Origin of the sequence: Streptomyces sp. NPDC002566, from assembly GCF_042889585.1 — a bacterium.
GTDB lineage: Bacteria > Actinomycetota > Actinomycetes > Streptomycetales > Streptomycetaceae > Streptomyces.
In genome coordinates, this window is record NZ_JBIARD010000002.1 from 1,251,593 (window position 1) to 1,295,033 (window position 43,441).

Consider the following 43,441-nt stretch of genomic DNA (forward strand, 5'->3'; position numbering starts at 1 on the left):
TTTTTCCCGCCCCATCCGCCGCCCCCCGCATCTGGCGCCCCCGCGGAGCCGTGAGAGGACGAAGCCGCACCGGAGCGCTCCGGTGCGGCTTCGTCCTCTCACGGTTCCGCGCGGACGTCCCGTAAGGATGGCCCCCGGCGGGGGCTAGCCGTGTCACCCGCTATCACACAGCTATCACGAACTGGGCGGACCCTCCCGGACCCGGGAGCCTTGACCTGCGAATTGCTGCCCTGCGCCAGTCGCATGAGGGCTTCAGCATGCAGGGCGGTATCGGTCCGTGCCACTCTCTGCGCCGTGAGGGCAAGCGGCCGTCGCCGGGCCCGCCCGCTGCACGCCGCCGAACAGCCGCCTCGGGCAAGGGTTTCACTCATCGGTGCCGACCATGGCTTCACTCACCGTAGTTGCGGCGGCGCTTCAGACCGACACGCTGCCCCGTTGCCGCTACCCCAGCAGCACGGCCGGCTCTGGGGAGAATCTGGGGAGTATGGACGCCGCTGGGGAGCGCGTGGGGAGTGTCGGCTGCATAACGCGGCACGAAACTGAAAGACACTGAAACACGCATAAGTGCAGGTCAGCGATGCCCATGGCCACATGGGCGCAGGTCAGCGGCCCCTAGGTGGACAGCTTCATGACGGAGGTGTCAGGACCTCAGGAACTGGGCCGTGCCCAGGACGATCAGTGCCCGCCAATGCCCCACGGTGCCCACCTCCGAGTCGGCCCGGGACGCCGGTGGGCATCGTTCGGGCAGCGACCACCACCCACCCGGGCGCCTCCTCCATACCAGCTCAGAAGGCTGTTGGGTGCCTCACCCGCTACGGGCGACCCTGCTTCCGGAAGGACGGATCAAGAAGATCGGCACCGGCTCGGGCCTGAACGGTCCAGAGCAGGTACTTCTCTCCGGCCACAGCCTCACCCAGTTCCTGAGCGCGCTGCGCGAGGCCGGCCCGCTCCAGGTCACCCCGAGGCCAGCTGCTCCGCTATCTCCGCGATCCAGCCGGAGGTCTTCGCAGGGTCGTTGAGCGTCTCGGCCCAGGCGTCCGGCTCCAGCTTGTGCTTGGCGGGGCCGCATTTGAGAGCGATGAGCAGGGACCTGGCGGACTCCCGCATCTCGGCCGTGGTGTTCCCGGAGATGTCGGGGCCCGCCGCCAGGGCGTAGATCTCACGCGCCATGGCCTGACGTTCGCCCTTCGACACCTTCTTCCAGAACTTCAACGCGTGCTTCAGCGACTCCCTGCGGGAGGCGGCCTCCGCCGGGGTCTCGCCCTGCAGCGCCCAGCGCTCGGGGTGGTGGACCTCCTCGTAGCGCTTCGTGGCGGCGCGGAGCGCCTTGTACATGGTGACGCCGAGGACGAGACCGGCCCCGGCCCCGGCGAGGCCCCATCCGACCGGGTTGCTCGCCAGCCCGGCTGTTCCCGCTGCGACCGCCGTCACGACGCCGGCCGCGGCCTTGACGGACTCGCCCCCGCCGCCGGCCGTCTCCTTGCCGATCTTGGTGAGCTGCTTCTTCTTCGCGTACTGCTGCACCTTGCTCAGCTTTTCCACGTCGTTTTCGGCGCGCTGGAAGTTCTCGGCGGCGTCACGGGCTTCACCCATCGCCTCCCAGGCGGCGTCGATGGCCTCGGAAACGAGCTCCAGCCGTCCCGGGCCCTCATGCTTCCAGTAGGCGTCCAGCGCGACGTAAGCCTCTGCCGCGGCCCAGCCGGCCTGCTCCTGCGACTCGTTCAGCCGTGCCAGTGACCCCGCATGGACGAGGTGCGGATCTCCCAGGTTTTTGACCTGCTTGTACTTGCTGGCTGCTCCCCCGATGCGAAAGGCGGACCGCATCGCCTTGATCGCGCCGACGGAAGCGCTGGCGATACCGCTCGCCTCGGATGCCACCGCGGCGTCCGCCGCCTTCTGGATCTTGGTCACCTCCTTCGCGATGGCGGCGCTGTAGCTTCCCGAACTGGCGGCGCCGACGACCGTGTCGGCCCCCTTGGTCTTGGCCTTCTTCGTCGCCGTGTGGTGGTTGGCCCCGGTCTCGTGCTTCTTGGCGCCCTTCATGTTCTTGTACGCGTCCATGCCACTGACCACGGTGCCGGCGGCCTCCGTGAGGAGGTTGCCCGACGCTGCGGAGGCCCCCGAGGCGGCGGCGGAGTGCTTGAGGCCCTCGTTGGCCGCGGCGGCGGCCTGCTGGGTCAAGGCCGCGTTGGTGGGGGTCTGGAAGCCCTTGACGAAGGTGTCGATGGGTTCGAGATTCTTCTTGAACCTGTCGAGGAGCGCGGCGATCCGGTCGCGGTAGTTCTTCTTCGCCGCGGGGGACGCGTCGCCGTTCGCCGCCGTAGTCCCTCTCTCGGTGTCCCGGACGCGCTGCACCGCCGCGGTCGTGGCCCGGTTGCCGGCACGGGACTGCATCTCCAGGAGGGCGCGCTCCGGCGAGCGTGCGGACGTACTCCCGGTGCGGCTCCCTCCCTCACGGTGCCGGGCTGACGTCAGGACGGCTGCGGACTGCCGTGCCGAGGTGCGGTGGATCGGCGTGCTCATGGATGTACGTCTCCTGTACCTGGCCGGGCGCGGCGAAGGTAGCCAGACCTGACCAACAGGAGGGGTACGGCGGGGAAATTCCCCAGGGACGATGTGGGGCGCGTGCGGTGGATCCGACCGGTCGGCCGACGAGTCCCGCCACGGCCGGAACTCTGTCCAGCAGGGGCATCAACTGCGTGGCGTCGCCTGGATGGTCACCGGGCGACTCAGGCACGGCAGCTGTAAGTCCCTTGCACGGCACGGCCCGACGGCGCGTGGTGGGTCGTTCAGTTCACAAGAGGCCCAGTTCCCTGGCGCGGCGGACGGCGTCGTTGCGGCGGTTCACCGACAGCTTGCGGTAGGCGCTCTTGAGGTGGGTCTTGACCGTGTTCACCGAGACGTACAGGTCGCCGGCGATCTCCTCCGTGGACATCATCTGGGCGAGCCGCGCCAGCACGTCGCGTTCCCTGCCGCTGAGTTCCTCCACGACGGGCGGCCGGTCGGCGTCGTCCGGGGGTGTGCTCGCGCTCGCGGGGAGGAGCCAGCCCGCCGCATACGGCCGCAGGGTCGCCGAGTTGAGATGGGGCCGGATCCACGGCCCGGCCTCCAGGAAGGGGCGGCGCAGCAGTTCACGGCGGGCCTCGCGGAGGGCCTGGGCCACGAGCCTGCACGCTCTCGCGGAGTCGCCGGCCGCGTCGGCGGCCTGAGCTCTGACCAGGGTGGCCCGTACGGTCACGGCGGGGCCGAAGCCGTCCTCGGGGCGCAGTCCGTCGAGCAGGTCCGCCGCGGCCGCGGGCCGGCCCGCGGCGAGCAGGGACCGTGCCGCCTGCACGGTGCAGGCCGGCTGGTCGCCGGAGACCGCGAGCAGCAGTTCGGCGGCGGCGTCCGGCCGCCCCTCGGCCAGGTGCGCGGCGGCGACGACGAGCGCCCGCTGCGCTTCCGCCCAGGGGGATGCCGCTTCGGCCCGGACGGCTGACTCCACCGCCTGGAGCGCGGCCCGGGCGTCGCCGCGCGCGAGACGCAGACGGGCGGTGACGGCGGCGCGGCAGGACGTCATGACGGGGTCCCGCAATGCGGGGTGCGCCTCGCCCGTCGCGTCGAGCAGCGCCTGAGCGCGGGCCGGTTCGCCGCGCTCCACGGCGACGGCGGCGAGGACCAGTCGCCCCATGCCGGAGCCGGCCGGCTGGGGCAGGCCGAAGCGCTCCGTCTCGGCCAGTGCCGCCCTGGCCCTGCGTTCGGCCCTGCCGGGCCAGCCGTTCAGGTGGTCGATCAGGGCGAGGCGGCCGAGGGCGTCCTCACGTGGGAGCGCCGTCGAGGCGCCGCCGGGCGCGCCGGCCGCCGCGGCGAGGGCGTCGCGGGCGGCGTCGTAGTCGCCGGCCCACAGCCGCGCCGAGCCCAGGTGGGTCAGCAGGAGTGCGAAGAGTTCGGGATGTCTGTCCAGGAGCGGGCCGCGGACCTTCGTCCGCAGTTCCCCCGCTTCCTCCCCCGCCGCCTCGGCCCTGTCGGGTGAGCCGGTCAGCCGGGCGGCCAGCGCTTCGAGGAGGGCGCAGCCGAGCCGGGCGGCCGCCGACTCGGACGGGTCGAGCGCGGGGTGTTCCGCCTCGTACGGCGCTCCGGCGGCCCGGTGTTCCGCAGGCGGGGCTTCCCGCGTGAGGCCGCGCCGGGCACGGTCGAGGTGGGGCAGACCTGCGTCGAGGTCGCCGCGGGCGAGCTCGCGGGCCGCCCGGACGAGGTCGGTGGCCGTGCTCCTGACCCCGGGGTCCATCCGGGAGAACAGCTCGGCCAGGTCGTCGGAGCGCAGGCCGGTGAAGAACTGGCCGAGGGCGAGGTCGTCGACCAGGGCCCGCGCGCTGAACTCCCAGTCCCCCGCGGCCGCACCGTGGGTGAGGGTCTCGGTGAGGTGTCCGCAGCGGCGGAGCCATCGCGCGGCCCGCTGGTGCAGCACGGGCTCCAGGCCCGGGGAGCGCACCCGCAGATGGGCCCGGAGGATCTCCCCGAACAGGGGGTGGAGACGGTACGAGGCGTGTCCGAGATGCTCCACGAACGCGTTCTCCCGCTCCAGCGCGCTCAGGATGGGCTCGGCGTCGCCGCGGTGTGTCAGCGCGTTCGCGAGCTGCGGGTCGAAACGGTCGAGCACGCTCACCCGCAGCAGCAGGTCCTGGGTCTCGGCGCTCTGCCGCTTGAGCACCTCCGCGAGCAGGAAGTCCGCGACGGGGCTGCGGTCGGCTTCGAACTCCTTGAGGTAGGTGTGCGGATCGGGGCTCTCCAGCGCCGCCATGGCGCACAGTCTCAGCCCCGCGGCCCAGCCACCGGTCCGCTCCACCAGCGTGCGCGCCGCGTGCTCCGGCAGCCGCAGCCCGTGCAGGGCCAGCATCTCGGCCGTCTCCTGCGGGGTGAACGCCAGCTCCCCGCCCCTGATCTCGGTCAGTTCCCCCGCCGCCCGGTAGCGGTGCAGCGGCAGCAGCGGTTCGTTGCGTGTGACCAGGACGAGCCGCAGGCCGCGCCCCGCGTGGTGCAGGACGAACTCCAGCTGCTCCGCGATCTCCGGGTCGGTGACCCGGTCGTACTCGTCGAGCACCACGGTCACCGGCCGCTCCCGGGCGCTGAGTCCGGCGGCGAGCCGCGTCAGCAGCGTGTGGGGCACGCGGCTCGGGTCCGCCGGGCAGCCGACGTCGGCGGGCATCTCCGGCACGGAGGAGCGCAGCGCCTGGAGGAGGTACGCCCAGAACATGCCCGGGCCCTGGTCCGCCTCGTCGGTGGTGAGCCAGGCGAGGCACTCCGGCCGCTCCGCGGCCCAGTCGGCGACCAGCAGGGTCTTGCCCGCCCCCGCGGCGCCGTTGACCATGGTCAGCGGCGTGTCCAGCGCCTGGTCGAGATGCTTGACCAGCCGCTCGCGCCGCAGGAAGATCAGCGGCCGTGCCGGGACGGCGAACCGTGTGGGCAGATAGGGGTCTCCCAGCGGGTCGGCGTACGGCGGCGTCGACCGCGTACCGCTCTCACCGCTCTCCTCCAGCTCAGCCATGGCGTTCACCGCCCCTGGTCGTCAGGTCGTGGGCAGCGGTGCTCCCAGGATCCCAGCATCCGGCCGACACCGCGCTACCGCGGGCAACGGCGCAGGTCAGACCGGGTGAGATCAGGCCGGTCCGGACTCGGCGGGTGCCGCCCCGAGGGCAGTCAGGTGCTCGCGGTACCACCTCGCCGACCCCGCGAGCCTGGCCAGCGGGCCGGGGCCCGGCGTTTCCCGGGTCAGCTTCCATATGTCGTCGGACCGGTACCAGTGGTCCCGGCCGACCAGCGCGAACTGGCGTTCAGAGGCGCGGCCGGGGGTGGCCCGCAGGCGTTCGAGGCACCTGGGCCACGGCCAGTCGGCGGACGGGCGGGGCGGCAGGACGTCGTAGGCGGCCAGCCGCGCCAGCAGGTCGCCGGTGCGGACGGGATCCGGGTGGCCCACGTGGTACACGCCGGGCGGACCCTCGTGCGGGCCGACGGCGATCGCGGCGATCAGCCGGGCGAGGTCGCCGACGTCCACCACGGACAGCAGCGCGCGCCCGCCGTCCCACTCGGCGGGCACCCGCTCGACGAGTTCCCGCAGCCCGGGGACGACCCAGCGGTCCCCCTCGCCCAGCACGATCCCGGGCCGCAGCACCACGGCGCCCGCCTCCCGGGCGTAGGCCTCCCCTGCCAGTCTGGTCCTGCTCGCCGCGGAGACCGGCTCGGCGGGCACCTCGTCGACGGCGACGCCCCGGTGCGGGCCGGCGCCGTAGACCGCGGCCGTCGACAGGTGGACCACCCGGCGGACGCCGGCGCGCGCGGCCTCCGCCATCAGGGCCCGGGTGCCGTCCACGTTGACCGCCTCGCACCGCCGCTCGTCACCGCCGATGTACGAGGCGAGGTGGACCAGCGTCCGCGCTCCCTCGCACAGCCCGCGCAGCCCGGCCGGATCGGTCACGTCCCCGTGGAACCACTCGACGGGCAGGGCCGCCGCGCCCTCGGGGAGCCGGCGCACCAGCGCTCTCACGCGGGGCCGGCCTGGGCCGGCCGGCAGCGCGGACAGCGCCCGCAGCGTGTGCGAGCCGATGAAACCGGTCGCGCCGGTCAGCACGACGGTGCCGACCCCGCCGTCGCCTCCGCCGGCCGCCTCAGTCCCGCCTGCCCCGGTCCCGGCCGCCCCGGCTGTCCCGCCGGTGTCCCCGCCCGTCATGCCGTTCACTGCCGCCCCCATGCCGCTCCCCCTCGCCTTCCCGCCACCCCGCCGTTACGGTCGTACCGCCGCCGTACGCTCGGGCCGCCCCGTCTTCGTCTTCAGCCGTCTCCGTCTCTGGCCGTCTTCCGCTCGAACGTCCCGGCTCGAGCGGATGGTTCCGCCGCCGGGTCATGCGATCGGGTGAAAACGGTCCAGGCGTCGCCGATTGGCCTTGGTCCGCCGCTCATCCCGCCCCCTACCGTCAGCCGCATGCGCATTCGAATCGTCGACGCCTTCGCCGACCGCCCCTTCACCGGGAACCCCGCCGGAGTCCTCCTGCTCGACGCCTTCCCGGGCGACGACTGGCTCCAGGACGTGGCCATGGAGCTCAACCACGCCGAGACGGCGTTCGCACATCCGCTGCCCGCGGGCGGTGAGGCGGACTGGGCGCTGCGATGGTTCACGCCCGTCGCCGAGGTGGCGATGTGCGGCCACGCCACACTCGCCACCGCGCACGTCCTGCACTCCACGCGCGCGCACGAGGGCCCGGTGCGGTTCGCGACGCGCAGCGGCGTCCTCGCCGCGACGCCCGCGGAGGACGGCTCGATCACCCTGGACTTCCCGACCGCGCCGCTCACGCGCGTGGAGATCGCGGAAGGCGTCGGCGAGGCTCTCGGCGCACGACCGCTCGCCGCGTTCGACACGGGGCCGAACGTAGGGGACCTGCTGGTCGAGCTCGCCGACGAGAAGACGGTCCACGCGCTCGCCCCCGACCTCAGGTCGCTCGGCGCGCACTCCGCGCGCGGGGTGATCGCCACGGCCCGAGCCGAAGATCCCGAGCGCGGCTACGACTTCGTCTCCCGCTGCTTCTTCCCGAACGTCGGTATCGACGAGGATCCGGTCACCGGCAGCGCCCACACCGCCCTGGCGCCCTACTGGTCCGAGCGGCTGGGCCGCCCCGAGCTCACCGGTCTTCAGGCCTCGCGCCGCTCCGGTCTCGTACGCACGAGCCTGCGCGGCGAGCGCACCTTGCTGAGCGGCCGCGCGGTCACCGTCATCGAGGGCGACCTGCTGGCCCCAGAACCCGCCCGCTGACCGCGACCCGCGCCCACCGAGGCGCCGCACGACATCGGGCGCGCCTCATGCCACCGGCAGCCACGACACCTTCCCCGCCAGCAGCGCGTAGCCGACGAACGCACCGATGTCGAGCAGTGAGTGCGCCACCACCAGGGGGCCGACGCGGCCCCACCGCCGGTACAGGAACACGAACACCACGCCCATCACCATGTTGCCGACGAAGCCGCCGATGCCCTGGTAGAGGTGGTACGAGCCGCGCAGTACGGAACTGGCCGCCAGCGACCCCGTCGGGCTCCAGCCCAACTGGTCGAGCCGGCGCAGCAGATAGCCGACGACGATGACCTCTTCCAGGATGGCGTTCTGCATGGCGGAAAGGATCAGCACCGGGAACTTCCACCACACGTCCGGCAGCGCCTCCGGCACCACCGTGAGGTTGAAGCCGAGTTGCCGCGCCGCGAGGTAGAACGCGATGCCGGTGCTGCCGATCCCTGCCGCGACGGCGGCGCCCCGGCCGAGGTCCGGCCACGGCCGGGTACGGTCGAAGCCGAGGGTGCGCAGTCCCTGGCCCTCGCGCATCAGGAGGTGCGCGACGAGGGCGACGGGGATCAGCGCCGTGGTGATCCCGAAGAGCTGCCAGGCGAGATCGAGCCAGGGGCGGCCCGGCGCGGCCGAGGCGTTGAGGGTCGCGGCCTGGTCCTTCAGGCCTCCGGGTTTCGTGACCGACCCGACAAAGCTGATCAGTGCGGACACTCCGCTCGCACCGAGCGAAAGCCCCAGGACGAGCAGCGTCTCGTCCCGGAGCATCCGTCGTGTGAGCGGCTGTTGGGGAAAGGAACCGGCCACCGCGCCCGTCTCCACCTGCACACCTGCCTCCAGTTGCGTACGGGGGCGCATCACCGCCTCGCACGCCATGCCGCCGGACGGGACCGGCGCTCAGGTCGACAGGGAGGGTCACCACCGCCATGGGACGTCACAGCTTGCCCGATCAGTACGGGGCGGGCGGCAGCGACCCCCGTGTTTGCGCGCAGGTGGCGAAGGCGCCGGGCGGGCCGGCGAAGACGTACACCTGGGTGGAGTCGGCGAGCGCGGTGTGGGACGACGGGGCACAGCCGGCCATGGCGCATCAGGCGCGCAACACGAGCGGGCTGTCGGCGCTGACGTGCTCCACGCGCCGTCGCCCTACGCGGACGACGCGGACCACAGGGACGCCGGGCAGCCGCGCCCCGACGGAGGCGGAAGGCCGACCGTGCGAGCCCCCGCAGTCCACAGCCGTGTGGAGACCGCACTCCACCCAGGGGCGTGGGGAACAGCGCGGTCGGCCTCCCATGCGGCAGCCGCACCCCGCCCGGCGGCCCGCCGCGCCGGGCGGCGTCAGCCCGTCATCCCGCCGGCACTGGCTCCGGCAAGCCCACCGGCCAGGTGTGCGCCGGCTCCCCCTGGTGGGACAGTTCGGCGTAGCGGCGGGTGGTGGCCGCGAGGGCAGCCTCGCGGGACATGCCGGCCTCGAGCGCCCGGTGGAAGGTCTCCACCTGCCAGCTCGCCCCGTTGGTGCGCCGTCGGCACCGCTCCTCGATGATGCCGAGGTAGTGGTCGCGGTCGGCGGGCTCCACTCCCCACGCGTCCAGTCCGGCCTCGGCCAGCGGCAGCAGCTCCTCGCGGACGAGGCTCACCACGTCGACCTCGGCCGTGCCGCCGAGCCGCCCGCGCCGCGGCCACTGGAGCCGGGCGTCGATGCCGTACCGGCAGGCGGTGTCGAAGTTGGCGGCGGCGGTCTCGAACGGCATACGCGTCCACACCGGCCGGGAGTCCTCGGCGAGGGCGCGGACGAGGCCGTAGTAGAAGGCCGCGTTCGCGACCACGTCGGAGACGGTGGGCCCGGCGGGCAGCACCCGGTTCTCCACCCGCAGGTGCGGGAGGCCGTCGGCGATGCCGTAGACGGGCCGGTTCCAGCGGTAGACGGTGCCGTTGTGCAGGACGAGCTCGGCGAGCTTGGGGACGCCGCCGGCGTCCAGGACCTCCAGCGGGTCCTCGTCGTCGCAGATCGGCAGCAGCGCCGGGAAGTAGCGCAGGTTCTCCTCGAACAGTTCGTACGCCGAGCTGATCCACCGCTCCCCGAACCAGGTCCGCGGTCGCACGCCCTGCGCCTGGAGCTCCGGCGGGCGGGTGTCGGTGGCCTGCTGGAAGACCGGCGGGCGGGACTCGCGCCACAGTTCGCGGCCGAAGAGGAACGGTGAGTTGGCGCCGACGGCCACCTGGACGGCGGCGACGGCCTGGGCCGCGTTCCACACGTCGGGGAACCGGGACGGCGTCACCTGGAGGTGCAACTGCACGGAGGTGCAGGCCGCCTCGGGGACGATCGACTTCGACGTGCACGACAACTGCTCGACGCCGTCGATGTCGAGGGCGAACTCCTCACCGCGGGCCGCGACGATCTGGTCGTTGAGAAGCGTGTAGCGGTCGACGTCGGAAAGGTTGGAAGTGACGAGGTCGTCACGGTCCAGAGTCGGCAGAATGCCGATCATCACGATTCCCGCGTCGACCTCTCCCGCCTTTCGGTGGGCATATGCCAGCGACGTACGGAGTTCCTCGGCAAGCCGGTCGAATACCCTCCCGCCCAACCGGTGGGGAGCTATGTTCACTTCCAGGTTGAACATGGCGAGTTCTGTTTGGAAATCACGGCTGGCGATCCTCTCCAGCACTTCCCCATTCAGCATTTTCGGCAGCCCGTCGGCACCCGCGAGATTCAGTTCGATCTCGAGCCCCATGAGGTTCTTGGGGCGGTCGAAGCGCTGCTGAGCCAGGAGCCGCTCCAGCCCCGTGAGGCACTGCCGCAGCTTGTCGCGGTAGCGCTGCCGATCGGACAGGTCGAACCCGCCTGCCACGACCTTCTCCCCCATCGAAGCTTCCCTCCTCGCGTGGCGGGCCGGTGGTCCGGCCGCCGGTTGTCCCGGGGTCACGTGGGATGATGCCCAGCCTTCCCGATCGATAACGTCCCCGCCGGGCCGCGCCGACCGCTAACCTGAGCGGAGGTGACCGGAGGCACATTCACGGGGCATGCGGCAGAACGCTGTTTCAGCGTCGTTTCATCACCGGCTCCCCGGATGAACAACTCGTGAAAAACGACGACACGAATAGGCCGACCGCGCCGTCGCCATATCCCGAGGTCACAGCCCCGCGCCCTGCTCTGAATCGGGATGATTCACGCGTACTGTCGACCGAATAGACTCTTGCCGGGTGCCCCGGGACCGGCTAGTCGAAACACAGTGTGAACACGTGTCGTATAAACTCCGCGGACAAGGCAGAGAAGGTGGGCGCCCTCGGTCGAAGGAGCCTGTCGTTCCGTCGTGGCGACGGACGGCAGGCCGCACGTGTCTCCGGTTCCCTCACCCCGGCCACCACCTCTGTGACCTTCCCTGAGAGCTGACAGCGCCGTCCGCCCCCGCCCTCGCGCCACCGTGCCTGTCGAATGAGAGGCGACCCACCATGCCGCTGCATGTCCCCCCGGCTCCCGCGCCCGCCCTGCGCTCCGTCCTCACAGCCCTTGCCTCGCCCACCGCGGTCAGTGAGGCGAGGACCCCCTCCCTGCGCGACGCCGAGGGGCCGGCCGTACCCGAACTCCCCCTGCCCCTGCATGTGCTGGACCGGATCACCCCCGAGGGCGTGTCAGCGACCCGGCTGGCCGGCTGGCGGTTCCTGATCCGCTGCGGCGACCGGGCGGTGGCCGCGGCCGAGACCCGGCTCACGGCGGACGGCTGGGCGTTCTCGCACTTCTTCGAGGGCCCGTACATCGCCTCCACCGAACGGGCCCTGCGGCAGGCCGAGTCGACGCCCCAGCCGTACCAGGCGAGACTGCTGTCCGTGCCCGGCCTGTACATGCTCACCCTGTGGCTGCACGGCGACTGCGCCTCCGACGGCGTCACCGGGCACCCCGCGGCGACCGATCTGCTGGTGCCGCTGGCCCCCGCGCCGCCCGGGATCGCCGCCCACCGACCGCACCGGGTCGCCGAGTTGCTGCCGGTGCTGACCCTGCGGGTGACCCCGCCGACCCCCCTGCTCGGCTCCCCCGCCCCGGCCTGACCCCCCGACCACCTCGCCGTGCCCCGCCCCCACGCCCCGGGGGTGGGGCACGGCACTGCTGTGATCAGCACGCCTGGCCCCATCGGGCCACCGGAAACCACCCGAAGGGACGGTGCGGTGGGGATGAACCGCCCGCGTGGGTGATGCGTCATGAACCTGTGAGAGGCGGTGCAGCGAAATCCCTGCGGATCGACGCCCGTGGGGCAACACTGGGTTCCGACCGACTTATCACAACGGGGGGCGGCCTTGAACGACATTTCACGCCGCGGGACAGACGCGACACACTGGACCGACGCGATACACGCGACAGACACCTCACATCTCACGCCAGAGCGAAAGATCTCCGCCATGTGCCAGCACAAGCCACCGTGCCCGACAGCCGACTCCGCCGACCGGGAATCCGCCCGTCTCCTGGCGCACCACCCGGAGCAGGGCTGGAGCCTGCTGTGCAACGGCGTCCTGCTCTTCGAGGACACCGGTGAGCTTCTGCCCGACGGCCAGATCATCGCGCCGCACCGCCCGCTGGACGCCGGCCGCGTGATCACCGCCGCCTGAGACCTGTCAGGCGGACGAACGCCGGGGCCAGACCCGGAGCCTGTCCGGGCGGCGTCGAGCGACGTCGGCCGGTGTACTGAGGGGCCGGACCGCAGCCGCCGCTGCGCACCGGCCCCGACGCGTGTACGGGGCCGGTCACGCACCGTAGCCGACCGATTCCCCTTCTGCCCGTCTTCCCCCGACCGCCCACTTTCCGGAAGACTCCTGGAAGTTTCGCGGCGGCGCCCGCAGCGGCGCGACGGAGGTGGGGGAAGTGACAACGGACGAGACGGCGCCCGCGCCCCGGGGCAAGGTCACCATCACGGAGATCGCCCGGCGGGCCGGCGTCTCCGTGCCGACGGTGTCCCGGGTGGTCAACGGCCGCTCCGACGTGGCGCCCGAGACCCGGGCCCGGGTCGAGGACCTGCTGCGCCTGCACGGTTACCGCAAGCGTCCCGCCCCCTCCGCCCAGGCCCGCGCCGCCCTGCTCGACCTGGTCTTCAACGACCTCGACAGCCCTTGGGCGGTGGAGATCATCCGCGGTGTGGAGGAGGCCGCGCACGCGGCCGGCGCGGGCACCGTGGTGTCGGCGATCCACGGGCGTTCGGGCGACGCCCGGGAGTGGCTGCGCAACCTGCGCGCCCGCGCCTCCGACGGAGTCATCCTCGTCACCTCGGCCCTGGAGCCCACTCTTCACGAGCAGTTGCGCATCCTGGGGGTGCCGCTCGTGGTGGTCGATCCGACCGGCTCCCCGGCCTTCGACACCCCCACCATCGGCGCCGCCAACTGGTCGGGCGGCCTGGCCGCGACCGAGCATCTGCTCTCCCTCGGCCACCGCAGGATCGGCCTGATCGCCGGTCCGCCCCGACTGCTGTGCTCCCGCGCCCGGTTCGACGGCTACCGGGCTGCCCTGGAGGCGGCGGGACTCGGCGTCGACGAGTCCCTGGTCGTGACGGGCGACTTCCGCCCCGAGTCGGGGTGCACCGGCTGCACGGCCCTGCTCGACCTGCCCGAGCCGCCGACGGCGCTGTTCGCGGCCAGCGACCAGATGGCCCTCGGCGCGATCGAGGCGCTGCGCCGGCGCGGACTGCGGGTGCCGGAGGACATGAGCGTGGTCGGTTTCGACGACCTGCCTGAAGTGCGCTGGTCCGCACCGCCGTTGACCACCGTGCGGCAGCCCCTGGCCGACATGGGCACCCTGGCCGTGCGCACGGTGCTGCGCCTGGCCCGCGGCGAGCACCCGGACTCGCCGCGGGTGGAGCTGGGCACGGAGCTGGTGGTGCGCTCCAGCACCGCACCGCCGGCTACGGCACGGTGAAAGCCCCGTCGAAGTAAGCCCTTTGAGGAGTCTCAGCGCCGCTTCAGCGCCTCCCGGATCGCGTGGTACGCCGGCTTCGGCGCGAACTGCTCGTCCCACGGCAGGGCCGCCCCCTCGCCGGGGAAGAACGCCGGGATCCACGAGTACTTGTCGGTCCAGTCCCATACGGTGATGCCGACGCACCGCCGCACCGCGAGGCACGCCTTCGTCATGTCCCGGTACCAGTCGGCCTGTTGCGCCAGCTTCTCCTCCGTGGCGGGCAGCAGCATCCGTACGTCGACCTCGGTGAGCGCGGTGTCCAGGCCGAGCCGGGCGAAGCGGCGGAGGTTGTCCTCCAAGGTGGTCGGATAGCCGTACTGGAGCGCCAGGTGCGCCTGGAGGCCGAAGCCGTGGAGCGGGACGCGCTGGGCCTTGAGCTGCTTGGCGAGGGCGTAGTAGGCGTCGCTCTTCGGCCCGACGGCCTCGACGTTGTAGTCGTTGACGTAGAGCTTGGCCTTCGGGTCGGCCTCGTGGGCCCAGCGCAGCGCGTCGGCGATGTAGTCGGGGCCGAGCGTCTTGTAGAAGAGCGACTCGCGCCAGGTGCCGTCCTCGTTGAAGGCCTCGTTCACGACGTCCCAGGCGTAGACCTTGCCCCGGTAGTGGCGCACCTCGGTCTGGATGTGGTTCTTCAGCACGGCCCGCAGCTCGTCGGCCGTCCACTGCCGGCTCGTCAGCCAGCCGGGCAGCTGGCTGTGCCAGACGAGGGTGTGGCCGCGCACCTTCTGCCGGTTGGCGCGGGCGAACTCCACGACCTCGTCGCCCTTGGAGAAGTGGAAGACGCCTTGCCGGGGTTCGGTGGCCTCCCACTTCATGCCGTTGCCGGGGGTGATCATGCCGAACTCGTGGCCGAGGATCTTCGTGTAGGCGGTGTCGGTGAGCTCGGGGTTGTCGGTGGCGCTGCCGAAGTAGCGGCCGTGGCGCTGCGCCAGGTCGCCGAGGGTCTTCGCGCGGTGCTGCTCGCCCGCCTGAGCGGCGGGGCCGCCGGCGGTTCCGGCGGCGACGAGCAGGGCGGCGAGGGCCCCGGCGAATCCGAGCCGGAGACGGGAGGGGCGGGTGGTGCTGGGCATGGTGCGACTCCTCACGGTGCGGGGTGTGGGTGAGCCGTACGACGGTGCTGGTGCCGTGCGCGCGCGGGCGGCCGTCATCCCTTGGTGGCGCCGGCGGTGAGCCCGCCGACGAGCTGGCGCTCGGCGACGGAGTAGAGGGCCAGGGCCGGGACCATGGCGAGGACCAGATAGGCGAAGACACGGGCGTACTCCGCCGAGTACTGGCCCTGGAACTGCTGGACGCCGATCGGGATCGTCCACCAGGTGGAGTCGGTGAACACCAGCAGCGGCAGGAGGAAGTTGTTCCAGCTGCCGACCACGGCGAGGACGGAGACCGTGCCGAGCGCGGGGCGGGCCATGGGCAGCAGGATCCGCCAGAAGAAGCCGAGCGGGCCGCAGCCGTCGATGGTGGCCGCCTCCTCCAGTTCGGCCGGGATCTCCCGGAAGAAGCCGCGCAGGATCACGATGGTCATCGGCAGCCCGAACGCGGCCTGCGGCAGGATCACGCCGAGGGGGTTGTCGAGCAGGTCCAGCGAGCGCAGGAGCAGGAAGAGGGGCAGCGCGGCGACCGCGAAGGGGAACATCAGCCCCATCGTGAACAGGGTGAACAGCGCCTCCCGGCCGCGGAAGGCGAAGCGGGCGAAGGAGAACGCCGCGAGAGCGGACACCGCGACCACGACGAGGGTCGTGCCGACGGCGATCAGGGTGCTGCTGCCGAGCAGCCGCCAGAAGTCGCCGCCGCCCAGGATGTCGGTGTAGTTGGAGGTGACCCAGGTGTCGGGCAGTCCGACGGGGTTGCGGGAGAGCTCGTCGGTGGACTTGAAGCCGGACAGCACGGCGTAGAGAAGGGGCACGACCATCACCGCCGCGACGGCGACGAGGGCGACGTGCAGCGGAAGCGTACGTCCGGACTTGCGGGCGCTCACGAGCCGCCTCCTCGCAGGGTCGTGGTGGCGCCCTCGAGGTCCCGGCGGAGCACGAACCGCTGGTAGGCGAGGGCGAAGACGAGGCAGACGGCGAACATCGCCACGCTGATCGCGCTGGCGTAGCCGACCTGGTAGCGCTTGAAGCCGTACTGGAACATGGTCACGGCCATCGTTTCGGAGTGGTGGTCGGGGCCGCCCGCGGTGGTGACCCAGACCAGGTCGAACAGCTGGATCGCGCCGATGACGGACAGGAAGACGCTGATGCGCAGGGTCGGTCCGAGCAGCGGCAGGGTGATGTGCCGGAACCGCTGCCAGGGCCCGGCCCCGTCGATGAGGGCCGCTTCGGTCAACTCGGCCGGGATGGACTGGAGTCCGGCCAGGTAGAGCATCATGTGGAAGCCGAAGTACTTCCATGTCATGACGAGGAACAGGGTGGCCATGACGGTGGACGGGTCGGCGAACCACTGGCCGCCGGCGCCGTCCAGGCCGACCGCGTCGAGCACCTGGTCGGCGAGGCCGTCGTCCGGGGCGAAGATCATGCCGAACAGCACACCGGTGATCGCCTCGGAGAGGATGTAGGGCGCGAAGAACAGCATCCGGTACACGGCCCGGCCGCGGATGCGCTGGTTGAGGGCGACGGCCAGGGCGAGGGCGAACGGCAGTTGCAGGGCGAGGGAGAGCAGGACCAGGACCAGGCAGCGCCACAGGTCGCCCAGGAACACCGGGTCCTCGAAGAGCCGGGTGAAGTTGTCGGCGCCGACGAAGTCCTCGGGCATGCCGAAGCCGCCCCAGCGGAAGAACGCCGCGTACAGCGCGAACAGCATCGGCAGCAGCACCAGCACGCCGAACAGCACCAGGGCGGGAGCCTGGAGGCCGACGGCGGTCAGCCAGTTGGACGTCCGCCGCCGTGCCCGGCCCCGGGCCGCCGCCTCGGAGGCGGCGGCCGCCGGGCCGTCGTCGGGGCCGTTGCGCTCGCCGGGGCCCTTGCGCTCGTCCGGGAGGAAGGTCGAGGTCATCGCGGCCTACTGCTCTTCCTTCGCGACCTTGGTGATCGACTCCGTGACCTGCTGCGCTGAGCGGGACCCCGCGATGAGGGCGGCGACGCTGTCGTTGACCTCCTGGCCGACGGCGGGCGCGTACGCCTGGTCCAGGTACAGCTGGAAACCGGTGGCCGCCTTCAACTGGGCTTGGACGGCCTTGAGGTTGGGGTCGGCGAGGGCGCTCTCGGCGGCGGGGACGACGGGCAGCGCGCCGGTCTTCTTGACCAGTTCGGTGTCGGTGGCGGCGGAGGCGAAGAACTTCAGGAAGTCGACGGCCGCTTGCGGCGCGCCCGCGCGCAGGGCGTGGCCGCCGCCCCCGCCGAAGACCTCGGTGAGCGCGCCCTTGCCTCCGCCGACCTCCGGGAACGGGAAGAAGCCGAGGTCGGCGCCGAGTCCCTTGCCCGCGTCGGCCTGCACCTGGGGCGCCCACTGACCCATGAGTTCCATCGCGGCCTTGCCGTTGCCGACGGCGGCGGCCTGGCCTGCGGGGGTGGAGTAGGCGGCGCCGAGGAAGCCCTTCTGGAACGGCTGGAGGTCGACGAGTTCCTGGAGGTGCTGCCCGGCCTGGACGAACCCTTCCCCGGTGAAGTCCTTGCTGTCGTTGGCCTTCTGGAGGGCGTCGATCCCGGCGGTGCGCATCGCGAGGTAGGCCCAGTAGTACATGCCGGGCCACTTCTCCTTGCCCGCCAGGGCGAGCGGGGTGATGCCGGCGGCCTTCAACTTCCGTACGGCGTCGAGGAATCCGCTCCAGGTGGTGGGGGGCGCCGCGATGCCGGCCCGCCGGAAGAGGGCCTTGTTGTACCAGAAGCCGATCATGCCGATGTCGAACGGGATGCCGTAGACCTTCTCGTCGACCAGGTAGGGCTTCGTGGCTACCGGGAGCAGCCCCTTGGACCAGTCCTTGGTGCGGTCGGTCAGGTCGTCGACGAGTCCGGCCTCGACCTGCTGCTTGAGGACGCCGCCGCCCCAGGTGTGGAAGATGTCGGGGAGCTTGCCCGAGGCGGTCAGCGCCGTCATCTTCGACTTGTAGGCGTCGTTCTCCAACTGGACTATTTTGACTTTGACTTGGGGATTCTGCTTCTCGAACTGCCGGGCGAGACCGGCCCAGACGTCCTTGGCGGGCTGGGTGGTGGAGATGTTCCACCACTCGATCGTGGTCGTCCCCGACGACCCTGAGTCCGAGCCGCCGCCGCAGGCGCTCAGTGCCGTCATGCCCACACCGGCCGCGGCGGAGGCCGCCAGGAAGCCTCGGCGGGAGAGTGCCGGGTCGCCCATGGTGCGCTCCTTGGGTACGGGACGGCCCCCACGACCGTCCAGCGAGATCGAAAGTTTCGAAGCTGATCCAGAAAGGTTCGCTGCTGCCGCACCCTAGAGACAGGCTCCGACGGGTGGCAACCCCTTGAACACAGCGAATCCGCCGACGGTCGGGACCGTACGGCGGATCATCTCGCTGATCCCGCCGCCGGAGGACGGGATACGAGCCGTGAAGGGCGGTGCGCGAAGCGGGCGAAACATTCGCTCTCTGCGGCGAACTTTCCGATGGGCTCGGGTGCGCCCGGGTGCCCGTGCCTCCCTGACGGGCGGGGTCGTCAGCGGCCTGCGCTCAGCTCCCTGAGCGCGACGTTGAGTTCGAGGACATTGACCCGGGGCTCGCCGATGAAGCCGAGCGTGCGGCCCTGCGTGTGGTCCTTCACCAGCTTCTCGACCCGCGCGACGGGCAGGCCGTTGCGTACGGCCACCCGGGGCGCCTGGAGTTCGGCGTAGGCAGGGGAGATGTCCGGGTCGAGGCCGGAGCCCGAGGAGGTGACGGCGTCGGCGGGCACCTGGGAGGGCCGCACCGGGTTTCCGGGCACCGAGTTGTCCTTGACGACGGCCGCCTTGGCGGACTTCACCCAGTCGATGAGCTCGGGGTCGTCGCCGGACCGGTTGGTCGCGCCGGACAGGATCAGCGTGTACCGCGTGTTGACGCTGTTGACGCCGAGGCCGTTCCGCGGGCGGCCCTGGAACCACTTCAGGTCGGGCGCGGGGGTCTCCTGGCCCTTCGCCAGGGGCAGGTCGTAGGCCTGTCCGATGAGGGAGGAGCCGACGACCCTGCCCTGCGCCGAGAACTCGGAGCCGTCGGCCTTGTCGCGGAACAGGCTCCGGGCGACGCCGGTGACGGCCAGCGGGTAGAGGACGCCCGTCACCAGGGTCAGCACGAGCAGCGCGCGCAGGCCCGCGGCGAGCAACCGGGCTGTGTTGACGAAGGAGTTGTTCATGGCGGTCAGCCGATCCCGGGGACGAGGGAGACGAGCAGGTCGATGAGTTTGATGCCGACGAAGGGCGCGACCAGGCCGCCGAGGCCGTAGATCGCGAGGTTGCGCCGGAGCATCCGGTCGGCGCTGACCGGCCGGTAGCGCACACCCTTCAGGGAGAGCGGCACAAGCGCGATGATGATCAGCGCGTTGAAGATCACCGCGGAGAGGATCGCGGAGTCGGGCGAGGACAGGTGCATGATGTTCAGCTTGTCCAGGCCGGGGTAGACCGCCGCGAACAGCGCCGGGATGATCGCGAAGTACTTGGCGACGTCGTTGGCGATCGAGAACGTCGTCAACGCGCCCCGGGTGATGAGGAGTTGCTTGCCGATCTCGACGATCTCGATGAGCTTGGTCGGGTCGGAGTCGAGGTCGACCATGTTGCCGGCCTCCTTGGCGGCCGACGTGCCGGTGTTCATGGCGACGCCGACGTCCGCCTGGGCGAGGGCGGGGGCGTCGTTCGTGCCGTCGCCGGTCATCGCGACGAGCTTGCCGCCGGCCTGCTCGCGTTTGATGAGGGCCATCTTGTCCTCGGGGGTGGCCTCGGCGAGGAAGTCGTCGACGCCGGCCTCCTCGGCGATCGCCCTGGCGGTGAGCGGGTTGTCGCCGGTGATCATGACGGTCCTGATGCCCATGCGGCGCAGTTCCTCGAACCGCTCGCGCATGCCGTCCTTGACGACGTCCTTGAGGTGCACGACGCCCAGCACCCGGGCCCCGCCCGCGTCCTCGACCGCCACGAGCAGCGGGGTGCCGCCGGCCGCCGCGATCCCGTCGGCCAACTCCTCTGCATCCGCTGCCACTTGGCCGCCACGCTCGGTCACCCAGGCGGCGACCGAACCGCTCGCCCCCTTGCGTATCCTGCGCCCGTCGACGTCCACGCCCGACATCCGGGTCTGGGCCGTGAAGGCGATCCACCCGGTGCCGGCGAGCTCGCCCTGGTGCCGCTCGCGCAGCCCGTAGCGCTCCTTGGCCAGCACGACGACGGAGCGGCCCTCGGGCGTCTCGTCGGCCAGCGACGACAGCTGGGCGGCGTCGGCGAGTTCGGCCTCCGTGGCCCCGCGCACCGGCACGAGCTCGGCGGCGCGGCGGTTGCCGAGGGTGATGGTGCCGGTCTTGTCGAGCAGCAGCGTGGAGACGTCACCGGCGGCCTCGACCGCGCGTCCCGACATGGCGAGGACGTTGCGCTGGACCAGCCGGTCCATGCCGGCGATGCCGATCGCGGAGAGCAGCGCGCCGATGGTGGTCGGGATGAGGCAGACCAGCAGCGCCACCAGGACGACCATCGTCACCCGGGTGCCCGCGTAGTCGGCGAACGGCGGCAGCGTGGCGCAGGCCAGCAGGAAGACGACGGTGAGCGAGGCGAGCAGGATGTTCAGCGCGATCTCGTTGGGCGTCTTCTGCCGGGCCGCGCCCTCGACGAGGCCGATCATCCGGTCGATGAAGGTCTCACCGGGCCTTGTCGTGATCTTGACGACGATCCGGTCGGAGAGGACCTTGGTGCCGCCGGTGACGGCGCAGCGGTCGCCGCCGGACTCGCGGATGACGGGCGCCGACTCACCGGTGATCGCGGACTCGTCGACGGAGGCCACGCCCTCGACGACGTCGCCGTCGCCGGGGATGACGTCGCCCGCCTCGCAGACGACGAGGTCGCCGATCCTCAGCTCGGTGCCGGGGACGCGTTCCTCGGCGGCGCCGGCGACCCGCCGGGCCACCGTGTCGGTCTTGGCCTTGCGCAGGGTGTCGGCCTGCGCCTTGCCGCGGCCCTCGGCGACCGCCTCCGCCAGGTTGGCGAAGACGACGGTCAGCCACAGCCAGGCGCTGATGGTCCAGCCGAACCAGTCGCCCGGGTCCTTGAGGGAGAACGCGGTGGTCAGCAGGGAGCCGATCCACACGACGAACATGACGGGCGACTTGACCATCACCCGCGGGTCCAGCTTGCGCACGGCGTCCGGCAGCGACCGGACCAGCTGCCCGGGGTCGAACAGGCCCGCGCCGACGCGGCCCTCCGGGCTCCTGTGCCCGGAGGGCACGTCGGTGTGCGGCACCCGGGTCGGGGTGGCTGTGGACATCGAGTCCTCTTGGTTCTCGGTACGGGTGGTCATGACGCCAGCCCCTCGGCCAGCGGGCCCAGGGCCAGCGCCGGGAAGTAGGTGAGACCGGTGATGATCAGGATCGCGCCCACCAGCAGGCCGGTGAACAGCGGTTTTTCGGTGCGCAGCGTGCCGGCGGTGACCGGGACCGGCCGCTGCCGGCCGAGCGAGCCGGCCAGTGCCAGCACGAAGACGATCGGCAGGAAGCGGCCGAGGAGCATCGCCAGGCCCAGGGTGGTGTTGAACCACTGCGTGTCCGCGTTCAGGCCGGCGAAGGCCGAGCCGTTGTTGTTCGCGGCGGAGGTGTAGGCGTAGAGGATCTCGGAGAAGCCGTGCGCCCCGGAGTCGGTCATCGAGTGGACCGGGGTCGGCAGCGCCATCGCGGCGGCGGTGAGGACCAGCACCAGCGCCGGTGTGACGAGGATGTAGCAGGCGGCGAGCTTGATCTCGCGGGTGCCGATCTTCTTGCCGAGGTACTCGGGCGTGCGGCCGACCATCAGCCCGGCGATGAACACCGCGATGACCGCCATGATCAGCATGCCGTAGAGGCCGGAGCCGGTGCCGCCGGGCGCGATCTCGCCCAGCATCATGCCCAGCATGGTGATCCCGCCGCCGAGGCCGGTGAAGGAGGAGTGGAAGGAGTCCACCGCGCCGGTCGAGGTGAGCGTGGTCGACACCGCGAAGATCGACGAGCCGCCGACGCCGAAGCGGACCTCCTTGCCCTCCATGGCCCCGCCGGCGATCTGGAACGCCGGGCCGTGGTGCGCGAACTCGGTCCACATCATCAGAGCGATGAATCCGGCCCAGATGGCGGCCATCGTGGCGAGGATCGCGTAGCCCTGCCGGACCGAGCCGACCATGACGCCGAACGTCCGCGTCAGCGAGAACGGGATCACCAGCATCAGGAAGATCTCGAAGAGGTTCGTGAACGGCGTCGGGTTCTCGAAGGGGTGTGCGGAGTTGGCGTTGAAGTAGCCGCCGCCGTTGGTGCCGAGCTCCTTGACGGCCTCCTGCGAGGCGACCGCCCCGCCGTTCCACTGCTGAGAGCCGCCCAGGCCGTGCCCATCGAAGAACTGACCGACCTCGTGGATGCCGGAGAAGTTCTGGATCACGCCGCAGGCGATCAGCACGATCGCCGCGACGAAGGCGCCCGGCAGCAGGATGCGGGTGACGCCGCGCACCATGTCGGCCCAGAAGTTGCCCAGTTCGCCCGAGCGGGAGCTCGCGAACCCGCGCACCAGGGCCACCGCGACGGCCATGCCGACGGCCGCGGAGACGAAGTTCTGCACGGCCAGCCCGGCGGTCTGCACCACGTGGCCCATGGCCTGCTCGCCGTAGTAGGACTGCCAGTCGGTGTTGGTCACGAAGGAGACGGCGGTGTTGAACGCCTGGTCCGGGTCGATCGCCTTGAAGCCCAGGGACAGCGGCAGCACGCCCTGGATCCGCTGGAGCAGGTAGAGGAAGAGGACGCCGGCCGCCGAGAAGGCGAGCACCCCGCGCAGGTACGCGGTCCAGCGCATCCGGGTGTCGGGGTCGGCGCCGATGCCCCGGTAGATCCACTTCTCGATCCGCCAGTGCCGGTCGGAGGAGTAGACCCTGGCCATGTGGTCGCCGAGCGGTATCCAGGCGAGGGCCAGCGCGCCGACGAGGGCGAGCAGTTGGAGGACGCCCGCGAGTACGGGACCCATCAGTTCTCAGAACCTCTCGGGGAAGATCAGGGCGAGGACGAGATAGCCCAGCAGGGCGACGGCCACGACCAGGCCGACGACGTTCTCGGCGGTCACAGCTTCGTCACCCCCTTGGCGACGAGGGCCACCAGCGCGAAGAGCGCGATCGTGGTGACGACGAAGGCCAGATCGGCCATCGCGAGCTCCTGGGGTCGGGGATGCGGGTCGGGCGAACGAACGCGCGCTGTCGGGCGTCGAACGCTGTCGATGTCGAGGAAACAACCCCGTTGGCCCGGAGTGAGCGCCGTTGACGGCTCCCATACGCCGCTCCACCCGCCCTTGACGGAGCCCTTACGCACGTGACGCTGGGTGTCCGCAGGCCCCTGACGGCCCCGCCGCACCGCGCCCCCTCCCCCGTACGGCGCAGTCGCCCGCTGACCCGTCCCGAACACGGCGCCGCACCCTCTTCGCAGGTCCGCCCGGCGAGTCTTAACGCAAGCTTGACGCCGCGAACCCCCTTCCGCCATGGGCCCACACGTCACTCTCCGCTTACGCTGATGCGGCCGTCCGCGTGATGGCCGGAAACCGCACGCCGTGCCACGGGCCCGGCCGCACCACAGGAGCACCCCGATGGCCACCACCGAGCACCCCGCACCCGGCCGCCTGCGCGCCTGGATGCTGGAGGGCCTGTCCGACATGGGCAAGGGCGGCGGCCACCAGGGCCCGCACGCGGCGCCGGAACCGGCCCACCGTGGCCAGCGCTGGTACCGGGTGATGTGCCTGACCGGCGTCGACTACTTCTCCACCCTCGGCTACCAGCCGGGCATCGCCGCCCTCGCGGCCGGACTGCTGTCGCCGATCGCGACGATCGTGCTGGTGATCGTCACGCTCGCCGGGGCCCTGCCGGTCTACCGGCGGGTCGCCGAGGAGAGCCCGCGCGGCGAAGGCTCGATCGCCATGCTGGAGCGGCTGCTGTCGTTCTGGAAGGGCAAGCTGTTCGTCCTGACCCTGCTCGGCTTCGCCGCCACCGACTTCCTGATCACCATCACCCTGTCCGCGGCGGACGCCTCCACCCACCTCGTGGAGAACCCGCACCTCAACAGCGCCCTGCACGACAAGCAGCTGCTGATCACGCTCGTCCTCGTGGCGCTGCTCGGCGCGGTCTTCCTCAAGGGCTTCCTGGAGGCGATGGGGTTCGCCGTCGTCCTGGTGGGCGCCTACCTCGCGCTGAACGCGGTCGTCGTGGTCGTCGGGCTGTGGCACGTCGCCACCCAGGAGCACGTCGTCACCGACTGGTCGAACGCCCTGACCGCCGAGCACGGCAACGTCTTCGTCATGATCGGCTTGGCCCTGATCGTCTTCCCCAAGCTCGCGCTCGGCCTCTCCGGCTTCGAGACCGGCGTCGCCGTCATGCCGCACGTCCAGGGCGACCCCGGCGACAGCGACGCGCGCCCGACCGGCCGCATCCGGGACACCAAGAAGCTGCTCACCACCGCCGCCCTGATCATGAGCTGCTTCCTGATCACCACCAGCTTCATCACCACCCTGCTCATCCCTGAGAAGGAGTTCGAGCCCGGCGGCGACGCCAACGGCCGCGCGCTCGCCTATCTCGCGCACGACTACCTGGGCAACGTCTTCGGCACGGTCTACGACGTCTCCACGATCGCCATCCTGTGGTTCGCCGGCGCCTCCGCGATGGCCGGCCTGCTCAACCTGATGCCGCGCTACCTTCCCCGCTACGGCATGGCCCCGCACTGGGCCCGCGCCGTGCGCCCGATGGTCATCGTCTTCACCCTCGTCGCCTTCCTCGTCACCTGGATCTTCGACGCCGACGTCGACGCCCAGGGCGGCGCGTACGCCACCGGCGTGCTGGTGCTGATCAGCTCGGCGGCGATCGCCGTCACCATCGCCGCCCGCAAGGCCGGCCAGCGCAAGTGGACGATCGCCTTCGCGGTCATAGCGGCGGTGTTCCTGTACACGACGGTCGTCAACGTCATCGAGCGCCCCGACGGCGTGAAGATCGGCGCCTGTTTCATCGCCGGCATCATCCTCGTCTCGCTCCTGTCCCGGCTGGCGCGCGCCTTCGAACTCCGCGTCACCGGTGTGACGCTCGACCCCATGGCGGAACGTTTCATCCGGGACATGGCCAGCCGGAAGATCCGGTTCATCGCCAACGAGCCCGACCAGCGCGACAAGGCGGAGTACCGCGACAAGATCGAGCAGATCCGGCAGGACAACGACCTCCCCGGGGAGGACTTCGTCTTCGTCGAGGTCACCGTCCTGGACCCGTCCGAGTTCGAGGCGAACCTGACCGTGCGCGGCGAGGTCCTGCACAACCGCTACCGGGTCCTGACCCTTGAGTCCTCCTCCATCCCCAACGCCCTGGCCGCGCTGCTGCTCCACGTCCGCGACGCGACCGGCTGCACGCCGCACATCTACTTCGAGTGGACCGAGGGCAATCCGTTCGCCAACTTCCTGCGCTTCTTCCTCTTCGGCCAGGGCGAGGTCGCCCCGGTCACCCGGGAGGTCCTGCGCGAGGCGGAACCGGACCGCGCCCGCCGCCCCCGCGTCCACACCGGCTGACGCGGGCCGGGCCGGGCGGTGCCCCTATCGTGACGGCATGCAGTCCTACACCATCGGCCAGGCCGCGCGTCTGCTCGGCGTGAGCCCCGACACCGCGCGCCGCTGGGCCGACGCGGGCCGGGTGGCGACCCACCGCGACGACACCGGGCGACGTCTCATCGACGGCGCGGACCTCGCCGCGTTCTCCGTCGAACTCGCCCAGGCCGGCACCCCCGAGGAGGGCGCCGCCTCCTACACCTCGGCCCGCAACGCCTTCCCCGGCATCGTCACCGCGATCAAACTCGGCGACGTCGCCGCCCAGGTGGAGATCCAGGCCGGCCCGCACCGCCTGGTCTCCCTGCTCACCCGGGAGGCCGTGGAGGAACTCGGCCTTGAGGTCGGCATGGAGGCCACCGCCCGCGTGAAGTCGACAAACGTCCACATCGACCGCGTCTGAATCTGCCAGCACGCACATGCGCGCCTCAGGCAGTGTTTCCGGGCGCTGATGCGGTCTTGAAGCAGGCTTACACCTCGCACCTGCGGCGGTATCATCACGGCAGGGCCCGTTCGAGGGACCGACGAAACCGAGGAGACCGCCGTGATGACCCGAACCAGCCGCCGGGCCCGCAGGGCCTCGCGGGCAGCGGCCGCCTCGGCGGTCGCGCTGCTGGCCCTGGCCGGCTGTTCCGACTCCGACGGCACGGCGTCCGACGCCTCCGCGTCCCCGGCGAAGCCGTCGGGCACGGTGACCGTCTTCGCGGCGGCCTCCCTCAAGGAGAGCTTCACCGCGCTCGGCAAGGAGTTCGAGAAGGCCCACCCGGGCACCGAGGTCACCTTCAGTTTCGGCGGCAGCGACTCCCTCGCCGCGAGCATCACCGGCGGCGCCCCTGCCGACGTGTTCGCCGCCGCCAGCGCCAAGACCATGGCGATCGTGACGGACGAGAAGGCCGACGCCTCCGCCCCTGTCACCTTCGCCCGCAACCGGCTGGAGATAGCCACCGCACCGGGCAACCCCGACAAGATCGCCTCCCTGAAGGACCTCACCAGGCCGGGTCTGAAGGTCGTCCTGTGCGACAAGGGCGTCCCGTGCGGCTCCGCCGCCCAGAAGGCCCTGACGGCCGGCGGTCTGAAGGTCACCCCGGTCTCCTACGAGCAGGACGTCAAGAGCGCCCTGACCAAGGTCGAGCTGAAGGAGGCCGACGCCGCGCTGGTGTACAAGACCGATGTGCACGCGGCGGGTGACAAGGTGGAGGGCGTGGACTTCCCCGAGTCGGCCGGCGCCGTCAACGACTACCCCATCGCCCTCCTCGAAGACGCCCCGAACCCGGCGGCGGCCCGCGCCTTCATCGACCTCGTGAGGTCCCCGCAGGGCGTCCGCGTGCTGTCCGAGGCCGGGTTCCTGAAGCCGTGAAACGCGGGGTCCGCCCGGGCGTTCCCTTCGCGCTCCTCCTGCCCGCCCTCCTCGGCCTGGCCTTCCTCCTGCTGCCGCTGGTCGCCCTCGTGGTGCGCGCCCCCTGGCACAGCCTGCCCGAGCAGCTGACCGGCGACGCGGTCTGGCAGGCGCTGCGGCTCTCCCTCGTCTGCGCCACCGCCGCGACCGCGGTGAGCCTGGTCGTCGGCGTGCCCCTGGCCTGGCTGCTGGCGCGCGCGGACTTCCCCGGCCGCGGCCTGGTCCGCGCCCTGGTCACCCTGCCGCTGGTGCTGCCCCCGGTGGTGGGCGGTGTGGCCCTGCTGCTGGCCCTCGGCCGGGGCGGCGTGGTCGGACAGTGGCTGGACGCCTGGTTCGGCGTCACGCTCCCCTTCACCACGGCGGGCGTCGTCGTCGCGGAGACCTTCGTGGCGATGCCGTTCCTCGTCATCAGCGTCGAGGGCACGCTGCGCGCCGCCGACCCCCGCTACGAGGAGGCCGCCGCCACCCTCGGCGCCTCCCGCTTCACCGCGTTCCGCCGGGTCACCCTGCCGATGGTCGCCCCGGGCATCGCGGCCGGCGCGGTGCTCGCCTGGGCGCGGGCGCTCGGCGAGTTCGGCGCCACGATCACCTTCGCGGGCAACTTCCCCGGCCGCACCCAGACCATGCCCCTCGCCGTCTACCTCGCCCTGCAGAGCGACCCGGAGGCCGCCATCGCCCTCAGCCTGGTCCTTCTGGCCGTGTCCGTCGCCGTCCTGGCGGGCCTGCGCGACCGCTGGATGACCACGCCATGACCGAGGCCGGCGCACCCGCCACCGCGGGACTGGACTGCCGTCTCGTCGTGGACCGCGGCTCCTTCCGCCTCGACGTGACGCTCCGTGCCGCACCCGGCGACGTGGTGGCCCTGCTCGGCCCCAACGGCGCCGGCAAGACGACGGCCCTGCGCGCCCTGGCCGGGCTCGTCCCGCTGACCGAGGGCCATCTGCGCCTGGACGGCGAGGCGCTGGAGCGCACCGCGCCGGAGTCCCGCCCGGTCGGCGTGGTCTTCCAGGACTACCTGCTCTTCCCGCACCTGAGCGCACTGGACAACGTGGCGTTCGGCCCGCGCTGCCGAGGCGCGACCAAGGCGCAGGCACGCGCCCGAGCCGCCGTATGGCTGGAGCGCATGGGTCTCACCGAACACGCAGCAGCCAAGCCCCGCCGGCTGTCCGGCGGCCAGGCCCAGCGTGTCGCCCTGGCCCGCGCCCTCGCCACCCAACCGCGGCTGCTCCTGCTCGACGAGCCGCTCGCCGCGCTCGACGCCCGCACGCGGCTGGAGGTGCGCGCGGGGCTGCGCCGCCATCTGGCCGCGTTCGAGGCCGTCGCCGTCCTGGTCACCCATGACCCGCTGGACGCCATGGTCCTCGCCGACCGTCTGGTCGTCGTCGAGCACGGCCAGGTCGTGCAGGAGGGCGCCCCGTCCGACATCGCCCGTCATCCCCGCACGGAGTACATCGCGCAGCTGGTCGGCCTGAACCTCTACCGGGGCCGGGCCGACGGGCACACGGTCCGTCTGGACGCGGGGCCCTCGCTGACCACGGCGGAGGAGCTGTCCGGCCCCGTGTTCGTCGCCTTCCCGCTGAGCGCGGTCACCCTCCACCGCGACCGTCCCGCCGGCTCCAGCGCCCGCAACCTGTGGCGCTGCGAGGTGGCCGGTCTGGAGACCCACGGCGACCAGATCCGCGCCGACCTCGGCGGCGAACTCCCCCTGGCCGCCGACCTCACCACGGTCGCGGCCGCCGAGCTGGACCTGCACCCCGGTGCCACGGTCTGGGCCACGCTCAAAGCGGCACAGACACACGCATACCCGGCATGACACCGGCCGGGTTCTACGGTAGGTGCCCATGACCCTGAGCATCCGCAACCAGCTCCCCGGCACGGTCACCGCCGTCGCTCCCGGCGATGTGATGGCCACCGTCGGCATCCGCCTCACCAGCGGCCGGGCCGTCACCGCGGCGATCACCAGGGAGGCCGTGAACGACCTCGACCTTGCACCGGGCTCCGCCGTCCGCGTCCTGGTGAAGTCGACGGAGGTCGCGGTGGCCACCGGGCCGGTCGAGGGACTGTCGATCCGCAACCAGCTCCCCGGTACGGTCACCGGCATCGCGGTCGGCGGCGCGATGGCCTCGGTCAGGCTCTCCGTCGAGGACGGCGAACTGGTCGCCGTCGTCACCCGGGAGGCGGTCGAGGACCTCGGTCTCACCGTCGGCTCCGACGCCGTCGCCCTGATCAAGGCGACCGAGGTGTCCCTGGCGACGGGATGAGACGCCCGAGGGCTCCCGCCCACAGGGGACGGGAGCCCTCGGCACCGGTGTCGCGGCGCCGGTCACACGCGGGGTGACCGGCGGGCCGCCCGGCGTCAGTCCTCGTAGGCGTCCAGCGGCGGGCAGGAGCACACCAGGTTGCGGTCGCCGAAGGCCTGGTCGATCCGGCGCACCGGCGGCCAGTACTTGTCGGCGGCCGACACCCCGGCCGGGAAGACGGCCTCCTCCCGCGAGTACGCGTGCTCCCACGTCCCGCCGAGCGCGGCGGCGGTGTGCGGCGCGTTGCGCAGCGGGTTGTCGTCGGCCGGCCACGCGCCCGAGGCGACCTTCTCGATCTCCGCGCGGATGGCGATCATCGCCTCGCAGAACCTGTCGAGCTCGATGATGTCCTCGGACTCGGTGGGCTCGATCATCAGCGTCCCGGCCACCGGGAACGACATCGTCGGCGCGTGGAAGCCGTAGTCGATGAGCCGCTTGGCCACGTCGTCGACGCTCACCCCGGTCGCCTTGGTCAGCGGACGCAGATCGATGATGCACTCGTGCGCGACGAGCCCGCCGGGCCCGGTGTACAGCACGGGGTAGTGCGGTTCGAGGCGCTTGGCGATGTAGTTGGCGCTGAGCACCGCCACCTGGGTGGCCCGCTTCAGCCCCTCCCCGCCCATGAGCCGCACGTAGGCCCACGAGATCGGCAGGATCCCGGCGGAGCCCCAGGGCGCGGCCGAGATCGGGCCGACACCTGTCTCGGGCCCGGCGGCGGGCTGCAGCGGGTGGTTCGGCAGGTACGGAGCGAGGTGCGAGCGCACGGCCACTGGGCCGACGCCGGGACCGCCGCCGCCGTGCGGGATGCAGAACGTCTTGTGCAGGTTCAGGTGGGAGACGTCACCGCCGAAGTGCCCCGGCTTGGCGAGCCCCACCAGCGCGTTGAGGTTGGCGCCGTCCACGTACACCTGGCCGCCGGCGTCGTGCACCTGGGCGCAGATGTCGGCGACGTGCTCCTCGAAGACGCCGTGCGTCGACGGGTAGGTGATCATCAGCACGGCGAGCTCGTCCCGGTGCTTGTCGATCTTCGCCCTGAGGTCCTCGACGTCGATCTCGCCGTCCCCGGCGGTGGCGACGACGACGACCTTCATGCCGGCCATCACGGCACTGGCGGCGTTCGTCCCGTGCGCGGACGACGGGATCAGGCACACCGTGCGCTGCTCGTCGCCGTTGGCCCGGTGGTAGCCGCGCACCGCGAGCAGCCCGGCCAGCTCGCCCTGCGAGCCCGCGTTGGGCTGGAGGGACACGTTGTCGTAGCCGGTGACCTCGGCGAGCCGCTCCTCCAGTTCCCGGATGAGGGTGAGGTAGCCCTGCGCCTGCTCGGCGGGCGCGAAGGGGTGCAGCTGCCCGAACTCGGGCCAGGTGACCGGCTCCATCTCGGTGGTGGCGTTGAGCTTCATGGTGCACGAGCCCAGCGGGATCATGCCCCGGTCCAGCGCGTAGTCCCGGTCGGACAGCCGGCGCAGGTAGCGCAGCATCGCCGTCTCGGAGCGGTGCTGGTGGAAGACGGGGTGGGTGAGGACCTCGTCGGCGCGCAGCAGCCCCGTGGGCAGGGTGTCCTCGGTGACCGCGTCCAGCGCCGCGATGTCGCCCTCGGTCCCGAACGCGGCCCACACGGCGGTGATCTGGGCCCGCCCGGTGGTCTCGTCGCAGGCGATCGACACGTGGTCGGCGTCGACGAGGCGCAGGTTGACGCCGTTCTCCCGCGCGGCGGCGACGACGTCCTCGGCCCGGCCCGGCACACGCACGGTCAGCGTGTCGAAGTAGGAGCCGTGCACGACCTCGGCCCCGCCGGCCGTGAGCCCCGCGGCCAGGATCGTCGCGTACCGGTGCGTGCGCCGGGCGATCGCCCGCAGCCCCTCGGGGCCGTGGTACACGGCGTACATTCCGGCCATGACGGCGAGCAGCACCTGCGCCGTGCAGATGTTGCTGGTCGCCTTCTCACGCCGGATGTGCTGCTCGCGCGTCTGCAGCGCCAGCCGGTACGCCTTGTCGCCGTCGGCGTCGACGGAGACGCCCACGAGCCGCCCGGGCAGGCTGCGGGCGAACTTCTCCTGGACGGCCATGTAGCCGGCGTGCGGCCCGCCGAAGCCCATCGGCACACCGAACCGCTGCGTGGTGCCGACGGCGATGTCCGCGCCCAGTTCCCCGGGCGAGGTCAGCAGCGTCAGCGCGAGCAGGTCGGCGGCGACGACGACGAGCGCGCCCAGCTCGTGGGCCTGGTCGATGACGGGCTTGATGTCCCGTACGACGCCGGAGGCGCCCGGGTACTGGAGCAGCACGCCGTTGATCTCACGGCCGGCGATGTCGGCGGGGATGCCGTCGCCGAGGTCGGCGACGACCACCTCGACGCCGGTCGGCTCGGCGCGGGTCTCGATCACGGCGATCGTCTGCGGCAGCACGTCCGCGTCGATCAGGAAGAGGCCCTTCTTGTTCTTGCCCATGCGGCGGGCCAGCGCCATCGCCTCGGCGGCGGCCGTCCCCTCGTCGAGCAGCGAGGCGCCGGAGGTGGGCAGCCCGGTCAGGTCGGCGACCATGGTCTGGAAGTTCAGCAGGGCCTCCAGCCGGCCCTGGGAGATCTCCGGCTGGTAGGGCGTGTAGGCCGTGTACCAGGCCGGGTTCTCCATGACGTTGCGCAGGATGACGGGCGGCGTGAAGGTGCCGTAGTACCCGAGGCCGATCATGGGGGCGAGGACCTCGTTGCGGTCGGCGAGCGACCGCAGCTCGGCCAGCACCTCGGCCTCGGTGCGCGCGCCGGGCAGGTCCAGCGCGTCGGCGTTCTTGATCACATCCGGGACGGAGGCGGCGGTCAGCTCGTCCAGCGAGCCGTATCCGACGTGCGCGAGCATCTTGGCCCGCGCCTCCTGGTCAGGGCCGATGTGGCGCTGCTCGAAGGGGATTCCCTGTTCGAGGTCGGAGAGCGGAATGCGATGGGCGGTCATTGCGGAGGCCTCCTGGTCTGACGCGACCTTCGAGGGGCACCACTGGCGCGGGTACCCGGACGGCCTCCCCCTCTGTCATCTCAACCTGAGAGTTTCACCGGCCGCCCGTGGGCGTCCGGTTTTCACCGTCGGTGAGAGCGGGGACTCGCGCCACCGCTCTGCTTTCCAGAGTGACCTCGTCCGTGCGGTACGTGGGCCTGAGAGATTCCGGGGAGGATTTGCTCCTTCGGCGCCTCCGACGGCTTCTCGGAGGACTCTCCCGCACGGGGTCAGCAGCCGTTGCCAGACTACCAGCGGGGTCAACGCCCCTCCTTTCGAGTGGCCGCCCGTCCCGTTGTGCTCTTTTGTAGTGCTTACGGATGAGATGCGACCATGTGGAGGGCCCCGTGCAGACCGACATCGATCCGCGCAACCTGATCGGCCGCAAGGCGTTCGACCGCAACGGCGCCAAGATCGGCACGGTGGACGAGGTCTACCTCGACGACGCGACCGGCGTGCCGGAATGGGCCGCCATACGCACCGGTCTCTTCTCCCGTGACGCCTTCGTGCCCCTGGAGCCCAGCGAACTGGTGGAGGGCGCGCTGCGCGTCCCCTTCGAGCGGACCCTGATCAAGGAGGCCCCCGACTTCGGCGTGGGCCGCCACCTCTCCCCCGAGCAGGAGCTCCAGCTCTACCACCACTACGGCCTCGACGTGGCCGCCCCTCCCCCGCTGCCCGACCACGACTTCGGCAGACTCGCCGGCTCGGACGACACCTGAGCCGCGCCGCAGGTCACCGGGCCGGGACGATGTGGGGGCCGGGCCCGGGCGCAGTCGTGCGCGGGCCCGTCTCCGCCTGCGGCGGCGGTCCGGCGCCGGGCGTCCCCGGGGGCGCGCCGGGCACCAGGGGCAGCGGGTCCGCCGGTTCCAGGGCGGGGTCGTCGACCCGGAACGTCCGCACCCGGCCCACGTCCGACCAGGGCGTCTCGAAGCGCACGGTGACCCGGCCGAGGCCGCTGCCCTGCACCCAGCCGTGCCCCAGCTCGGCGTGGCGTACGTCGAGGCCCGGCCGCCACCGGTGTTCCACGGGCGTCTCCTCCCGCTCGGCGGGCTCACGCGCCGGCTCCTCCTCGGGCGCCGCCGACAGCCGCTCCCCCGCGGCCTGCGCGAACAGGTCCTCCTGGGTGTAGTCCGCCAGGCCGCTGACTCCCACGCCGAGCAGCCGCACCCCGCCCGTGGTGTCCACGGAGTCCAGCAGCCGCGCCGCCGCCTCCCGCACCACGGCGGGGTCGTCCGTGGGCCCGCGCAGGGTCTCCGACCGGGTGAGCGTGGAGAAGTCGTAGCGCCGCACCTTCAACACGATCGTCCGCCCCGACAGCCCGGCCTCGCGCAGCCTGCGCACGCACCGGTCGGCCAGCCGGCCGACCTCCAGACCCACCCGCAGCCGATCGTGGATGTCCACGTCGTAGGTGTCCTCCACGGACACCGACTTGGTCTCCCGCTCGGCCACCACCGGCCGCTCGTCCCGCGCCAGCGCCATGCCGTACAGCGCGTGCCCGTGCGCCTTGCCCAGCAGCCGTACGAGTTCGTCCTCGCCCGCCTCGGCGAGTTCGTCGACCGTGGTGATCCCCGCCCGTCTGAGGTGGTCGCCCGTCGCGGGCCCCACGCCCGGCAGCGTCCGCACCGGCATCGGACCGAGCAGCGCCCGCTCGGTGCCCGGCTCGATCAGCACCAGCCCGTCCGGCTTGGCCCGCTCCGAGGCGATCTTCGCGAGCATCTTGGACGCGGCCAGCCCCACCGACCCGGTGAGCCCCGTGACGGCGCGGATGTCCGCGCGCAGCCGGACCCCGGCCGCCTCAGCCGACGCACCGTCCCAGGCCGCTCCGCCGGCCTCCAGATCGACGAACGCCTCGTCCAGGCTGAGCGGCTCCACCAGCGGGGACAGGGCCCGCAGCAGCGCCATCACCTGCTCGCTGATGGCGCGGTAGAACATGAACCGCGGCGCCAGGTAGGCGGCGTTCGGAGCCAGCCGGCGCGCCTGCGCCGTGGGCATCGCCGAGTGCACCCCGAACACCCGCGCCTCGTACGAGGCGGTGGCCACCACCCCGCGCGGCCCGAGGCCCCCCACGATCACGGCCTTCCCGCGCAGGCTCGGCTTGGACGCCTGCTCCGCCTGCGCGAAGAAGGCATCCATGTCGAGATGCAGGATGGTGGGCGCGTTTCTCACATCTACGATGCTGCACCACGCCACTGACAACGGCCTCACGCGGCGGTCGACACCGGCCGAGGGGCCGCTGAAGAGGCTCCCCCGGAAGGTCAGACCGCCCGGTTGCGCCGCCGCGCCAGTTCGTCGGCCGGGTTGTGCCCCACGAGCGTCTCCCCGGTGTCGACGCGTTCCCCGTGCAGCTGCGACAGCGCGCTCTCGACGTCCTGCCAGACCACGCCCACCGCGATGCCGAAGACGCCCTGGCCGCCCTGGAGCAGCTCGTGGACCTCGTCGGGGGACGTGCACTCGTAGACCGTGGCCCCGTCGCTCATCAGCGTCAGCCGCTCCAGATCACGGAACCCGCGCTCACGCAGGTGCTGGACGGCGGTGCGGATGTTCTGCAGCGACACCCCCGTGTCCAGGAACCGCTTGACGATCTTCAGGACGACGACGTCCCGGAAGCTGTACAGACGCTGGGTGCCCGACCCGTGGGCGGACCGCACGCTCGGCTCCACGAGACCGGTGCGGGCCCAGTAGTCCAGTTGCCGGTAGGTGATGCCCGCGGCCGCGCAGGCCGTCGGACCGCGGTAGCCGATCTGTTCGGACGCCATGGACGCCGTCCCTCCGCCGCTCGGCACGGCCGCCGGCCGCTGCGAAGCCTGCGGGGCCGCGCTGCCGTGACCGGGGTGACCCCCGCTCGCCCGCAGCCGAGAGCCTGGGGGCAGGTACGGACCGCCACCCCCGACACCGAATCCGGGGGCACCCCCAGCCGTACCGTCGCCGCTGCTTCTCACGCCGACCTCCGTCCTTGACCTGCCTCTCGACGGTAGGCAGTCACCAGGGGTGCGTCAACGATCGCCACACTCGCCACGCCGAGTGATAATCACCCTAAGAGTGGTTTCCCGCACCCCGCCGCGGGGAAAGGCTAGCCGAATGCGCTGAGAAGGAGCCGTAGGACGCTCTCACTCGCCCCCGGCAATCGCCGGGAACCGGCCCCGCCGCAACGGCCCGTCGCGGGCGCCGGCGGCGCCCCGCGAGGCCTACTGGTTGCTGGTGCCGAAGTCCTCCGGGGAGATCTGGTCGAGGAACTCGCGGAACTTCTCCACCTCGTCCTCCTGCTCGTCCGGGATGGCGATGCCCGCGTCGTCCAGCACCGTGTCGCTGCCGAAGATGGGCGTCCCGGTGCGCAGGGCCAGCGCTATGGCGTCGGAGGGACGGGCGCTCACCTCGACCCCGCTGGCGAAGACCAGCTCGGCGTAGAAGACGCCCTCACGCAGATCCGTGATGCGCACTTCCGTGAGCTCCTGGCCGACGGCCTCCAGCACGTCCTTGAACAGATCGTGGGTCAGCGGCCGCGCCGGAGCCATGCCCTGCTGGGCGAAGGCGATGGCCGTCGCCTCCCCCGGCCCGATCCAGATCGGGAGGTAACGGTCGCCTCCCACTTCACGCAGCAGCACGATCGGTTGGTTGGAGGGCATCTCGACCCGGACACCTACGACATCGAGCTCGTTCACACAGCAACCCTAGGCCGTGCCCGGGACGTTTGGGTAGTCGGGCCGGGAACGGGTGACCGATCCGGCCGCCCCGGACCCGGACAGCCCCCAAGCGCCCTCAGGGCAGCCGCACCCCGAGCGCGGTCTGCACCAGCGCCGAGTGCAGCCGGACCGTGAGGTCCGCCAGCTCCTTCGTACGGGCCTGCGCATGCGCCCTGGTCTGCGGATTGCGGTGCAGCTTGAGCGGGGCGACCACCTGGTCGACCAGCCCCGCCTCACGGTCGGCGGCGGCCTTCATCACCCGCAGATGCCGGGGCTCGATGCCGAACCGGCCCAGTTCGGCCACCAGTGCCGCCACGGTGGCCGCCTCGGCGTCGTAGACCCCGTCGCCGAGCGGCACCACCAGCCCGTACGACTCCCACTCGTCGAGATCTCGCTCGTCGATGCCCGCGGCGGCCAGCAGCTCGGCCCGGCCGATCCGCGCGGCGGTGGGAGCCTCGGACGCCTCCGGGACGGCCTCGCCGTCCCGCTGCCGGCCCACCGTGGGAAGCGCCGCGGCCTCGCCGCGCTCCATGGCGTCCAGATGCTCGCGGATCACCTTGAGCGGCAGATAGTGGTCACGCTGCATCCGCAGCACATGGCCGAGGCGCTCGACGTCGCCGGCGCTGAACTTGCGGTACCCGGACGGGGTCCGCTGCGGCTCGACGAGACCTTCGGCCTCCAGGAAACGGATCTTGGAGATCGTCACCTCGGGGAACTCGTCGCGCAGCACGTTCAGCACCGTGCCGATGCTCATCAGACCACCGTCCGCGGTGGCGGCGCCGTGCCCGGCACCGCCCCTCGGTGTTCGAAGCATGGACCTTCCCTTGGGGGGTGCCCCCGGGACGCTCCCGGGGGAGGGTCAGTAGCCTCGCTGGCTCGCGTAGAAGACCAGCCGGTACTTGCCGATCTGCACCTCGTCGCCGTTCGACAGGGGAACCTCGTCGATCCGCTCGCGGTTGACGTACGTGCCGTTCAGGCTGCCGACGTCGGCCACCGTGAACGAACCGTCCTGACCGCGCCGGAACTCCACATGGCGGCGCGAGACCGTCACGTCGTCCAGGAAGATGTCGCTCTGCGGGTGACGCCCCGCCGTGGTCAGATCGCCGTCCAGCAGGAAGCGGCTGCCCGAGTTGGGACCACGGCGCACGACCAGCAGCGCCGAACCCAACGGCAGCGCGTCGACCGCGGCCTGGGCCTCGGGCGAGAGCGCCGGCAACTGCGTCTGTCCGGTGACCTCGGAGTCGTACGCCTCCAGACCCGAGATGGAGATCGTCGACGTCGTCTCCGACGGCCGCTCCGGCGTCACGCCAGGCCTCAGCGGCGCGCCGCAGTTGGAGCAGAAGCGGCTGTTCTCCGCGTTGCGGTTACCGCACCTCGTACACACCAGGGCCGACATAGGGGAAAACCCTCCACCCGTAGTTGAGGTTGACGGTTGCCCGAAACCTATGCCGCCGGACTGGGCGGGGTCAACAGACGCCGCGCCCTGACCACCGGGAATGTCACTGCCCGGACCACCCACCTGGTCCCGGAACAGCGGCCGCTGGCCTTCCGCGTCCGGCTGCGCACGATGGCGCGCGGTCGCGTTGTCGCTGCCTTCTCGCGCGCTCTTGCCGAACAACTTCGCAAACAACTTCACGGGCGATTCCCCTTGACCGAAACAGACCCGCCCGTGGGGCAGGACGAACCCTGACTGAATACACCGGCCGACCCGGACATCTTCACAACGTCCGTAGCCACCAGACAGTTTCCACCACGCACCACCCGATCGGTGCGCCGACCCCCCGCAACCTCATGCCCCTGCCCGACGACCGCCATGCACCGCCGGTTCACTGCGAGGACGACCGAGCGTAGTCAGGCTGCTTCGCCGCTCGCAAGGCGTCCACGACGATCTTGGTGGATCGCTCGACGGTCACGGTGGCCTGCTCCTTCTCCAGGGTCTGCACCACGCCTCCAGGGATGTTGAGCGCCGGTTCGAGGTCCTGCGGCTTGCCGATGACCTTGAAACGATAGGGCGCGTTGATCTTGTTCCCGTCGACGCTCACGGAGTTGTCCGAATCGGTGAGGTACGTGCCGGCGACCACCCGCACGTCGTTCACCTGGATCGCCTCCGCCCCCGCCGCCCGCAGCTCCTGGATCGCGTCGAGCAGCATGTCCGCCTCGACCGTCCCCTTCTTGTCGTCGATGGTCACAGTGATGCCGGGCCCCTCGGCGGCCACCGTGCCCGCCAGGATGCCGAGTTGCTTCTCCTTCTCGACCGTCTGCCGACGGGCCTCCTCGGCCTGGTCGGAACTGTTCTCCAGTTCCTGCCGCTGCTTCTCGAGACCCTGCTTCTCGTCCTCTAGACGCTGACTGCGGTCATCCAGTTCATCCAGGATGCGCACGAGGTCCTCCTGGCGCGCACCGCGCAGGGCGTTGCCGCTCTCGCTGTTGGAGGCGACCTGCACGGCCAGACCGAAGCCGAGGCCGAACAGGAGCAGCGCCACGATGAGTTGGGCCCGGGTGACGCGCGGCGGCCACAGCCCCTGCACCAGCCGCTGCCGCCCGGTCAGCGACGACTCGGGGTCCTCGGCCGGCGCCCATCCGGGGGGTTCCTCCGCCGGCGCCGGGGACTTCGCGTCGGGCGCCGCCGCAGCAGGTCCGGCCGCAGCGGGCGCCGCCTCGGCGGCTCCGGCGCGCGTGTCCTGCGCCGGGACCTCCGCGGGCAGCTCCTTGCGCAGCAGCTGGGTCGTGGGCGTCTCGTCATGCCGAGGGGCCTGATCACGGGGCGAACCCTGCCCCTGGCGGGGAGTCTGGCTGCGCGGCGCGGCCTCCCGGCGAGGGGCCTGGCTGCCCGGCGCGGCCTCCTTGCGGGGGGCCTCGTCCCGGCGCGCCGTCTCGTCCGGTCGCGGAGTCCTGTCCTGGTCGCTCATCGGCCTCACGCCCTGAAGACGTGCCGGCGGATGGCCGCGGCGTTGGAGAAGATGCGGATGCCCAGCACGACCACGACACCCGTGGACAGCTGCGACCCGACTCCCAACTCGTCGCCCAGGAAGACGATCAGCGCGGCCACGACGACGTTCGAGAGGAACGACACGACGAACACCTTGTCGTCGAAGATCCCGTCCAGCATGGCCCGCAGACCACCGAACACGGCGTCCAGCGCCGCCACGACGGCGATCGGCAGATAAGGCACGACGGCCGCAGGAATCTCGGGCTGGACCAAGAGGCCGGCCACGACTCCCACGACGAGGCCCAGTACGGCGATCACGATGTGCCCTTCCCGGTTTTCTCGGTGCTCGGCTGTGCTGTACGTACGATCACACTCGGCGCCGCGGGCAGCTTGAGGTCGCTCTCCACCGAGATGGCGGTGCGGATGCCGAAGTTCTCCTGGAGGGCGCTCAGATACAGCCCGTCGGAGCTGTCCTGGAACGCGCTGCTGAGGTTCTTCCCGTCGCCCACCGCGAGCACGGTGTACGGCGGCACCAGCGGACGGTTGTCGACCAGTATCGCGTCGCCCGCCGCCCTGATGGCCGACAGCGCCGTCAGCCGCTGCCCGTTGATGGAGACGGCCTCCGCGCCCGACGCCCACAGCCCGTTGACGACCCGCTGCATGTCACGGTCGCGCACCCGGCCGGTGTCGGAGAACCCCGTCGTCTCGCGCGGGTTGCTCCCGCCTCCCGCGGACGCCTCCTCGGCGTCGTCCACGACCAGCTTGACGCCGGGCCCGTGCACCCCGACGGCGCCCGCGAGCATCCCCGCCAGCACCGCCTGACCGCCACCGCTGTCGCGGAGCGCTTCCCGCTGCCGCGCGCTCACGTCGTCGCGCAGCTCGTCGACGTCATCCTCCAGCTTGTCGGCCGCCTCGGTCTCCTGGTCGATGCGGTCGATCAGTTCCTCGCGCTCCTTGGCGACGGCGGGGGCGGCGACGCGCGCCTGCACCCCGCCCACCGTCACCACGAGGGCGGCGAGCACCAGCCCGGCGGCGAGGCCGAGCTTCGCCCGCACCGTTCTGGGCATCCCGCCCGAGCCTTCGGCCCGCTTGCGGGCGGCGGCCTCGGCATAGCCTTCGTCGAGGCTGTGGTCCATGACGTTGGTGAGCAGCGACATGGACGCGTCCGGGCGCGACCCAAACGCGGGTGTGCTCCGAACGGGGGGCTGCTGCGGCATGCCGCACATCGTCGCACGTCGCCGCCGATACCTCCGAATGGCCCCACCGGCGTGCCGGACGGGCCCCCTCGCGGAGGCCCGTCCGGCACGCGCGCGTAGGTGCGCTGGTCAGCGCCCGGCGCTGTCCACGACCGCCGACCACTCGTCCAGCAGGGCCTGCGCGGAGGCGTCGTCCGGCCCTTCCGCCCACAGATGGGTGACCGCCTCCGCCGGGTCCGGCAGGACCATCACCCAGCGTCCGTCCGTCTCGACCACGCGCACGCCGTCCGTGGTGTCCACGAAGCGGTTTCCGGCCGCCTCGACGACCCGCCGCATCACGAGCCCCTTGACGGCCCACGGGGTCGCCAGATCCCGCTTCAGGACGTGCGCCCGCGGAATCCGCGCGTCGATCTGGCTCAGCGTGAGCTGCGTCCGGGCCACGAGCCCGATCAGCCGCACGAAGGCCGCCGTGCCGTCGAAGACGCTGCTGAACTCGGGGACGATGAAGCCGCCCCGGCCGTCACCGCCAAAGATGGTCGATTCGTCGCGCCCGACCCGGGTCAGGTCGTCGGGCGAGGTAGTCGTCCATTCGACCTGGGTGCCGTGGTAGGCCGCCACCTGCTCGGCGATCCTCGTCGTGGTCACCGGCAGGGCGACCCGCCCGCTGCGCCGCTCGGCGGCCACCAGGTCGAGCAGGACGAGCAGCGCCCGGTCGTCCTCGATGATCCGGCCCTTCTCGTCGACGAGCGAGAGCCGTTCGCCCACCGGGTCGAACCGCACGCCGAACGCGGCACGCGAGGACGCCACGATCTCCCCGAGGCGCACCAGCCCGGACCGCCGCTGGTCGGCGGACTCCGTCGGCCTGGCCTCGTTCAGGCCCGGGTTGATGGTCAGCGAGTCCACCCCGAGCTTGCCGAGCAGACTCGGCAGGACGAGCCCGGCGCTGCCGTTGGAGGCGTCCACGACGACCTTCAGGCCGGACTCGGCGATCCCGGTGGTGTCCACGTTGCGCAGCAGCGACCCGGTGTACGAGTCGAAGACGCTTGCCGGGAAGTGCAGGTCGCCGATCTCGCCCGGGAACGCCCGCCGGTACTCCTGCCGAGCGAACACCCGGTCCAGCTTGCGCTGGCTGCCCTGCGACAGGTCGGCGCCCCGCCCGTCGAAGAACATGATGTCCACGGAGTCCGGCACTCCGGGCGAGGTCCGGATCATGATGCCGCCGGCGCTGCCCCGCGCGGTCTGCTGCCGCGCCACGGGCAGCGGCACGTTCTCCAGGTCCCGTACGTCGATGGCGCTGGCCTGGAGCGCGGAGATCACGGCCCGCTTCAGCGCCCGCGCACCACGGGAGTGGTCACGGGCCGTGGTGACGGTCGAGCCCTTCTTCAGCGTGGTCGCGTAGGCGCCGGCGAGGCGCACGGCCAGCTCGGGCGTGATCTCGACGTTCAGGATGCCGGAGACACCGCGGGCGCCGAAGAGGTGCGCCTGTCCGCGGGACTCCCAGATCACGGAGGTGTTGACGAACGCGCCGGCTTCGATGGTCTTGAACGGATAGACCCGCACGTTGCCCTGCACGATCGATTCTTCACCGATCAGGCATTCGTCGCCGATGACCGCGCCGTCCTCGATACGGGCGGCCCGCATGATGTCGGTGTTCTTTCCGACGACACAGCCGCGCAGATTGCTGTGCTGCCCGATGTACACGTTGTCGTGCACCACGGCCTTGTGCAGGAAGGCGCCGCTCTTGACGACGACGTTGGAGCCGACGACGGTGTGCTCGCGGATTTCCGCGCCGGCCTCCACCTTCGCGTAGTCCCCGATGTAGAGAGGACCGCGCAGAACGGCGTCGGGGTGCACTTCGGCGCCCTCGGCCACCCACACGCCCGGCGAGATCTCGAAGCCGTCGAGCTCGACGTCGACCTTGCCTTCCAGGACGTCGGCCTGGGCCTTCACATAGCTCTCGTGCGTGCCGACGTCCTCCCAGTAGCCCTCGGCGACATAGCCGTAGATCGGCTTGCCTTCCTTCATCAGCTGGGGGAAGACATCGCCGGACCAGTCGACGGGGACGTCGGCTTCCACGTAGTCGAAGACCTCGGGCTCCATCACGTAGATGCCCGTGTTCACGGTGTCCGAGAACACCTGGCCCCAGGTCGGCTTCTCCAGGAAGCGTTCGACCTTGCCTTCCTCGTCGACGATCGTGATGCCGAATTCAAGCGGATTGGGCACGCGCGTCAGGCAGACCGTGACCAGAGCGCCCTTTTCCTTGTGGAAGTTGATGAGATCGGTGAGGTCGAAGTCGGTCAGGGCATCGCCGGAGATGACAAGGAAGGCGTCGTCCTTCAACGCCTCCTCGGCGTTCTTGACGCTTCCGGCGGTACCGAGTGGCTTCTCCTCGTTGGCATATGTGAGCTCCATTCCGAGCTCCTCGCCGTCACCGAAGTAGTTCTTGACCAGTGAGGCCAGGAACTGCACGGTGACGACGGTCTCGTTGAGCCCATGCCTTTTGAGCAGCCTGAGAACGTGCTCCATGATCGGCCGGTTGGCCACCGGCAGGAGCGGCTTGGGCATGCTCGAGGTCATAGGGCGAAGGCGAGTGCCCTCGCCTCCGGCCATCACGACGGCCTTCATGTCGGAAGCGTCCTCCTTGAAGAGACGGTCTAGCCGACTTCACCCGTCCAGATTGTCCCGCACTTTTCCCCCGCGGGCCATCGAGCCGCTCTTGACCGGCAATCGGTGGGCTCAGTCGGCCATGACGTCCGCACGGACCAGGCGGCGGACTTGTACCACGTAGAGGACTCCTGCCCACCAGTACAGGGTTGTACCCCAACCTGCGAACGCCCATCCGAAAACAGCCGCCAGCGAAGCCAGCCATCCGCTTCCGTCGCTGAGCAGGAGAAGCGGGAACGCGTACATCAGGTTGAACGTGGCGGCCTTCCCCAGGAAGTTCACCTGGGGCGGCGGATAGCCGTGCCGTCTGAGGATGCCCACCATCACCAGCAGAACCAGTTCCCTGGCGAGAAGTACAGCGGTCAACCAGAGGGGCAGAATCTCCCGCCAGGTGAGGCCGACCAGGGTGGAGAGAATGTAGAGCCGGTCGGCGGCCGGGTCGAGTAGCCGGCCGAGGCTGCTGATCTGGTTCCAGCGCCTCGCCAGCTTGCCGTCCAGGTAGTCAGTCACCCCGCTCAGGGCCAGCACGAGGAGAGCCCAGCCGTCGCTCTGCGGCCCTCCGAACTCGGGCCTGAGAATCAGCCACAGGAAGAGGGGCACGCCGAGGAGACGCGCCATGCTGAGGATGTTGGGGATGGTGAGGACCCGGTCGGTCTGAACACGGGTCTCCTGGACCTCCACCCGGGGGCCTCCAGTAGGAAATGAACCAACGATGCTCCCCGACCCTACCTCAACGCAAAAAAGCTCTGGCTCTTGGGCTGTGAAGCCCAAGAGCCAGAGCTCTAAAAGGAGTTCGGCGGCGTCCTACTCTCCCACAGGGTCCCCCCTGCAGTACCATCGGCGCTGTGAGGCTTAGCTTCCGGGTTCGGAATGTAACCGGGCGTTT

The 43,441-nt window shown here is 71.4% G+C and carries 36 protein-coding genes, 1 rRNA gene, 1 pseudogene and 1 riboswitch; of the genes and pseudogenes, 11 read left to right on the top strand and 27 right to left on the bottom strand.

Annotated elements, in window-relative coordinates:
* Positions 1-954: 954 nt before the first annotated feature.
* The 3 genes from ACFYXA_RS12620 to ACFYXA_RS12630 all read right to left on the bottom strand — a co-directional run bounded on the left by ACFYXA_RS12620 (position 955) and on the right by ACFYXA_RS12630 (position 6,724).
* A complete protein-coding gene (locus ACFYXA_RS12620; protein ID WP_389031521.1) occupies positions 955-2,523 on the bottom strand; it encodes a hypothetical protein in 1,569 nt (522 codons plus the stop codon).
* Positions 2,524-2,794: 271 nt separating this feature from the next.
* Complete coding sequence (locus ACFYXA_RS12625) at positions 2,795-5,524, bottom strand: LuxR C-terminal-related transcriptional regulator (protein WP_389031524.1); 2,730 nt, start codon at positions 5,522-5,524, stop codon at positions 2,795-2,797.
* A 111-nt stretch (positions 5,525-5,635) separates the two neighbouring features.
* On the bottom strand, positions 5,636-6,724 hold the full coding sequence (locus tag ACFYXA_RS12630) for an NAD-dependent epimerase/dehydratase family protein (RefSeq protein WP_389031527.1): 1,089 nt from the start codon (positions 6,722-6,724) through the stop codon (positions 5,636-5,638).
* Between the two features lie 231 nt (positions 6,725-6,955).
* On the opposite strand from ACFYXA_RS12630, the gene ACFYXA_RS12635 reads away from it, so the two are divergent.
* Positions 6,956-7,780: a PhzF family phenazine biosynthesis protein gene (locus ACFYXA_RS12635; RefSeq protein ID WP_389031530.1), complete on the top strand. Its 825-nt coding sequence runs from the start codon at positions 6,956-6,958 to the stop codon at positions 7,778-7,780.
* Between the two features lie 45 nt (positions 7,781-7,825).
* On the opposite strand, the gene ACFYXA_RS12640 is transcribed toward ACFYXA_RS12635, so the two are convergent.
* The 3 genes from ACFYXA_RS12640 to ACFYXA_RS12650 form a co-directional block, all read right to left on the bottom strand.
* Positions 7,826-8,626, bottom strand: a complete 801-nt coding sequence (locus tag ACFYXA_RS12640) for a CPBP family intramembrane glutamic endopeptidase (RefSeq protein ID WP_389031729.1) — start codon at positions 8,624-8,626, stop codon at positions 7,826-7,828.
* A gap of 121 nt (positions 8,627-8,747) precedes the next feature.
* Positions 8,748-8,879, bottom strand: a complete 132-nt coding sequence (locus ACFYXA_RS12645; RefSeq protein ID WP_389031533.1) for a hypothetical protein — start codon at positions 8,877-8,879, stop codon at positions 8,748-8,750.
* 262 nt (positions 8,880-9,141) lie between these two features.
* The gene (locus tag ACFYXA_RS12650) at positions 9,142-10,659 is read right to left on the bottom strand and encodes a glutamate-cysteine ligase family protein (protein WP_352252079.1); all 1,518 of its coding nucleotides are present in this window, start codon (positions 10,657-10,659) and stop codon (positions 9,142-9,144) included.
* Between the two features lie 586 nt (positions 10,660-11,245).
* On the opposite strand from ACFYXA_RS12650, the gene ACFYXA_RS12655 reads away from it, so the two are divergent.
* From ACFYXA_RS12655 to ACFYXA_RS12665, 3 genes are all read left to right on the top strand, one after another.
* On the top strand, positions 11,246-11,839 hold the full coding sequence (locus ACFYXA_RS12655; protein ID WP_352252081.1) for a hypothetical protein: 594 nt from the start codon (positions 11,246-11,248) through the stop codon (positions 11,837-11,839).
* Positions 11,840-12,187: 348 nt separating this feature from the next.
* The gene (locus ACFYXA_RS12660) at positions 12,188-12,394 is read left to right on the top strand and encodes a DUF5999 family protein (protein WP_352252083.1); all 207 of its coding nucleotides are present in this window, start codon (positions 12,188-12,190) and stop codon (positions 12,392-12,394) included.
* Between the two features lie 253 nt (positions 12,395-12,647).
* A complete protein-coding gene (locus ACFYXA_RS12665; protein ID WP_389031538.1) occupies positions 12,648-13,691 on the top strand; it encodes a LacI family DNA-binding transcriptional regulator in 1,044 nt (347 codons plus the stop codon).
* A 32-nt stretch (positions 13,692-13,723) separates the two neighbouring features.
* On the opposite strand, the gene ACFYXA_RS12670 is transcribed toward ACFYXA_RS12665, so the two are convergent.
* From ACFYXA_RS12670 to ACFYXA_RS12710, 9 genes are all read right to left on the bottom strand, one after another.
* The gene (locus tag ACFYXA_RS12670; protein ID WP_389031541.1) at positions 13,724-14,797 is read right to left on the bottom strand and encodes an endo-1,4-beta-xylanase; all 1,074 of its coding nucleotides are present in this window, start codon (positions 14,795-14,797) and stop codon (positions 13,724-13,726) included.
* Between the two features lie 74 nt (positions 14,798-14,871).
* Entirely contained in the window at positions 14,872-15,636 is a 765-nt protein-coding gene (locus tag ACFYXA_RS12675; protein ID WP_388485040.1) for a carbohydrate ABC transporter permease, read from the bottom strand.
* 62 nt (positions 15,637-15,698) lie between these two features.
* Positions 15,699-16,718 carry a carbohydrate ABC transporter permease gene (locus ACFYXA_RS12680; protein WP_389031544.1) on the bottom strand — a complete coding sequence of 340 codons (1,020 nt, stop codon included), beginning with the start codon at positions 16,716-16,718 and terminating at the stop codon, positions 15,699-15,701.
* A 6-nt stretch (positions 16,719-16,724) separates the two neighbouring features.
* A complete protein-coding gene (locus tag ACFYXA_RS12685; RefSeq protein WP_352252089.1) occupies positions 16,725-18,017 on the bottom strand; it encodes an extracellular solute-binding protein in 1,293 nt (430 codons plus the stop codon).
* Between the two features lie 314 nt (positions 18,018-18,331).
* Entirely contained in the window at positions 18,332-19,000 is a 669-nt protein-coding gene (locus ACFYXA_RS12690; RefSeq protein WP_389031548.1) for a potassium-transporting ATPase subunit C, read from the bottom strand.
* A 5-nt stretch (positions 19,001-19,005) separates the two neighbouring features.
* Positions 19,006-21,105: a potassium-transporting ATPase subunit KdpB gene (gene kdpB / locus ACFYXA_RS12695; RefSeq protein WP_389031733.1), complete on the bottom strand. Its 2,100-nt coding sequence runs from the start codon at positions 21,103-21,105 to the stop codon at positions 19,006-19,008.
* 29 nt (positions 21,106-21,134) lie between these two features.
* Positions 21,135-22,814, bottom strand: coding sequence for a potassium-transporting ATPase subunit KdpA (gene kdpA, locus ACFYXA_RS12700; protein WP_389031551.1), 1,680 nt, complete (start codon positions 22,812-22,814; stop codon positions 21,135-21,137).
* Positions 22,815-22,820: 6 nt separating this feature from the next.
* Positions 22,821-22,910 (bottom strand): K(+)-transporting ATPase subunit F, encoded by a 90-nt coding sequence (kdpF, locus tag ACFYXA_RS12705; RefSeq protein WP_009326374.1) that lies wholly within the window; start codon positions 22,908-22,910, stop codon positions 22,821-22,823.
* Positions 22,907-23,152, bottom strand: a complete 246-nt coding sequence (locus ACFYXA_RS12710; protein ID WP_389031556.1) for a hypothetical protein — start codon at positions 23,150-23,152, stop codon at positions 22,907-22,909. The genes kdpF and ACFYXA_RS12710 overlap by 4 nt, the downstream gene beginning before the upstream one ends.
* Positions 23,153-23,423: 271 nt before the next feature.
* On the opposite strand from ACFYXA_RS12710, the gene ACFYXA_RS12715 reads away from it, so the two are divergent.
* The 6 genes from ACFYXA_RS12715 to ACFYXA_RS12740 all read left to right on the top strand — a co-directional run bounded on the left by ACFYXA_RS12715 (position 23,424) and on the right by ACFYXA_RS12740 (position 29,066).
* Entirely contained in the window at positions 23,424-25,376 is a 1,953-nt protein-coding gene (locus ACFYXA_RS12715; RefSeq protein ID WP_389031559.1) for an amino acid transporter, read from the top strand.
* Positions 25,377-25,413: 37 nt separating this feature from the next.
* Positions 25,414-25,812: a helix-turn-helix transcriptional regulator gene (locus ACFYXA_RS12720; protein WP_352252100.1), complete on the top strand. Its 399-nt coding sequence runs from the start codon at positions 25,414-25,416 to the stop codon at positions 25,810-25,812.
* Positions 25,813-25,956: 144 nt separating this feature from the next.
* A complete protein-coding gene (modA, locus tag ACFYXA_RS12725; protein WP_389031562.1) occupies positions 25,957-26,766 on the top strand; it encodes a molybdate ABC transporter substrate-binding protein in 810 nt (269 codons plus the stop codon).
* Complete coding sequence (locus ACFYXA_RS12730) at positions 26,763-27,557, top strand: ABC transporter permease (protein ID WP_351098105.1); 795 nt, start codon at positions 26,763-26,765, stop codon at positions 27,555-27,557. The genes modA and ACFYXA_RS12730 overlap by 4 nt, the downstream gene beginning before the upstream one ends.
* Positions 27,554-28,618, top strand: a complete 1,065-nt coding sequence (locus ACFYXA_RS12735) for an ABC transporter ATP-binding protein (RefSeq protein WP_389031566.1) — start codon at positions 27,554-27,556, stop codon at positions 28,616-28,618. The genes ACFYXA_RS12730 and ACFYXA_RS12735 overlap by 4 nt, the downstream gene beginning before the upstream one ends.
* Positions 28,619-28,646: 28 nt before the next feature.
* Positions 28,647-29,066, top strand: a complete 420-nt coding sequence (locus ACFYXA_RS12740; protein ID WP_389031569.1) for a molybdopterin-binding protein — start codon at positions 28,647-28,649, stop codon at positions 29,064-29,066.
* 95 nt (positions 29,067-29,161) lie between these two features.
* Here ACFYXA_RS12740 and gcvP read toward each other — a convergent pair whose 3' ends face one another.
* Positions 29,162-32,047 carry an aminomethyl-transferring glycine dehydrogenase gene (gene gcvP, locus ACFYXA_RS12745; protein ID WP_389031572.1) on the bottom strand — a complete coding sequence of 962 codons (2,886 nt, stop codon included), beginning with the start codon at positions 32,045-32,047 and terminating at the stop codon, positions 29,162-29,164.
* Between the two features lie 175 nt (positions 32,048-32,222).
* Positions 32,223-32,319, bottom strand: a riboswitch (glycine riboswitch).
* A gap of 114 nt (positions 32,320-32,433) precedes the next feature.
* Between gcvP and ACFYXA_RS12750 the strand changes: the two genes are divergently transcribed.
* Positions 32,434-32,805, top strand: a complete 372-nt coding sequence (locus tag ACFYXA_RS12750) for a PRC-barrel domain-containing protein (RefSeq protein ID WP_207228766.1) — start codon at positions 32,434-32,436, stop codon at positions 32,803-32,805.
* Here ACFYXA_RS12750 and ACFYXA_RS12755 read toward each other — a convergent pair.
* From ACFYXA_RS12755 to rrf, 11 genes and pseudogenes are all read right to left on the bottom strand, one after another.
* Positions 32,727-34,252, bottom strand: a pseudogene (locus tag ACFYXA_RS12755) (DNA polymerase IV). The gene ACFYXA_RS12750 and the pseudogene ACFYXA_RS12755 sit on opposite strands and share 79 nt — an antisense overlap.
* 89 nt (positions 34,253-34,341) lie before the next feature.
* Positions 34,342-35,025 (bottom strand): MerR family transcriptional regulator, encoded by a 684-nt coding sequence (locus tag ACFYXA_RS12760; RefSeq protein WP_207228765.1) that lies wholly within the window; start codon positions 35,023-35,025, stop codon positions 34,342-34,344.
* A gap of 246 nt (positions 35,026-35,271) precedes the next feature.
* Positions 35,272-35,745, bottom strand: a complete 474-nt coding sequence (locus tag ACFYXA_RS12765; protein ID WP_055634823.1) for a bifunctional nuclease family protein — start codon at positions 35,743-35,745, stop codon at positions 35,272-35,274.
* Between the two features lie 97 nt (positions 35,746-35,842).
* On the bottom strand, positions 35,843-36,580 hold the full coding sequence (locus tag ACFYXA_RS12770) for a MerR family transcriptional regulator (protein ID WP_352252111.1): 738 nt from the start codon (positions 36,578-36,580) through the stop codon (positions 35,843-35,845).
* Positions 36,581-36,625: 45 nt separating this feature from the next.
* Positions 36,626-37,510: an FHA domain-containing protein gene (locus ACFYXA_RS12775; protein ID WP_351098123.1), complete on the bottom strand. Its 885-nt coding sequence runs from the start codon at positions 37,508-37,510 to the stop codon at positions 36,626-36,628.
* A gap of 82 nt (positions 37,511-37,592) precedes the next feature.
* Positions 37,593-38,675, bottom strand: coding sequence for a DUF881 domain-containing protein (locus tag ACFYXA_RS12780; RefSeq protein WP_389031577.1), 1,083 nt, complete (start codon positions 38,673-38,675; stop codon positions 37,593-37,595).
* Between the two features lie 5 nt (positions 38,676-38,680).
* Positions 38,681-39,013 carry a small basic family protein gene (locus ACFYXA_RS12785; protein ID WP_030798533.1) on the bottom strand — a complete coding sequence of 111 codons (333 nt, stop codon included), beginning with the start codon at positions 39,011-39,013 and terminating at the stop codon, positions 38,681-38,683.
* Positions 39,010-39,921, bottom strand: coding sequence for a DUF881 domain-containing protein (locus tag ACFYXA_RS12790; protein ID WP_352252117.1), 912 nt, complete (start codon positions 39,919-39,921; stop codon positions 39,010-39,012). Before ACFYXA_RS12790 ends, ACFYXA_RS12785 begins: the two co-directional genes overlap by 4 nt.
* A 99-nt stretch (positions 39,922-40,020) precedes the next feature.
* The gene (locus ACFYXA_RS12795; RefSeq protein WP_389031582.1) at positions 40,021-42,516 is read right to left on the bottom strand and encodes a sugar phosphate nucleotidyltransferase; all 2,496 of its coding nucleotides are present in this window, start codon (positions 42,514-42,516) and stop codon (positions 40,021-40,023) included.
* A gap of 111 nt (positions 42,517-42,627) precedes the next feature.
* The gene (locus ACFYXA_RS12800) at positions 42,628-43,236 is read right to left on the bottom strand and encodes a CDP-alcohol phosphatidyltransferase family protein (protein WP_352252121.1); all 609 of its coding nucleotides are present in this window, start codon (positions 43,234-43,236) and stop codon (positions 42,628-42,630) included.
* Positions 43,237-43,346: 110 nt separating this feature from the next.
* Positions 43,347-43,441, bottom strand: a 5S ribosomal RNA gene (gene rrf, locus ACFYXA_RS12805); the annotation flags it as partial.

Coding starts and splice junctions, on each gene's coding strand:
- ACFYXA_RS12620 (WP_389031521.1), bottom strand. CDS start 2,523: ATGAGCACGCCGATCCACCGCACCTCGGCACGGCAGTCCGCAGCCGTC.
- ACFYXA_RS12625 (WP_389031524.1), bottom strand. CDS start 5,524: ATGGCTGAGCTGGAGGAGAGCGGTGAGAGCGGTACGCGGTCGACGCCG.
- ACFYXA_RS12630 (WP_389031527.1), bottom strand. CDS start 6,724: ATGGGGGCGGCAGTGAACGGCATGACGGGCGGGGACACCGGCGGGACA.
- ACFYXA_RS12635 (WP_389031530.1), top strand. CDS start 6,956: ATGCGCATTCGAATCGTCGACGCCTTCGCCGACCGCCCCTTCACCGGG.
- ACFYXA_RS12645 (WP_389031533.1), bottom strand. CDS start 8,879: ATGGCCGGCTGTGCCCCGTCGTCCCACACCGCGCTCGCCGACTCCACC.
- ACFYXA_RS12650 (WP_352252079.1), bottom strand. CDS start 10,659: ATGGGGGAGAAGGTCGTGGCAGGCGGGTTCGACCTGTCCGATCGGCAG.
- ACFYXA_RS12655 (WP_352252081.1), top strand. CDS start 11,246: ATGCCGCTGCATGTCCCCCCGGCTCCCGCGCCCGCCCTGCGCTCCGTC.
- ACFYXA_RS12660 (WP_352252083.1), top strand. CDS start 12,188: ATGTGCCAGCACAAGCCACCGTGCCCGACAGCCGACTCCGCCGACCGG.
- ACFYXA_RS12670 (WP_389031541.1), bottom strand. CDS start 14,797: ATGCCCAGCACCACCCGCCCCTCCCGTCTCCGGCTCGGATTCGCCGGG.
- ACFYXA_RS12675 (WP_388485040.1), bottom strand. CDS start 15,636: ATGGTCGTGCCCCTTCTCTACGCCGTGCTGTCCGGCTTCAAGTCCACC.
- ACFYXA_RS12680 (WP_389031544.1), bottom strand. CDS start 16,718: ATGACCTCGACCTTCCTCCCGGACGAGCGCAAGGGCCCCGGCGAGCGC.
- ACFYXA_RS12685 (WP_352252089.1), bottom strand. CDS start 18,017: ATGGGCGACCCGGCACTCTCCCGCCGAGGCTTCCTGGCGGCCTCCGCC.
- ACFYXA_RS12690 (WP_389031548.1), bottom strand. CDS start 19,000: ATGAACAACTCCTTCGTCAACACAGCCCGGTTGCTCGCCGCGGGCCTG.
- kdpB (WP_389031733.1), bottom strand. CDS start 21,105: ATGTCCACAGCCACCCCGACCCGGGTGCCGCACACCGACGTGCCCTCC.
- kdpA (WP_389031551.1), bottom strand. CDS start 22,814: ATGGGTCCCGTACTCGCGGGCGTCCTCCAACTGCTCGCCCTCGTCGGC.
- ACFYXA_RS12715 (WP_389031559.1), top strand. CDS start 23,424: ATGGCCACCACCGAGCACCCCGCACCCGGCCGCCTGCGCGCCTGGATG.
- ACFYXA_RS12720 (WP_352252100.1), top strand. CDS start 25,414: ATGCAGTCCTACACCATCGGCCAGGCCGCGCGTCTGCTCGGCGTGAGC.
- modA (WP_389031562.1), top strand. CDS start 25,957: ATGACCCGAACCAGCCGCCGGGCCCGCAGGGCCTCGCGGGCAGCGGCC.
- ACFYXA_RS12735 (WP_389031566.1), top strand. CDS start 27,554: ATGACCGAGGCCGGCGCACCCGCCACCGCGGGACTGGACTGCCGTCTC.
- ACFYXA_RS12740 (WP_389031569.1), top strand. CDS start 28,647: ATGACCCTGAGCATCCGCAACCAGCTCCCCGGCACGGTCACCGCCGTC.
- gcvP (WP_389031572.1), bottom strand. CDS start 32,047: ATGACCGCCCATCGCATTCCGCTCTCCGACCTCGAACAGGGAATCCCC.
- ACFYXA_RS12770 (WP_352252111.1), bottom strand. CDS start 36,580: ATGCTTCGAACACCGAGGGGCGGTGCCGGGCACGGCGCCGCCACCGCG.
- ACFYXA_RS12780 (WP_389031577.1), bottom strand. CDS start 38,675: ATGAGCGACCAGGACAGGACTCCGCGACCGGACGAGACGGCGCGCCGG.
- ACFYXA_RS12790 (WP_352252117.1), bottom strand. CDS start 39,921: ATGTGCGGCATGCCGCAGCAGCCCCCCGTTCGGAGCACACCCGCGTTT.
- ACFYXA_RS12795 (WP_389031582.1), bottom strand. CDS start 42,516: ATGAAGGCCGTCGTGATGGCCGGAGGCGAGGGCACTCGCCTTCGCCCT.